Annotated in this window: 57 protein-coding genes, 16 tRNA genes, 1 pseudogene and 1 riboswitch (2 of these 75 cut by a window edge); of the genes and pseudogenes, 10 read left to right on the top strand and 64 right to left on the bottom strand. The window is 46.8% G+C overall.

Features of this window, described 5'->3' with window-relative positions; all coding sequences use genetic code 11:
• The 7 genes and pseudogenes from ACW5MY_RS04955 to ACW5MY_RS04925 all read right to left on the bottom strand — a co-directional run.
• Positions 1-424, bottom strand: the 5' portion of a protein-coding gene (locus ACW5MY_RS04955; RefSeq protein WP_118977602.1) for an MIP/aquaporin family protein. 401 nt of this gene lie to the left of the window's left edge; the window shows 424 of its 825 coding nt (coding positions 1-424); it begins with the start codon at positions 422-424; the stop codon falls past the left edge of the window.
• A gap of 173 nt (positions 425-597) precedes the next feature.
• Positions 598-1173 carry a glycerol-3-phosphate responsive antiterminator gene (locus ACW5MY_RS04950; RefSeq protein ID WP_014469957.1) on the bottom strand — a complete coding sequence of 192 codons (576 nt, stop codon included), beginning with the start codon at positions 1171-1173 and terminating at the stop codon, positions 598-600.
• Positions 1174-1189: 16 nt separating this feature from the next.
• Positions 1190-2542 carry an aspartate aminotransferase family protein gene (locus ACW5MY_RS04945; RefSeq protein ID WP_289394242.1) on the bottom strand — a complete coding sequence of 451 codons (1353 nt, stop codon included), beginning with the start codon at positions 2540-2542 and terminating at the stop codon, positions 1190-1192.
• A 240-nt stretch (positions 2543-2782) separates the two neighbouring features.
• Positions 2783-4321: a bifunctional GNAT family N-acetyltransferase/carbon-nitrogen hydrolase family protein gene (locus tag ACW5MY_RS04940; protein WP_013351641.1), complete on the bottom strand. Its 1539-nt coding sequence runs from the start codon at positions 4319-4321 to the stop codon at positions 2783-2785.
• Positions 4314-5001, bottom strand: a pseudogene (locus ACW5MY_RS04935) (HAD family hydrolase). Before ACW5MY_RS04935 ends, ACW5MY_RS04940 begins: the two are co-directional and overlap by 8 nt.
• A 128-nt stretch (positions 5002-5129) precedes the next feature.
• Entirely contained in the window at positions 5130-5552 is a 423-nt protein-coding gene (locus ACW5MY_RS04930; RefSeq protein WP_013351639.1) for a CBS domain-containing protein, read from the bottom strand.
• A 131-nt stretch (positions 5553-5683) separates the two neighbouring features.
• Positions 5684-6079, bottom strand: a complete 396-nt coding sequence (locus ACW5MY_RS04925; protein WP_193351502.1) for a DUF5365 family protein — start codon at positions 6077-6079, stop codon at positions 5684-5686.
• Positions 6080-6188: 109 nt separating this feature from the next.
• Between ACW5MY_RS04925 and ACW5MY_RS04920 the strand changes: the two genes are divergently transcribed.
• Positions 6189-7097 (top strand): RluA family pseudouridine synthase, encoded by a 909-nt coding sequence (locus ACW5MY_RS04920; RefSeq protein WP_289394241.1) that lies wholly within the window; start codon positions 6189-6191, stop codon positions 7095-7097.
• On the opposite strand, the gene ACW5MY_RS04915 is transcribed toward ACW5MY_RS04920, so the two are convergent.
• Both ACW5MY_RS04915 and ACW5MY_RS04910 read right to left on the bottom strand, forming a co-directional pair.
• Entirely contained in the window at positions 7094-7690 is a 597-nt protein-coding gene (locus ACW5MY_RS04915; protein ID WP_289394240.1) for a class D sortase, read from the bottom strand. The two genes, ACW5MY_RS04920 and ACW5MY_RS04915, sit on opposite strands and share 4 nt — an antisense overlap.
• Entirely contained in the window at positions 7687-9750 is a 2064-nt protein-coding gene (locus ACW5MY_RS04910) for a bifunctional metallophosphatase/5'-nucleotidase (RefSeq protein ID WP_289394239.1), read from the bottom strand. The genes ACW5MY_RS04915 and ACW5MY_RS04910 overlap by 4 nt, the downstream gene beginning before the upstream one ends.
• A 186-nt stretch (positions 9751-9936) precedes the next feature.
• Here ACW5MY_RS04910 and ACW5MY_RS04905 point away from each other — a divergent pair, with 186 nt between their 5' ends.
• On the top strand, positions 9937-10605 hold the full coding sequence (locus ACW5MY_RS04905; protein ID WP_013351634.1) for a spore coat protein: 669 nt from the start codon (positions 9937-9939) through the stop codon (positions 10603-10605).
• Here ACW5MY_RS04905 and ACW5MY_RS04900 read toward each other — a convergent pair whose 3' ends face one another.
• Together ACW5MY_RS04900 and ACW5MY_RS04895 are read right to left on the bottom strand one after the other, a co-directional pair.
• Positions 10606-11508 carry a hypothetical protein gene (locus ACW5MY_RS04900; protein WP_013351633.1) on the bottom strand — a complete coding sequence of 301 codons (903 nt, stop codon included), beginning with the start codon at positions 11506-11508 and terminating at the stop codon, positions 10606-10608.
• 122 nt (positions 11509-11630) lie between these two features.
• Positions 11631-12122, bottom strand: coding sequence for a YhcN/YlaJ family sporulation lipoprotein (locus ACW5MY_RS04895; protein ID WP_013351632.1), 492 nt, complete (start codon positions 12120-12122; stop codon positions 11631-11633).
• A 143-nt stretch (positions 12123-12265) separates the two neighbouring features.
• On the opposite strand from ACW5MY_RS04895, the gene ACW5MY_RS04890 reads away from it, so the two are divergent.
• Positions 12266-12772, top strand: coding sequence for a hypothetical protein (locus ACW5MY_RS04890; protein WP_013351631.1), 507 nt, complete (start codon positions 12266-12268; stop codon positions 12770-12772).
• 168 nt (positions 12773-12940) lie between these two features.
• Here the strand turns inward: ACW5MY_RS04890 and ACW5MY_RS04885 are convergent, their stop codons facing one another.
• Together ACW5MY_RS04885 and ACW5MY_RS04880 are read right to left on the bottom strand one after the other, a co-directional pair.
• The gene (locus ACW5MY_RS04885) at positions 12941-13276 is read right to left on the bottom strand and encodes a M20/M25/M40 family metallo-hydrolase (RefSeq protein ID WP_289394238.1); all 336 of its coding nucleotides are present in this window, start codon (positions 13274-13276) and stop codon (positions 12941-12943) included.
• Between the two features lie 291 nt (positions 13277-13567).
• Complete coding sequence (locus tag ACW5MY_RS04880) at positions 13568-14959, bottom strand: L-cystine transporter (RefSeq protein WP_289394237.1); 1392 nt, start codon at positions 14957-14959, stop codon at positions 13568-13570.
• Between the two features lie 151 nt (positions 14960-15110).
• On the opposite strand from ACW5MY_RS04880, the gene ACW5MY_RS04875 reads away from it, so the two are divergent.
• Positions 15111-16193, top strand: coding sequence for a GGDEF domain-containing protein (locus ACW5MY_RS04875; RefSeq protein ID WP_289394236.1), 1083 nt, complete (start codon positions 15111-15113; stop codon positions 16191-16193).
• Positions 16194-16208: 15 nt separating this feature from the next.
• Here ACW5MY_RS04875 and ACW5MY_RS04870 read toward each other — a convergent pair whose 3' ends face one another.
• On the bottom strand, positions 16209-17033 hold the full coding sequence (locus tag ACW5MY_RS04870; protein ID WP_013351627.1) for a MetQ/NlpA family ABC transporter substrate-binding protein: 825 nt from the start codon (positions 17031-17033) through the stop codon (positions 16209-16211).
• A 380-nt stretch (positions 17034-17413) separates the two neighbouring features.
• Between ACW5MY_RS04870 and cspB the strand changes: the two genes are divergently transcribed.
• Positions 17414-17614, top strand: coding sequence for a cold shock-like protein CspB (gene cspB, locus ACW5MY_RS04865; protein WP_003155376.1), 201 nt, complete (start codon positions 17414-17416; stop codon positions 17612-17614).
• Positions 17615-17697: 83 nt separating this feature from the next.
• Here cspB and ACW5MY_RS04860 read toward each other — a convergent pair whose 3' ends face one another.
• The 18 genes from ACW5MY_RS04860 to queG form a co-directional block, all read right to left on the bottom strand.
• Positions 17698-18645 carry an ABC transporter permease gene (locus tag ACW5MY_RS04860; protein WP_013351626.1) on the bottom strand — a complete coding sequence of 316 codons (948 nt, stop codon included), beginning with the start codon at positions 18643-18645 and terminating at the stop codon, positions 17698-17700.
• Entirely contained in the window at positions 18638-19555 is a 918-nt protein-coding gene (locus ACW5MY_RS04855; protein ID WP_013351625.1) for an ABC transporter ATP-binding protein, read from the bottom strand. Before ACW5MY_RS04855 ends, ACW5MY_RS04860 begins: the two co-directional genes overlap by 8 nt.
• Positions 19556-20272, bottom strand: a complete 717-nt coding sequence (locus ACW5MY_RS04850) for an ABC transporter ATP-binding protein (RefSeq protein ID WP_041481636.1) — start codon at positions 20270-20272, stop codon at positions 19556-19558.
• Positions 20262-20639 carry a GntR family transcriptional regulator gene (locus tag ACW5MY_RS04845; RefSeq protein WP_013351623.1) on the bottom strand — a complete coding sequence of 126 codons (378 nt, stop codon included), beginning with the start codon at positions 20637-20639 and terminating at the stop codon, positions 20262-20264. The genes ACW5MY_RS04850 and ACW5MY_RS04845 overlap by 11 nt, the downstream gene beginning before the upstream one ends.
• A gap of 2 nt (positions 20640-20641) precedes the next feature.
• A complete protein-coding gene (locus ACW5MY_RS04840; RefSeq protein ID WP_013351622.1) occupies positions 20642-21409 on the bottom strand; it encodes a hypothetical protein in 768 nt (255 codons plus the stop codon).
• A gap of 118 nt (positions 21410-21527) precedes the next feature.
• Positions 21528-21899: a hypothetical protein gene (locus tag ACW5MY_RS04835; RefSeq protein ID WP_013351621.1), complete on the bottom strand. Its 372-nt coding sequence runs from the start codon at positions 21897-21899 to the stop codon at positions 21528-21530.
• 12 nt (positions 21900-21911) lie between these two features.
• Positions 21912-22445 (bottom strand): NAD(P)H-dependent oxidoreductase, encoded by a 534-nt coding sequence (locus ACW5MY_RS04830; RefSeq protein WP_013351620.1) that lies wholly within the window; start codon positions 22443-22445, stop codon positions 21912-21914.
• Between the two features lie 24 nt (positions 22446-22469).
• Positions 22470-24065, bottom strand: coding sequence for an MFS transporter (locus ACW5MY_RS04825; protein ID WP_013351619.1), 1596 nt, complete (start codon positions 24063-24065; stop codon positions 22470-22472).
• Between the two features lie 40 nt (positions 24066-24105).
• Entirely contained in the window at positions 24106-24771 is a 666-nt protein-coding gene (locus ACW5MY_RS04820) for an HlyD family secretion protein (protein WP_014471640.1), read from the bottom strand.
• 36 nt (positions 24772-24807) lie between these two features.
• On the bottom strand, positions 24808-25272 hold the full coding sequence (locus ACW5MY_RS04815; RefSeq protein WP_013351617.1) for a MarR family transcriptional regulator: 465 nt from the start codon (positions 25270-25272) through the stop codon (positions 24808-24810).
• 187 nt (positions 25273-25459) lie between these two features.
• Positions 25460-26638 carry a sporulation protein YhbH gene (gene yhbH / locus ACW5MY_RS04810; protein ID WP_014469945.1) on the bottom strand — a complete coding sequence of 393 codons (1179 nt, stop codon included), beginning with the start codon at positions 26636-26638 and terminating at the stop codon, positions 25460-25462.
• Positions 26639-26826: 188 nt separating this feature from the next.
• On the bottom strand, positions 26827-28722 hold the full coding sequence (gene prkA / locus ACW5MY_RS04805) for a serine/threonine protein kinase PrkA (RefSeq protein WP_013351615.1): 1896 nt from the start codon (positions 28720-28722) through the stop codon (positions 26827-26829).
• A 358-nt stretch (positions 28723-29080) separates the two neighbouring features.
• On the bottom strand, positions 29081-29791 hold the full coding sequence (locus tag ACW5MY_RS04800) for a hypothetical protein (RefSeq protein ID WP_013351614.1): 711 nt from the start codon (positions 29789-29791) through the stop codon (positions 29081-29083).
• Positions 29792-29802: 11 nt separating this feature from the next.
• Positions 29803-30516 carry a polymer-forming cytoskeletal protein gene (locus tag ACW5MY_RS04795; protein WP_013351613.1) on the bottom strand — a complete coding sequence of 238 codons (714 nt, stop codon included), beginning with the start codon at positions 30514-30516 and terminating at the stop codon, positions 29803-29805.
• The gene (locus ACW5MY_RS04790) at positions 30507-31139 is read right to left on the bottom strand and encodes a YhbD family protein (protein ID WP_013351612.1); all 633 of its coding nucleotides are present in this window, start codon (positions 31137-31139) and stop codon (positions 30507-30509) included. The genes ACW5MY_RS04795 and ACW5MY_RS04790 overlap by 10 nt, the downstream gene beginning before the upstream one ends.
• Positions 31140-31264: 125 nt before the next feature.
• Positions 31265-31747 carry a tRNA (uridine(34)/cytosine(34)/5-carboxymethylaminomethyluridine(34)-2'-O)-methyltransferase TrmL gene (trmL, locus tag ACW5MY_RS04785; RefSeq protein ID WP_088030492.1) on the bottom strand — a complete coding sequence of 161 codons (483 nt, stop codon included), beginning with the start codon at positions 31745-31747 and terminating at the stop codon, positions 31265-31267.
• A 36-nt stretch (positions 31748-31783) separates the two neighbouring features.
• Positions 31784-32695 carry an amidase domain-containing protein gene (locus ACW5MY_RS04780; protein ID WP_038463192.1) on the bottom strand — a complete coding sequence of 304 codons (912 nt, stop codon included), beginning with the start codon at positions 32693-32695 and terminating at the stop codon, positions 31784-31786.
• 76 nt (positions 32696-32771) lie between these two features.
• Positions 32772-33932 carry a tRNA epoxyqueuosine(34) reductase QueG gene (queG, locus tag ACW5MY_RS04775; protein WP_289394233.1) on the bottom strand — a complete coding sequence of 387 codons (1161 nt, stop codon included), beginning with the start codon at positions 33930-33932 and terminating at the stop codon, positions 32772-32774.
• A gap of 84 nt (positions 33933-34016) precedes the next feature.
• On the opposite strand from queG, the gene ACW5MY_RS04770 reads away from it, so the two are divergent.
• On the top strand, positions 34017-34640 hold the full coding sequence (locus ACW5MY_RS04770) for a hypothetical protein (RefSeq protein ID WP_013351608.1): 624 nt from the start codon (positions 34017-34019) through the stop codon (positions 34638-34640).
• A gap of 90 nt (positions 34641-34730) precedes the next feature.
• On the opposite strand, the gene ACW5MY_RS04765 is transcribed toward ACW5MY_RS04770, so the two are convergent.
• Positions 34731-34804: transfer RNA gene (locus ACW5MY_RS04765), tRNA-Gly, on the bottom strand.
• Positions 34805-34992: 188 nt separating this feature from the next.
• Here ACW5MY_RS04765 and ACW5MY_RS04760 point away from each other — a divergent pair.
• Together ACW5MY_RS04760 and ACW5MY_RS04755 are read left to right on the top strand one after the other, a co-directional pair.
• Positions 34993-35196 (top strand): helix-turn-helix transcriptional regulator, encoded by a 204-nt coding sequence (locus tag ACW5MY_RS04760; RefSeq protein ID WP_014469942.1) that lies wholly within the window; start codon positions 34993-34995, stop codon positions 35194-35196.
• A complete protein-coding gene (locus ACW5MY_RS04755; RefSeq protein ID WP_013351606.1) occupies positions 35193-35660 on the top strand; it encodes a hypothetical protein in 468 nt (155 codons plus the stop codon). The genes ACW5MY_RS04760 and ACW5MY_RS04755 overlap by 4 nt, the downstream gene beginning before the upstream one ends.
• A gap of 20 nt (positions 35661-35680) precedes the next feature.
• Here the strand turns inward: ACW5MY_RS04755 and rpsN are convergent, their stop codons facing one another.
• The 7 genes from rpsN to ACW5MY_RS04720 all read right to left on the bottom strand — a co-directional run bounded on the left by rpsN (position 35681) and on the right by ACW5MY_RS04720 (position 41617).
• Positions 35681-35950: a 30S ribosomal protein S14 gene (gene rpsN, locus ACW5MY_RS04750; RefSeq protein WP_013351605.1), complete on the bottom strand. Its 270-nt coding sequence runs from the start codon at positions 35948-35950 to the stop codon at positions 35681-35683.
• A 103-nt stretch (positions 35951-36053) separates the two neighbouring features.
• Positions 36054-36635 carry a hypothetical protein gene (locus ACW5MY_RS04745; protein WP_013351604.1) on the bottom strand — a complete coding sequence of 194 codons (582 nt, stop codon included), beginning with the start codon at positions 36633-36635 and terminating at the stop codon, positions 36054-36056.
• 59 nt (positions 36636-36694) lie between these two features.
• Entirely contained in the window at positions 36695-37831 is a 1137-nt protein-coding gene (ssuD, locus tag ACW5MY_RS04740) for an FMNH2-dependent alkanesulfonate monooxygenase (RefSeq protein WP_289394232.1), read from the bottom strand.
• 23 nt (positions 37832-37854) lie between these two features.
• On the bottom strand, positions 37855-38691 hold the full coding sequence (locus ACW5MY_RS04735) for an ABC transporter permease (protein ID WP_088030491.1): 837 nt from the start codon (positions 38689-38691) through the stop codon (positions 37855-37857).
• Positions 38688-39677, bottom strand: coding sequence for an aliphatic sulfonate ABC transporter substrate-binding protein (locus ACW5MY_RS04730; RefSeq protein WP_014469938.1), 990 nt, complete (start codon positions 39675-39677; stop codon positions 38688-38690). The genes ACW5MY_RS04735 and ACW5MY_RS04730 overlap by 4 nt, the downstream gene beginning before the upstream one ends.
• A gap of 15 nt (positions 39678-39692) precedes the next feature.
• Positions 39693-40460 carry an ABC transporter ATP-binding protein gene (locus ACW5MY_RS04725; protein ID WP_013351600.1) on the bottom strand — a complete coding sequence of 256 codons (768 nt, stop codon included), beginning with the start codon at positions 40458-40460 and terminating at the stop codon, positions 39693-39695.
• A gap of 221 nt (positions 40461-40681) precedes the next feature.
• Positions 40682-41617 (bottom strand): amidohydrolase family protein, encoded by a 936-nt coding sequence (locus tag ACW5MY_RS04720; RefSeq protein ID WP_013351599.1) that lies wholly within the window; start codon positions 41615-41617, stop codon positions 40682-40684.
• Positions 41618-41875: 258 nt separating this feature from the next.
• Here ACW5MY_RS04720 and katA point away from each other — a divergent pair, with 258 nt between their 5' ends.
• Positions 41876-43321: a catalase KatA gene (katA, locus tag ACW5MY_RS04715; RefSeq protein WP_289394231.1), complete on the top strand. Its 1446-nt coding sequence runs from the start codon at positions 41876-41878 to the stop codon at positions 43319-43321.
• Positions 43322-43392: 71 nt separating this feature from the next.
• Here the strand turns inward: katA and ACW5MY_RS04710 are convergent, their stop codons facing one another.
• The 6 genes from ACW5MY_RS04710 to ACW5MY_RS04685 all read right to left on the bottom strand — a co-directional run bounded on the left by ACW5MY_RS04710 (position 43393) and on the right by ACW5MY_RS04685 (position 49188).
• Positions 43393-44358: an ABC transporter ATP-binding protein gene (locus tag ACW5MY_RS04710; protein WP_013351597.1), complete on the bottom strand. Its 966-nt coding sequence runs from the start codon at positions 44356-44358 to the stop codon at positions 43393-43395.
• Complete coding sequence (locus ACW5MY_RS04705) at positions 44351-45337, bottom strand: ABC transporter ATP-binding protein (RefSeq protein ID WP_013351596.1); 987 nt, start codon at positions 45335-45337, stop codon at positions 44351-44353. Before ACW5MY_RS04705 ends, ACW5MY_RS04710 begins: the two co-directional genes overlap by 8 nt.
• Positions 45334-46239 carry an oligopeptide ABC transporter permease gene (opp4C, locus tag ACW5MY_RS04700; protein ID WP_013351595.1) on the bottom strand — a complete coding sequence of 302 codons (906 nt, stop codon included), beginning with the start codon at positions 46237-46239 and terminating at the stop codon, positions 45334-45336. Before opp4C ends, ACW5MY_RS04705 begins: the two co-directional genes overlap by 4 nt.
• Positions 46240-46252: 13 nt before the next feature.
• Positions 46253-47209 carry an ABC transporter permease gene (locus tag ACW5MY_RS04695; RefSeq protein WP_013351594.1) on the bottom strand — a complete coding sequence of 319 codons (957 nt, stop codon included), beginning with the start codon at positions 47207-47209 and terminating at the stop codon, positions 46253-46255.
• A gap of 69 nt (positions 47210-47278) precedes the next feature.
• Positions 47279-49006 carry an ABC transporter substrate-binding protein gene (locus ACW5MY_RS04690; RefSeq protein ID WP_289394230.1) on the bottom strand — a complete coding sequence of 576 codons (1728 nt, stop codon included), beginning with the start codon at positions 49004-49006 and terminating at the stop codon, positions 47279-47281.
• Complete coding sequence (locus ACW5MY_RS04685; protein ID WP_065980997.1) at positions 49003-49188, bottom strand: FbpB family small basic protein; 186 nt, start codon at positions 49186-49188, stop codon at positions 49003-49005. The genes ACW5MY_RS04690 and ACW5MY_RS04685 overlap by 4 nt, the downstream gene beginning before the upstream one ends.
• 254 nt (positions 49189-49442) lie before the next feature.
• On the opposite strand from ACW5MY_RS04685, the gene ACW5MY_RS04680 reads away from it, so the two are divergent.
• Positions 49443-50798, top strand: a complete 1356-nt coding sequence (locus ACW5MY_RS04680) for an FAD-binding oxidoreductase (RefSeq protein WP_462061686.1) — start codon at positions 49443-49445, stop codon at positions 50796-50798.
• A gap of 40 nt (positions 50799-50838) precedes the next feature.
• Here the strand turns inward: ACW5MY_RS04680 and thiC are convergent, their stop codons facing one another.
• From thiC to ACW5MY_RS04590, 18 genes are all read right to left on the bottom strand, one after another.
• Positions 50839-52611, bottom strand: a complete 1773-nt coding sequence (thiC, locus tag ACW5MY_RS04675) for a phosphomethylpyrimidine synthase ThiC (RefSeq protein ID WP_289394229.1) — start codon at positions 52609-52611, stop codon at positions 50839-50841.
• Between the two features lie 119 nt (positions 52612-52730).
• Positions 52731-52841: riboswitch (TPP riboswitch) on the bottom strand.
• Positions 52842-52890: 49 nt separating this feature from the next.
• A complete protein-coding gene (locus ACW5MY_RS04670) occupies positions 52891-53589 on the bottom strand; it encodes a Type 1 glutamine amidotransferase-like domain-containing protein (RefSeq protein WP_014471629.1) in 699 nt (232 codons plus the stop codon).
• An 80-nt stretch (positions 53590-53669) separates the two neighbouring features.
• On the bottom strand, positions 53670-55247 hold the full coding sequence (locus ACW5MY_RS04665) for a Na+/H+ antiporter NhaC family protein (protein ID WP_014469936.1): 1578 nt from the start codon (positions 55245-55247) through the stop codon (positions 53670-53672).
• Between the two features lie 125 nt (positions 55248-55372).
• A tRNA-Leu gene (locus tag ACW5MY_RS04660) sits at positions 55373-55454 on the bottom strand.
• 242 nt (positions 55455-55696) lie between these two features.
• Positions 55697-55785 (bottom strand) — tRNA-Leu (locus ACW5MY_RS04655).
• Positions 55786-55792: 7 nt separating this feature from the next.
• Positions 55793-55863, bottom strand: a tRNA-Cys gene (locus ACW5MY_RS04650).
• A gap of 6 nt (positions 55864-55869) precedes the next feature.
• Positions 55870-55944: transfer RNA gene (locus ACW5MY_RS04645), tRNA-Gly, on the bottom strand.
• Between the two features lie 50 nt (positions 55945-55994).
• Positions 55995-56066 (bottom strand) — tRNA-Gln (locus tag ACW5MY_RS04640).
• Positions 56067-56075: 9 nt separating this feature from the next.
• Positions 56076-56151 (bottom strand) — tRNA-His (locus ACW5MY_RS04635).
• A 29-nt stretch (positions 56152-56180) separates the two neighbouring features.
• Positions 56181-56254 (bottom strand) — tRNA-Trp (locus tag ACW5MY_RS04630).
• Between the two features lie 10 nt (positions 56255-56264).
• A tRNA-Tyr gene (locus tag ACW5MY_RS04625) sits at positions 56265-56349 on the bottom strand.
• Positions 56350-56360: 11 nt separating this feature from the next.
• Positions 56361-56433 (bottom strand) — tRNA-Thr (locus tag ACW5MY_RS04620).
• A gap of 3 nt (positions 56434-56436) precedes the next feature.
• Positions 56437-56512 (bottom strand) — tRNA-Phe (locus tag ACW5MY_RS04615).
• A 12-nt stretch (positions 56513-56524) separates the two neighbouring features.
• Positions 56525-56601: transfer RNA gene (locus ACW5MY_RS04610), tRNA-Asp, on the bottom strand.
• A gap of 11 nt (positions 56602-56612) precedes the next feature.
• Positions 56613-56689, bottom strand: a tRNA-Met gene (locus tag ACW5MY_RS04605).
• A gap of 7 nt (positions 56690-56696) precedes the next feature.
• A tRNA-Val gene (locus tag ACW5MY_RS04600) sits at positions 56697-56772 on the bottom strand.
• 10 nt (positions 56773-56782) lie between these two features.
• Positions 56783-56854: transfer RNA gene (locus ACW5MY_RS04595), tRNA-Glu, on the bottom strand.
• A gap of 35 nt (positions 56855-56889) precedes the next feature.
• A tRNA-Ser gene (locus tag ACW5MY_RS04590) sits at positions 56890-56969 on the bottom strand; it runs 11 nt beyond the window's last position.

Genomic DNA, 56969 nt, shown 5'->3' with positions numbered 1-56969 from the left:
CAAATGTACCAATGACTTCACTTATCATATTCCCAAATGTATGAGGAATACTCGGTCCGGTTGAGAAAACGCCCAGTTTAGCGGCCGGATCATCCGTCGCCTTCCAATGCGGCAGATAATGAAGGTACACAATAACCGCACCGATAATGGCTCCGATCATCTGTCCCGCAATATAAACAGGGACGTCTTTCCAAGGAAAACTGCCTTCAAGCGCAAGGCCTATCGTTAAAGCCGGATTCAAGTGAGCGCCGCTGATGCCGCCGACTGCATATGCCGCCATGGCTACTCCCAGCCCCCAGCCAAATACAACAACAATCCATCCGGATTGGTATGAAAGCGATTTCTTTAAGTTGACTCCCGCACAAACGCCGCCGAAAATAATAAGCAGCATTGTACCGATTACTTCTCCCCAAAATGCTGTCATCATCATTCCTCCTAAATGACAAAATAGCAGGTTTGACAGAGTTATAGAGAATAAAAAACCCACAACAAACCGCTTTACGCTTTATTGCCTTTCGTAAAGAGCTGTTGTGGGTCTCCGGGTCTCCATCACATAGTATTAACCTAGGTCTATTGTAACAACGGGTGTAAGCGGTGTCAATCTTTTTTTGTCATAGAATGTTCATATTTAGCCCATAAATCGGTGTCTGAAGTCGTCACGGCCGTAGCCCCTGCCTGCAAGGCGTTTTCAACGTCCTGCTCCGTGCGGATAAAGCCGCCGGCAAAAATCGGTATCCCCGTCATCTCTTTAATTTCCCGGATTAAAGTCGGAACGATGCCCGGTAGAACCTCGATAAAGTCGGGCTTATGCTTACCGACGAATTCCATACTTTTTTCCACGGCGCTTGTATCCAAGAGAAACAGACGCTGGATCGCATATATTTTCTTTTGTTTCGCTTTGGCGATGACCGCGGATCTCGTTGAAATGATGCCGGCGGGCCGGATGTCCTGACAAATGAACTCCGCACCGTATTCATCATGTTTAATGCCGTGAATTAAATCGACGTGAATCATCAGGTGTTTTCCGTGTTTTTTCGCTTCATTCACGACACCTTTTAATTGACCGAGGTGAATATCTAAAATGACGCCGTATAAGAACGGACTTTCTAAAAATGCATCGAATTGCTTCATGTTCCGGATAGCCGGTAAAATCTGCTGGTTGTGAAAACTCATGTTTTACTCCTTTACATTAAAAATCAATGCTCAGCACGCTTTCCTTGACGGTCGAAATGATGAAAGAAAGCTCTTCGTCAGTCAGGCAAAAAGGCGGTGACAGCTGAATGACATTATTATATCCCGCAACAGTATCGCCATTTTTCCCGACAAGCAGGCCTTTTTTCTTACACGAGGTGATGACGTGCTGCACAGCGGCGGCATCAGCGGGTTCCCTGGTGATTTTGTCCTTTACAAGCTCGATGCCTGTGAGAAGGCCCTTTCCGCGTATATCTCCGACCGCGGGATGTTCTCTGAGCGGCTGAAGCTCCCGGAGCAGCCTTTCCCCAAGCTCCCGGGAACGGGCGATCAGATTTTCGTCCTCCATCAATTGCAGGTTTTTCAAAGCGAGAGCGCAGGCTGCCGGATTGCCTCCGAATGTATTCACGTGCCGGAAGCGGCCGTACGGCTCACCGCCCGAGTATTTCTCAAAAATCTCCCGTTTCACTGCCGTCGCCGACAGCGGCAGGTAAGCGCTCGTGATGCCTTTTGCCATTGTGACGATGTCCGGCGAGACGCCGTAATGCTGAAATCCGAACGGCTCTCCCGTGCGGCCGAAACCGCAAATGACTTCATCACTGATCAGCAGCGCGCCGTGGCGGCGGCAAATTTCCTCTACCTTCGCCATATACCCGTCCGGAGGCATCAGTATCCCACCGCCTGTAATAATCGGTTCCATAATAACACCGGCAATCGTTTCGCTTAACTCCCACGTCATGATCCGGTCGATTTCATGTGCGCTTTCCAAAGTGTCAGCATCGGCGGGATTCCGATAGAGATCAGGCGGCGCTGCATGCAAAAATCCTTGTGAGAGCGGCTCATATTTATATTTTCTCTGCGCCTGGCCGGTAGCGGCGAGCGCCTCCATCGTATTGCCGTGATAGCCTCTGTATCGGGAGATGAATTTGAAGCGGCTGTGATCGCCGTTTTCAATGTGGTATTGGCGGGCAATTTTGAACGCGGTTTCATTTGCTTCCGATCCGCTGTTGGAAAAGAAGATTACATAATCGCCGCCGAGCCATTCATTCAGTTTTTCCGCAAGTTCAATCGCGGGTTTATGGCTTTGGGTCAGCGGATAATAAGGAAGCTCCTTCAATTGGCTGTAGGCCGCATCGGCAAGTTCCTTTCTCCCGTATCCGATATTGACGCACCACAGTCCTGACATGCCGTCCAAATACCGCCTGCCGTCAATATCCGTAACCCAGGCGCCTTCCCCTTTTTGGACGATTATGCTGTCATCCGGCTCCGCCCCTTTCATCGCGTGCCAAATCAACTCTTTATCCTTTTGTTTGAGTGACTGATTTTTTTGTACATGTTCCACACCGCTCATCTCCCTTTCAATATCATTGCACTGTATCGAAAGCTGCACGGCTTCTGACGCCGATTTTCTTGGTGAAGTTTTCCTCTTAATAAGAATATAAAGGCGCAGCACGGGCGAGTCAACAAAGCGGCGGCAAATAAAAAACGCTTTCTCCCAGAAAGCGAAAGGGCTACAAGAGCATATCCCGAAACGGGGTACGGTGCAAGTGTTTTTATAAAAAAACCCGCCCCTAAGCGGAGCGGGCTTTCTTTATTTAAGATGCGTAATCCGGTAAATGTCTTTGCGCCGGTCTTTCAGCTGGCGCACGGTTCCGTTTTCACGCTGCCTTCTTAAAATTTCAAGGTCGACGTCCCCGATAACGACCATTTCGATATTCGGATTCGTTTCACCGACGATTCCGTCTCTGGCGAATTCAAAATCAGACGGAGCAAAAATGGCTGACTGCGCGTACTGAATATCCATATTTTCTGTTTGCGGCAGGTTTCCGACCGTGCCTGAGATGACGGTGTAAATCTGATTTTCAACCGCCCTCGCCTGAGAGCAGTACCTTACGCGCAAGTAGCCTTGGCGGTCTTCAGTACAGAACGGCGTAAAGATAATTTTCGCCCCTTGATCCGCGGCAATTCTCGCAAGCTCCGGAAACTCGATATCGTAGCAGATCTGAATGGCGATCTTTCCGCAGTCCGTATCAAATACGCGCACCCTGTCTCCGGCGCTGATGCCCCACCATTTCCGTTCATTCGGCGTAATGTGAAGCTTATATTGTTTTTCAATCGTGCCGTCACGTCTGAATAAGTAGGCGATGTTATAAATTTTCCCCTCTTCTTCAACAAAGTGGGAACCGCCGATAATGTTGACATTGTATTTCACCGCGAGGTCTGTAAAGAGGCTGATATAGTCCTCGGTATATTCGGTAATCCTCTGAATAGCCAGACTCGGAGAACGCTCCTCAAGGAAAGACATCAGCTGCGTCGTGAAAATCTCTGGGAACACCGCGAAATCAGATCGCGCATCGGAAGCCACGTCCACATAATATTCAACTTGATTGGCAAATTCCTCGAAGGAATAAATCTTTTTCATTTCATATTGAATGACGCAAATGCGCACCGGAAATGCCGATTTGTAATAGCGCTTCGACTGCGGCAGGTAATCGACATTGTTCCATTCCATTAATGTCGCATATTTAATGGACGCGGTGTCATCCGGAAGATAATTCGGATTGATCCGCATAAGCGTAAATCCGTTCATCAGCTGGAAGGAAAGCACCGGATCATAAATCTGATGGCGCGTCACCTGTTCAACATAGGCTCTCGCCGTCATTTCTTCCGCATACTTATGGTAATTCGGAATCCGTCCGCCGATAATGATGCTTTTCAGATTCAATCGTCTCGCCAGATCTTTTCTCGCTTCATACAGCCGATGTCCGATCTTCATCCGTCTGTATGCCGGATGGACCATCACTTCAATCCCGTACAAGTTCAGCCCGTCCGGGTTGTGGTTCGTGATATAACCATCGTCTGTAATGTCCTGCCATGTGTGGCGGTCATCATATTCATCGAAATTGATGATCAGGCTGGAGCATGAACCGATAATTTCCCCTTCATACTCCGCGCAAAACTGACCTTCCGGAAAATGCGCGAGGTGGCTGATTAAATGCTCAGGCTCCCAAGGCTCCATCCCCGGGAAACAATCTTTTTGCAGCTCAATAATTTTGTTGATATCTTTTTCTTCCATATTCCGTATGACCATTTTCTTTTCAAAACGGGTCAGATCAAGTTTCTCAGACAATGCTGTTTCCCCCTGCCGGTTCGTTTTGATTGTTCAATCGCTGTAAAAGTAATTCAAGTTCCATTTCCGCCATTGATTCCAGTCTGTGATCGTACTCTTCAAACAACAGAGCGCCCGTTACCTTATTCGGCACGATGACACATTTCATGCCGGCGCGTTTGGCGGCGATTGAGCCGTTGACGGAATCCTCAAAGGCAAGGCATTCAGACGGTTCAACGCCTAAATGTTCCGCCGCTTTCAGATAAAGCTCCGGATTCGGTTTCACTTCCTCTACGTCGTCAGCGGTCTGAATCACTTCAAATTCATCAAACAGACCTAATTCCTTCAGATGGCCCGATACCCATTTGAAATCTGAGCTTGAAGCGAGCCCCACCTTCAATCCTAATTCTTTTGCCGCGGCTAAATAAGCCTCAACCCCGGGACGCGCCGTTTCCGTCTTCATCCGCTGTTCGAAGCGCGCGCCTGATCGCCGTCAGTTCGTCATGATCAAGCTTTCTTCCCAGCTGCTCCTCTAAATAGGCGAACGGCTTAAACCCCGCAGCCGTTCCGATCACCTTTCCCCAGACGGATAAAGGCAATGTCGATCCGTGTTCTTCAAACATTTCCTGCAGCACTTCATATTCGTGGGTTTCTGTATCTAAAATTAACCCGTCAAAATCAAAGATTAATGCTTTTATCACTGTTTACAGCTCCTTTAGCTAATCGTACTGACTTATGTATACACTATACCGTGAATGTCTTTCACGTTCAAAAAGTAACATTCGGACGGAAAGAAGAGCCTGCATTCAGTGCAAGCTCTCTTTATCCGTTACTGTGTGTTTTGGCTGGAAATATTAGAAAGAGCTGCTCCCGCAGACTCATTTGAACGCTGATCGACCGCTAAGTCTCCAAGCGCAACGATCCCGACCAGATGATTTTGATCGACAATGGGAAGGCGGCGGATTTGGTGTTGGGCCATCAGCTGTGACGCCTCTTCAAGACTCATCTCCGGATTTCCGGATACCACTTTAGAAGACATCACGTGTGAAACAGGTGTTTGGCCGTCACGGCCTTGAGCCGTTGTTCTCAATGCGATATCACGGTCTGTCAGCATTCCTTTTAACTCTCCTCCGTCAACGACGGGAATCGCTCCGACATTATGCTGATGCATCAGCGCAGCCGCTTCCTGAATCGTTTGGTTAGGAGAAACGGTAGCCACGTGGGTAGTCATTGATTGTTTGATTGAACTCATTGTAAAGCACCCCTTTCGACATTTATTATGCTCGGGGGTTTGTCTCATTATAAAGGGAGTTAGAGGAAAGAAATTGTGGTATTATGTCAAAGAAGCAAAAAAAGAGCCTGTAAAAAGGCTCTTTTCATCCGTCAGATCAGCCTTCTGTAACCGCAGGCTTCTGATCCGGCCCCTGTCTGAAAATCGTCATAAGTAAACGGAAAATTCATCCCGCAATCATTCAGCAAAGCGCAATTTTTATTAAACAGCGCCCGTTCTTTGGCATCATATACCCGGTGCGGCTTTGACAGCATGCTATGTACCGTTTGCAGACAAGCCATAATTTGAAACGCTTCCTTTAAAGTTCCTTGGTAAAGTTGGTTTTGTAAAGATAATACGCCCCTTTTTTTAAAGCGCTGAATTTCCAGTTCGGGGAAATAAAGAGGAAAGACATTTTGGAACAATTCAGAGGAAAGCTCTTGTATTACGCTTTCTTGTCCGTCAGTCGCTGCGTTCACAATTCTCACATCAATCACCTTTCTTGCCATGTGAATATCCTTAATCTTTATCAAGAATAGCATAGAAAAAAACGCGAAAGCTAAGGTAAGTGTTTCCTATTGAAACAGCCGCTTTCCGCTTGAAAAGGAGCTTTATAATATGAAACAAAATGACCGCGGGCTGGAGCTTCTGATTACGGAAAAACACGCCGGACAATGGCTGTTTTCTGTCCTGAAATCAGAATTCCAGGCGTCAAAACCCGTGATAACTGAATGGATGAACCAAGAAAACATTCAAGTAAATCGAACATCTCCCAAAAACAACATCATACTGAAAACCGGAGACCGCCTATTCATTGATCTTCAGGAAAAAACGGACTCTACGGTGGTTCCGGAATATGGAGAAGCGGAAATTTTATTTGAGGACAGTCATATGCTGATTGCAAATAAGCCGGCGGGGATGCCGACTCATCCGAATGAAGAGGGTCAGACCGGAACCCTCAGCAACCTGATCGCTTATCATTTTCAAATCAACGGCGAACAGGCGAAAGTGCGCCACGTTCACCGTCTTGACCAGGACACGTCAGGTGCGGTCGTTTTCGCTAAACATCGGCTGGCTCATGCAATCCTTGACCGTCAGCTCGAAACCAAAACATTAAAACGCACCTATATCGCCGTGGCGGAGGGGAAAGTGAAGCCCAAAAAAGGCACGGTTGATTCTCCGATCGGCCGTGACCGGTCACATTCCGTCAGAAGGCGCGTCTCCCCCGGCGGACAAGCCGCCGTCACCCATTACAAAGTGAAAGGCTATCATCCCGGCGCACAGCTTTCACTGGTCGAGCTTGAATTGGAAACCGGAAGAACACATCAAATCAGGGTGCATATGGCAAGCATCGGCCATCCGTTAGCGGGAGATGAGCTGTACGGCGGAAGCCGGGCGCTGTTTCACAGACAGGCGCTTCACGCAAAAAAGGTCAGTGTCGTCCATCCGATCTCCGGAGAAGAAATTGTTGCCGAAGCGCCGATGCCGGCTGATCTGGCAAACTTTGCCGAAACGTATTTCTCTTAAACCGGGTCGGCATATATAATATATCGTTTCGGCGCATTTCCGATATAAGAAAACGGGTAGCAAGTGGTCAGGATCAGTTCCTCCCGCTCGTGCTGAAGGGTGATGACGGACGTATCATCCCGGCTGACGATTTTTGTATGCCTGATTTTATAAGAAAACGTGCCGTAAGACAAAATCACGTTCAGTCTGTCTCCTTTTTTCAGCTCGCCGGTCCGGCGGAACACCGTGTCCCTGTGGCCGGATAATACGATTTGGCCGTGTTCATCCGGATAATAGCTGTCTTTGTAATGACCGACGCCTTTTGCTAAATCATCTGCGTCAGTCCCTTCCACGATCGGGAGTTCAGCGTCGATTGCAGGGATTTCTAAAATACCGCTTGCCTCACCTGTTTTGGGGTGAAATTCTTTTTTGCGTTGTGCCAGCACGGCGCTTTTTGTTTCTTTCTTTGCCAGAACGGGTTCTGCCGCTTTTTTTGCTTCTTCAAGCGATTGGTTTGTTTTCATATGTGAATCGACGATCTTCCAGCTTCCATAACATGTGATGACGACACCGATGATGATGACAAGAAGCGGAATGTGTTTCAGCTTGTTCATGGTGTGCGGGTTCTCCTTTTCATTCTGTACAGCCAAAATACGCCGGCGCCCGTAATCACCAGGCCGGCCAGTGCCGTCTGATGGCTGCCCGCTGAAGTATCAGGCAATGGGCGGCCTTTTTGTGTGCCGCTTTCAGTCTGTTTTGTGCTTTGTTCCAGATTTGGAGCCGGCGCAGCGCGGGTTTCAGGAATTGGTTGCACGGTGTCTGAAGCTGTTTCTTCTATGACAGGACGTTCAGGTTTTTTGGTGTGATCAGGCTGTTCTGCCCCAGCAGGTTTATCTTCTTTAGCTGGTTTTTCCGCCGGATCGGGTTTTTCTCCGTTATCAGGTTTGCTGCCTCCGGGTGTTTCCTCTCTCCCCGGCGGGTTTCCGGTGTCATCAGGTGATTCGGTTCCTGATGCCGTGCGGATGCGGCCCTCCGCTTGATAAGTAATCGGAGCTGAAAAGCTTTTGACATAGTCTACTGTCGCTTCCAAATCCTCCGGCCCCGTCACCGGATGTTTCCCAAGTTTCCCGATTGGGCCGTATTTTGCCCCGGCTGCGTTTGCCATAAAATCATTGACTGTTAATGTATATACCTTTTCGGGCTGTATGTCTGTCCCGTCCGCCATTTTCATATCAACCGCTTTTCCGGTTTCCGGGTTCCATGTATAAGAAAATCCGCTGATGCTGTAATCCGGGCCGTAAGCCGGGGAAATTTGCGCATTGATGATGTCTCGCAGATCTTTCCCTTTGATTTCAAGCTTCGTCAGTACATTGCCGAACGGCTGTATATTATAAAGATCTCCCCATGTGATCGGCCCTTTTTTTATGCCGTCCCGGATGCCGCCGCCATTCATTAGCGCAAAATCGGATTTCATCTTCGCTTTCATACCGTCGGCAATCAGATTTCCGAGTGCCGTGTCCCCGTCATTTGAATAGCCGCCCGTTATTTCATGGGCCGCTTCCCCGACCACTTCGCTGACAATCGGTTTCACTTTCTCTTCATATTTGCTTAATATGCTTGCCGCTGCCGGGTCAGGCTTAATTTTACTTTGATCGATGTATTGGATTTCCGCTGATTTTTTTACGATATCCTTCGACTTTTTATCAAGTTCGAGATCGGCGATTCCGATTGCTTTTCCATATTCAAATGCCTGCACGATCAGCTTCCCGTTGACTTCCCCGTTTACGACTTTGTGATTGTGCGCGGCGAAAATCACGTCAATCTCCGAGTCTGTCCCGTCGGCCAGCTTTGCGGATTCTCCCGTGATCGCTGTGCCATTTTGTTCAGCAGACATATGGGCAAGCACTGCGATTGCTTTAATTCCTTTCTTCTTCAGGTCGGCGGCGGCTTCATTTACGGCCTTTACCTCATCGGTAAACGTGATATTTTTGATTCCGTCCGGAATGACCATGCCTGCTGCCGATCTTGTTACAACCCCGATAAAAGCGACCGGAATTCCGGAAACGTATTTGATTTCATACGGCGGCAGAAAGGACTCTCCTGATTTCAGTTTACAGTTGGCGCAAACGAGCGGGAAATTTTGGCCGTCATAACCGCTTGTCCCCTTACCGTCCGGATGATCTCCTCCATTGATGATCCGCATCAGCTCATTTGTTCCTTCATCGAATTCATGGTTGCCGACAGTTCCGACATCAAAACCGATGTCTTCCATCAGTTCAACTGTCGGTTCATCTTGAAAAAGGGCTGACACAGGGGAACTGCCCCCGATCATATCGCCCGCATGCACCACGAGGGCGTTTTCTTTCTCGGCTTTCGCCTTTTTAATATACGCCGCAGCGTAGTCCATCCGGCCGAAGGTGCCGTCCGGTTTACCGTCTCCGTTAAGGTCCAGCTCATATTGCTGATCAATTTTTCCGTGCAGATCATTCATGCTGATGATTCTGAGCGGGACACGGCCGGGGTCTTCTGTCCGCTGTTCTTTATCTGCCTTATCCGTTCCAGATTCATTCAGAGGACCGGCTTGTCCGACTGCTTCCGCATCTTTTACGCTGAAAATCATAAAACAAACCGCCAGCAGACAGAACCACTGACGCATACACCTTTTTTTCTTCATACATTTCCCCCCTTGTCTTCTAAGAAATACGTTAGCTTATTTTCTTAAAAATCACATCACTTTTTTGTAAAGATTGTCTTCGCTGGCGCAAAATAGTAAATAATCACCATGTAACGAATTAGGTCTTGATGTATAACGGATCGGCTTTCTTCACATCTGATTTGACATGAAGGAGGAATACAACCAGTGGAACAGCAGCAGAATCAGCAGCAGCAGTCGCCAGTAAATCAGGGGATGCCGGGTTCACCGCAAGTGAATCACGGAGGACATGAGCTTTTCGATATGCATGAAGTACTGGCCGGAACAGTCGGCGTTTTGGATCAATTTATGATGCTCAGACAATTTATACAGGATCAGCAGCTGGCCGATATCCTTGATCGCCAGTACCAATTCATTCTCGGACTCTATAATCTGACGGCAGAATGCTTTAAGACCGGTCAAAAGCCTTCTCAGGAAACTTCAACATATATGATGAAGGAACAGAACCAAGCCGTGTACGGTATAAAACCGACACAGCCGAAAAAACCGAATCAATCATTAAGTGATGTCAAAGATCTTGGGATAAGCGGCCATATGCTCGGCCTGATTAAAGCACAAGCTTCTCTCTTGACGATGAGCTCGCTTGAAATGACCAATCCTGTGACAAGAAGAGTGCTCTCCGCTCAAATTCAGCAATACGTTGAAATGGCTTATGAAATCTTCTTATACCAAAACAAACACGGTTATTATCAGGTTCCTCAGCTCAATGCACAAGATATGCAGACCATGCTGAATTCCTTTGCGCCGGCGCAGGGGCAGCCGCAGATGCCTCCGACTAAAGGCCAAACGGGACAGCAGCAGCAAAACCTGCATTGATTAAGAAACGGCGTTGGATACCTGTCTCTCCAATGCCGTTTTCTTTTTTTCATATGCTTTTGTGAAATCATGTTCAAAGCGTTTCAGGCTTTCTTTTGTAGCCGCTTCAAAGCCTTTTTCAAAATCCTGTGTTTCGGCTGTTTTGTTAATAATGGTTAAAATAATGCCTTCTCCGAATGTATCGGTTAAATCCTTTATCATATAAAAGCTTTGCAAATACACATCCGTCTCATATTCCATACGCGATTTCTGCCATTTTCGGTCGGTCGTTAATTGATCAAACGGCACGACGGAAAATGTAATCGGATCAATGACTACATCATAATGCGCGACCCACTCGCTCAGCCCCTCATGAAACCAAAGCGGAAATACAGACGTAGCCGTCCCCATTTGACGTGTTTTTTGATGAAACGCATAGTGCGTATATTCATGTATAATCAATTGCTTATACATAAAAACAGCCAGCTCATCTTTTTTCAAAAGCTGTTTTTTCTCTTCAGGCAACAGTCCTATCATCTGCTCCTGCTCTGAATAAAAACCGACTACATTTTTTAACCCTGAATATTGCTCAATTTCAGCTTCATCCGAAAAGAAAATGAGTTCAAGGGGCGCTGTTCCTTTATAACCGACAATGATTTGGCTGATACGCTTTGCGTAGTCTAGCGTAAGCTTGGTCAGATCCAAGAGCGGCTTTTCATCCGCCGTATAGTAAATCGCTGTATGTTTGTAAATTTCTTTATTCATGTGTTCAGTCACTTGTTCCTTCGTCGGAACAGAGCGGCTGTTTTGGCCTGACAGGACGTACATCATACTTACTGAAACGGCTGAACTGACAGCCAATATGACAAGGACTCCGCACAGGATCAGAGTGAATACCGCCCGTTTCCCCATGCTGTCACGCAAACAAGCTCCCTCCCCGATCCTTCAATTTTCATCTCATTCTTTACCTTATGCGCCTGAGCGTTGGGACGTGACGGCAGATAAAATAAAAAAGCCGCAGCAGAATGCGGCTTTTTCATATTCATTTATTTATTGGGATTTGGGAATACACGCTGCACCATTTGACCGAATTCATCAAACAGACCGGATACAGGGTGGCCGTTTTTGATTCGTTTTACGTAGCCTTGCATACGTTCAACGAAATCCGGGTTTGCTGATACATATACTGTCCGGACATGTTTATCGGCTGATTTCACTTTATCGGTAATCTTTTGTTTTAAATGGTTGGCACTGGCGCCTTTTTGCCCATTTGTCAAAACAACGGCAACAAAAGCGCTGTTTCCGGCAACGATCACAGTTGCATTTTTAACTTCTTTCAGATCAGTCACCTTGTCTGCGGCTTTATCAGCTACTCTCAGGTTACGGTTGTTATTATGATCAGTAGGCGTGTTGCGGTAATTTACATTCTGGGTACGGTTGTCATTTCGTTTTCCTTCTCCCTGGTTCCCCATGCTGCACCCTGCGGTAATCAGCATCGGCAGAAGAAGGGCAGAAATAACTGCTTGTTTTTTTATCATGTTGAATTCCTCCTTTCTCACTTTACGTATAGGTTTTTCTATTCGGCGGGATTTATGCACGCCGTTTGCTTTATGCGGCTTGGATAAATTTCAGAAGGAAAGGAAAAGATAAGCGTAATCAATTGAATGAGGAGGGATTTAACTTGTTCAGACAAAAAAAAGGCATCAGCCCGACAGCGCTGCTGATCGGATCATCACTTTTGATCGCAGCTTTATCACCGGAAATCCGCCGCAAAATCACCGGAATGGTTTCAGGACAAATGCAGCATAAGGATGGCGCTCATTCCATGCAGCCTGCTGAGCTGATTAAACAGGCTTTCGGCGGGGAATCCGGCCGCCAGCAGCATACAGACAAAGCCCGGCACTCACAAACCGGCTCCATGCAGCCTGCCGAGCTGATCAAACAGGCTTTCGGCGGGGAATCCGGCCGCCAGCAGCATGAGCAGACTTCCCGCAATCACTCCGGCGCATCATCTTCGTCTCATGAACACAGCCGGAGGCATACAGACGGACAGACAGACCGCAGAAAAGAAACTTCGGCAAAGCCTCACTATACGGAGCCGATTCACTTTGAAGAAAGCGCGGTAAATGTTTTAAATGACAGCACCGTGATGAATATGCTGGAAGAAATCGAACCCGGAAATCAGTAAAAAAACCCACGAATCCTTGTCTAGTAAGGATTCGTGGGTTCTTTAATCCCGCCGGTTTTGGACTCGGTGAGCTAAAAAATCCTTCATTCGTTAACAATTGTCACAACAGGCATCTTGTTTAACCGTAAGGCTCCATCCATCATCCCAAGCTATAAATTGATTTTGATATTAGTCAGACGATAGATTACAAACGACATCTAACAATACATGGGCACCCGCTGCAAGGTCATGATCTTTCGTGTACTCTTCAGGGTTATAGCTGATCCCCTCTACACTTGGGACAAAAATCATAGCCGTTGGACAGATGCGGGCCATCATTTGTGCTTCGTGCCCGGCTCCGGAGGTCATCCGTTTCGATTCCAGCCCTCGTTTATTTGCAGCCCGCTCAATCAATTCAACGATATTTTTATCAAATACCACGGGATTAAAACGGACTAATTGTTCAGATGTAATAGATGCGCTTTCAGACTCTACCAAATCTTTCAGGTAATTGGCTAGTGCCAATTCTTCTTGAGGTCTCTTTTCGTCCGGATCACATAAATCAACTGTAAATGTCGCTAATGACGGAATTACATTGATAGCATTTGGCTCAAAACCTAGTGATTAATACTGAGGGAGACACTGATAGTCTGGGGAACAGACAATTAATGCAGCGGCAAACGTCTTTCTTCTCACTAAAAAAAGCCTTAACTTCCGGGTGAAGTTAAGGCTTTTTAAGGTCGAGAATTTTATTTTTATGAGACCAGCCATGCAGTGTGGCTGACAAAAAACTTATGTGCCAATGGCAGGCTTTAGTTAAGCTTCTTCAGCTTCAATGACGATGGAAGAATCATTATAAACCGAGGTATCGGTTTCCTTCGTCATTTTACTTGTTAACAGTCCCGCAGTCATGCTGCCGCTGACATTTAAGGCGGTGCGCCCCATGTCAATTAACGGCTCAATTGAAATGAGCAGACCGGCAAGCGCAACAGGCATGTTTAAAGCGGATAAGACGAGAAGAGCCGCAAATGTCGCGCCGCCTCCTACGCCTGCTACACCGAAGGAACTGATTGCCACTATCGCGATGACGGAAATGATAAATCCCGGTTCAAACGGATTTTGCCCCACCGTCGGCGCAATCATCATCGCAAGCATCGCCGGGTAAATGCCGGCACAGCCGTTTTGTCCGATCGATAAGCCGAATGAACCTGCGAAGTTCGCAATTCCTTCCGGTACGCCCATGCTTTTTTGTGTTTTAATATTGAGCGGCAAAGCCCCTGCGCTAGAACGGGACGTAAAGGCAAACACCATGACCGGAAATGCTTTTTTCACATATGTGACCGGATTTAAACCGCTGAACGTAATCAGCAGCAAGTGAATGATAAACATGACGATAAGCGCGGCGTATGAAGCGATAACAAACATGCCCAATTTCACAATGCTGTCGATGTCGCTTGTCGCGATCGTTTTTGTCATAATCGCCAATACCCCGTAAGGCGTCAGCCTTAAAATTAATGTAACGACTCGCATAATAATCGCGTAAACCGCATCGACAATTCCGCTGAATGTCGCAGCGTGCTCCGGCTGCTTCCGTTTCACTCCGAGGAAAGCGATGCCGAGAAAAGCGGCGAAAATAACGACTCCGATGGTGGAAGTCGGTCTTCCCCCCGTGAAATCAAGAAACGGATTCGCCGGCAGAAGTTCAACGATTTGCTGAGGCAGCGTTTTGGCCGTCATATCCTCAGATTTTTGCTGCAGCTCCTGTCCTCTTGATAACTCAGTGCTCCCTTGGTCGATATGAACGGCCTTCAGATCAAAGGAAAGCGCCGAAACAATTCCGACTGCCGCGGCAATTGCTGTCGTGGCGATTAAAATTCCGATGATCAGGCCGCTGATTTTTCCGATGTTATGGGTCAGCTTCAGTTTCGTAAATGCGCCGAGAATGGAAATAAAGACGAGCGGCATGACGATCATCTGAAGCAATTTGACATAACCGCCGCCGGCGATATTAAACCAATCGGCCGTTTGTGTAACGATATGTGAAGCCGGCCCGTAAATCAATTGCAGTGCAAAACCGAATACAATGCCTAATCCGAGCGCGGTAAAGACACGTTTAGAAAAGGAAACGTGTTTTTTTTGCATCACAAACAGACCTGCTATAAGCAAAAGCATTATGAAAACATGTAAGACAACAAATAAATTCTTCAAAACAGGTAAACACTCCCTTGTTCATTATCCTTTAACACTATATTATATCAATTCCGATCGGTCAAGTAAGAATTGACAATATATGTATTTTTATAGACTTTTCTCTTTTCTTTCCACCCTTTCTTTAGTAACTTATATAAGGGTGATTGTTATGCCGAAGGAACTGTTTCTTAATTTGACGATTTTAATCACATTTAATTATCTCTTCACCCTTCTTTTTAAAGAGTCGCTTTCGCATAAAGAAGACCGTCCGATGTTTCAATTACTGAAGGGGACGGCCTGCGGGCTTTTAGGGGTTTTTCTGATTGCTTTCGGCTTTTCTTACTCCGATTCCATCATTGATCTCAGAAATATCCCCATTATTATTGCCGCTCTTTACGGAGGCTGGGTGTCTACGGCAGCTGCCTTTATGATTATCGTCGCAGGCCGGATACTGATCAATTTCAATGCCAGCGCCATTTTTTCCATCGTCGCAGTCGGGATGATTGCGATTCTTTCTGTGGCCGTCCTCAGAGGAAAAAAGCCGGATCGCAAAAAGGCGTTCGTTATGCTGCTTTTCTCAAACGTTATTTTCACCTTGACGATGCTGTTACTTATGCCTGAACAGCAGCCTGCCGGGGCCCTCGTTTATTATTGGCTCATTTCCACCGTGGGCGGAATGCTGTCACTGTATATCATCAAACACGAAGCCGACGCCCGCCTTTTATTCAAGCAATACAAGTTTCAAGCGAATTATGATTTTCTGACGGGAATTTTTAATAAGAGAAAATTTGAGGAAGTCTCGCGCGTTCTTTACGACCGGGCGTCTCAATCCGCCTCATCTCAGCTCGCGCTTATTTATTTTGATATTGATCACTTTAAACAGATCAATGATCAATACGGCCATTATGAAGGCGATCAAGTGCTGAAGGAACTGGGGGCGCGGCTGAGGTTCTTAATCAGCGGCTCTGATCCGTCAGCCCGGATCGGCGGCGAAGAATTTGCCGTGCTTATACCGAATTGCACATATAAAAAAGGGCTTCACCTCGCAGAAGAAATCAGACAGGCTATTGACGGGAACCCGATTCTTTTAACGAGCGGAGATACAATTCCCGTGACCGTTTCCCTCGGCATCGCGCATTATCCGACAAATACGGCGGATCCGCAGACATTGCCTCTGATCGCAGACCGGCTGCTGTACAAAGCAAAAACATCGGGACGCAACCAAGTATGCAGCACTGAAAAAAAAGAATGACCGCCGCAAGGGGAATCATTCTTTCTTTTCAGTGAGAACGCTGCTGCCCGGCAGGAAAACAGGAACCAGGCTGCCCTGATATTCTTTTTCAATAAACGCCGCGGTATCATCTGATTGATACAAAGACAGGAGTGTTCGCATCCGCTCATCATCTTTATCTTCAGCTCTGACGGCGATCAGATGGAGATACGCTTCCTTCATCTGCGCCGATCGGATCAATGCGTCCTTCTCCGCATGAAATCCTGCTTTTTTCGCGTCACTTTGACTGAGAACTGCTGCGTCAGCATGTTCCGCCGCTTGAAATGCGTTCTTTTTTGTTTCCGTTTTTAAGATCAGATGTTTCGGGTTGTCCTTGATCATATCTGCTGAACCCGTCCCGTTGAATCCTTTTTTCAATGTAATCAGTCCGGCCTCCTGCATGAGAAAGAGCGCTCTGTCGAAGGCCGCCGCTTCGTCAGGCACGGCAATGACCGCGCCGTCCGGTATATCCTCCAGCTGTTTATACTGCACCCCGATCGACGCCGCATATGTCGTTCCTAAAGGAGCCAGCTTATTTTTCACATTAGGCGGCAGGGATTTAAAATAAGAAACGGTTTGAAACGCATTGGCATCGAGATCTCCGCCGGCAAGTGCCAAATCAGCCTCCGCATAATCCGAAAACGCTGCCAATGAAAGATTCAACCCTTTCTCTCTTGCTTTTTTTGCGACAAAATCCCAGATCATTTGATCAGATTCATTGATTCCGATAGTAATTGTCCGATTCCCCGCGGGGGAATGGCATGAAGTAAGTGACATGATCACGATGAAGAGAAACAGACTGTTTATAAGCCGCAGGTTCAAGATAACCTACTCCCTATCTATTGTTATGTGCAAAAGCTGCACCATGCATTCGGGCTATGATTATGTTAACAATACCGATTTAAAAAAGGGTTGTCAATTGCTTCCTTCACAGGGTAAAAAGCGGCTTTTACCAGCTGAAAATGTGCTGTTCAGTCTCAGATCGGCTTTCCCCACCAGAGTGTTCCGCCTTAAATAATGTTATTTCAAAAAAAGTTACATTTAGCAGTTGTTTTTTCTCCGGATTACTGGTAGAGTAAAGGTAATTATTTTTGTTCGAACTATCTTTAAGAAGAAAGTTTTGTAAGAGTTTTCGTCTTGGAAGTTTGTTTTAGAGCAAGAATAGTGAATTTAAGCGTTATGTCGCTTTAGGAGGAAATTTCATGTTAGAAGGTAAAGTAAAATGGTTCAACTCTGAAAAAGGATTCGGATTCATCGAAGTAGAAGGTCAAGACGATGTATTCGTTCACTTCTCTGCTATTCAAGGCGAAGGCTTCAAAACTTTAGAAGAAGGCCAATCTGTTTCTTTCGAAATCGTTGAAGGAAACCGCGGACCACAAGCTGCTAACGTAACAAAAGCATAAATGTCTTAAAAAACCTGCCGGTGTACGCCGGCAGGTTTTTTAAATTTAAAAGCTGTTTTGCAAAGGCAAAACAGCTTTTTATATCAGGTAGCAATATCCCGTTTTAAGAAGACGCCGAATGCGAGCGCCATAAAAATGATGAAGTAAATCACAAGCATCACAACCGAAAATGTCATCGTCATGCCCTCTACTAAAGGAGTCCCGTTCATATATTGCGATAAATCCGTATTGGCAAATAAAATATATTTTGCCCATTCAAATTTCGCAGCGAGAAATACAGTCGCCGTGCTTCCCATAACCAATAGAAAAATAGAGAATCCGACCGCTAACGAACTGTTCCGGAATACTGCAGACAGCATAAACGCCATCGTCGCAAGCATAAAGGCCGAGACAGATTCATATACGTATGTTTTCGCCAGAAATGCGATGATATTTTGCTCAAAAACTTGTCCGTCTTTGTATACGAGATGAACATTAGCGGCTGTGTCGCCGCTTGTGCCGAAAAAGAGTAATCCCAACAGAGCGGAGCCGGCAAATAAAATTACAAGCATAAGCAGCCCGAACAGCAGCACCGTCATATATTTAGAAAGCAAAATCTGAAAACGGCTGAGCGGGCGGATGGCCAGAAGCTTGATCGTCCCCCAGTTGAACTCATTCGCCACGATGCCTGCGGCAATGATGATCGTAAACAAGCCGGTCAAAACAGTCATCATCGCAGAATCAGCTACGTATGACCATACTGTGTACCCTGTATCTTTCGGGATATTATGATCAATGCGATATTCATTTATCGCGATATTCTGTTTCAGATTATCAATGAGAGTCTGATTTCCGGTTTCCTTCATCTGCTGTTTCATTTCTTTGTTTTCAGCCTGGAGCTCTTGTTTCCAATTCGGATTGGCTTCATTGGAAGTAAAGTGGTTTGACAGAAGCGCAAAGCCTATCATCGCAACGCCTAAAATCACAATCATTGCCCACGTGCCGACACGGCTGAAAATTTTAATCCATTCATTATAGATCAGGTTAAACATATTGAACCTCCTCTTTCGTTCCCCCGGTAATTTCCAAGAAACGGTCTTCTAAAGATTTTGTGACGATTTTCACTTCATATAAGCGGACATTTTCACGGACGAGAAGTGAAATCACATCAGGCACTTCCTGTTTTGACAGCTTGATCTCAAAGCCGTTTGTCTTCTTCACACAGTCAAATTGAGTCAGGACGGCAAGTGCCTCTTCTCTTTGTTCAATATGGAAGAAGTATGTATCTTTATCCTCTTTTCCTTCATCCCTTACCTTTTGTATATCGACAAGCTCCCCCTTTTGCAGAATGCCGATTCGATCGCACATTAACTCCATTTCTGACAGCAGATGGCTTGAGACGATGACCGCCATCCCTTTTTCACGTGTCAGCTTTTTCAGGTGGTCCCTGATTTCCCTGATGCCTGCGGGATCAAGGCCGTTTGTCGGTTCATCCAGAATCAGAACCTTAGGATTATGCAGCAGGCTTTGGGCAAGGCCGAGGCGCTGTCTCATCCCAAGAGAATAGGTTTTTACTTTGTCATGTATTCTGTCCTGTAATCCGACGAGCTCGATGACCTCATCTATTTTTTCTTTCGTAACGCCTTTTACCATCCTTGCGTACTGCTGTAAGTTTTTATAACCGCTCAGGAATTTGTACAGTTCCGGGTTTTCCACGATGGCTCCGATGTGCCTGACCGCTTTTGAATAGTTTTTCGTAATGGATTCTCCGCAGATTACGATGTCTCCATGAGACAGTTTCATTAATCCGACCATCATTCTGATCGTAGTGGTTTTTCCCGCTCCGTTCGGCCCTAAAAACCCAAATACTTCGCCCGCTTGGACGGAAAAGCTCAGATCATGAATAATCGTTCGTCCTTTTATCGTTTTCTTTACCTGTTGCAGTTCCAATACCGTTTCCAATTAGAATCCCCCTTCTTTTTCGTGCTTCTGCATGACGCTTTTATACCATTGAAGCACGGACATTCCTTCCTGTTCGCGAATTTCTTCGACCTCGCGCTGTTCAGCGATTTTCCCTTTTCTGAACACCATCACTTCGTCTAACAGCGTCTCAATCTCATCGATCTCATGTGTGGCGATGACTACGATCTGACTGTCAAAATCAATATAAGATACGAGACTGTTGACAATCGATTCCCTGACCGCCGGATCCAGGCCGGAAAACGGCTCATCCAGCAGAATAACGGATGCTCTTCTCGACAGGGCCAGGACGATTTTCAGCCTGCCCCGGCTGCCTTTGGACAGTTCTTTTATCTTCTGCTCCGCTGAGAGATTCATTTCCGATAATAGGCCGTGTGCTTTTTCCAGCTGAAAATCCGGGAACTGTGAATGATAAAATGCGAGCATATCACCGACAGTCGTCCGGGCGAAAAACATATCATGTTCGGTTAAATAAGCCGTACGAAAAAGCATGTTCCGGCTTACGGCACGGCCTCCGATCCGGACTGTGCCCGCGGTCGGGAACGCAAGCCCGGCAAGCATTTTCAGCGTTGTGGATTTACCGCTTCCGTTCGGCCCTAATATTCCGTAGATCTTACCCGGAGACAATGAAAATGAGACATCGCTGACCGCGAGCCTGCGGCCGTATTTTTTTGTGACGTGTTCAAAATCAAGATTCATCGTTTGCTTCCTCCGCATATTGTTTGATCCCGTCGAGCATTTCTTGAGCAGATAGCCCCAGCTCCGCCATTTCCTGAATAAAGCGTTTGAATACGTCTTTTGTCAGCCGGTCTTTCAGCTCTGCTTTCAGATCAGGTCTTTCTGATATAAAGGTTCCCTGTCCTCTTTTCGTTTCCACGATCCCCAGCCTTTCCATTTCACTGTATGTTCTTTGTATCGTATTCGGATTCACTTTCATCTGTAAGGCCATCTCTCTGACGGACGGCAATTTGTCTCCCGGCGAAAGCTCACTTCGGATCAGCCGGTAATATACACGGTCGGCAATCTGCAGATAAATCGGCTTAGATGACTGAAATTCATGCTCCATCATTACACCTCAACCTTGCGATTCAGCAGCATAGAGGCCAGCGCGAGACAAACCGCCGAAAACACGATCACGGCAAGGAAGCTGAAAAGCGAGAAGTGGACGGCCGTCAGTTCCATCTTCCAGCCGGCCAATTTTGTATAGTGAAAATCAAAATCCGCATACACTTTTACCGGCCATAAATGATGCTGAGATGAAGTGAAAGGCGTCATGATTTTATCGTCAATATAAGACCATACTGCGGCAAGCACGATGCAGATCACCCAACGGAGGACGGGAAAATGTTTTAACGAGTGAAAAACAGTCCAAAATACGGCTACGATCACTGATAAGTACGCTGAACTGATCAGCAGATAAGCATTCAGTCCGGTCATTGTGCCGGCAAGGGGAACGGGCTGTTCAAGGGCTCCTTTTGCAGAAAGCATCCGGTACATCCAAATGCCGTAGCCGGTCAGCGCCAGCTGTCCGATAAACTGATACAGCAGTGAGGCCGTTAGCTTGGAAGCCAGCAGATAAAACCCGCCATTCGGATTGTAAAGCCACAGCTGATTTTTCCCTTCCTTATGGAGGTGATAGTACATAAAAAGCGGCGCCACAAGAAATTGAAAAAACCCCATTGCCGCAAAAAAGCCGAAAATGACGAGCGGTTCTTTCTGCCGGGCAGCGATTATGTGGGCTGTAAGCGCCCAGCAAATCATGACGCAAAGCCAAACTGCGAGCCAGACCCATGAAACCTTCGCATCTTTTTTCAGCAAACCTAAAAACGATGTCATTCTTTTTCTCTCCATTCGAATCCAGTGTATGAGTAACATAGTACACTAGATCATAGTGAATGACAATATCTTCAATAAAAAAAGGCAAATCCGCTCTTACGCAGATTTGCCTTTTCCGTTACTTCTTTTTGTTTTTTAAGGAGAGCAGCGCATCACGATAGCTGCTATCCTGCATTTTGCCGCCGCTTTCGGGATCATTTGTTTCCTGATCCGTGTCAGAAGTCTTAAACTTCTGAAGCGCCTGACGGTACACATCATCGCCCATTGTATTCTTTTTCTCACGGGGAGCTTCAGATTTTACAACGACGGGAACATGCTCGGCCGAGCGTTCCTCGGCCGGATCATGCTTTTCCGGCTGTTCGGCTGCAGTGCCGATCGCTTCTCTGGTTTCTTCTCTGACATTCTGTCCTGCAGCAGTGCTGCGGACATTGAATGTGATAAGAAGTGCAATTACAATGACAGCAGCAATAACCGCTATAATAATGGCCATATAACCCTCTCCTTACTGTCGTCCGGCTGTTAAATTACCTGTAACCTGGCTGACACGTCGGCCAAGCGCTCGGCCTAATTGAAGGCCTTCTTCCGTCATCAGCACATCGCTGTCAACCGGGCATGTGACGCCTGCGCCGTAGTAAGAGCCGTACAGAGCGTTTTCAGGGACGTTTCCGGGAAGGCCGACAACAATCATGCCTTGGTGAAACATCGGAGTAATCAGATTGTGCATTGTCATTTCTAATCCGCCGTGCGTTGTCGCCGTCGTGCAGAATACAGCGCCGACTTTATCAATCAGCTCGCCTTCAGCCCACAGGTAGCCGAGTTTGTCGATCCACGCTTTTAAGCCTGAACTGATAGTGCCAAAGTGTCCTGGGCATCCCCAGATAATGGCATCCATATCTTTCAGCTTGCGGATGTCGGCTTGATCGACATGGTCAATCAGAACCTCAGCCTCAGCGTTTTCTCTTGCTCCTTCCGCAATGGCTTCGGCAAGGTGTTTTGTGTGTTCGCCTTCACTATCGTACACTACGTAAATTTTCATTCAGGAAACCTCCCATTCAGATGATTAAGATTCCTTCACTTCTTTAGGGGCCGGAAGCAATGACAGCTCCTCTTTTTTCTTCGCCCGCTGTTTGTCTTTCCGTACGTCACGCAAGAACAGGCTCAGGACAACGCCGATAACAGCGAAAATCGTCGCCCACATAAACGCGTCATTAATCCCCATAACATTGGAATTAAGTGAAGCTGTTTTGTAGAGATATGAATAAACGGTTTGTTTCGCCGCATCAAGCGACATGTTCATGTTGACCATTAAATTCGAAACCGCGCTTTGGAACGACTGCATGAAGTTTGGATCAGCCGTGCTCGTTTTATCCGCAATCTGCGAATAATGCATAGTCGTGCGGTTCGTATAAATAGTTGTGATCAAACTTGTTCCGATTGAACCGCTGATCTGGCGGAGCGTGTTGCTCATCGCCGTGCCGTGGCTGTTCAATCGTGCCGGAAGCTGGTTCATTCCGGCTGTCATAACAGGCATCATTAACAGTGACATACCGAATGCGCGGATGGCATAGACAAGCATGATATGCGTATAAGGTGTGTCAATTGTCAATTTTGTATACTGGAATGTCGTTGCGACCGTGATGACCAGCCCGATGATCGCAAGCGGTCTCGGACCGATTTTGTCAAACAGAATACCGGAAATCGGCGACATGATCAGCATGACAATCGCGCCCGGCAATAGCAAGAGACCCGATTGCAGCGCCGTAAAGCCGACTAAGTTCTGCAGGTAAATCGGAAGCAGGAACATTCCTGTGTAAAGCGCAATGGTAATAATGATGTTAATCACACTGGAAAGTGAGAAAATATCATATTTAAATACCCGGAAGTCGAGCATCGGTTTTTCAGAGCGCAATTGCTGAATGACAAACGCGGCAATCGCGATGATACCGACAATGACAGTAGACAGAACGATCGGATCTCCCCAGCCGTCACTGCCCGCTTCACTGACTCCGTAAAGCAATGAAGCAAATCCGACAATGGATAGGATCGCACCCAAGCTGTCGAGTTTGATTTTTTGCGGTTCCACCAAGTTCTTAAAGAGGAAGAACGCTACGATAATAACGATCGCCCCGATCGGAACAAGGCCGTAGAACATAATGCGCCATGTGTAATGCTCAATGATCCAGCCGGAAAGAGTCGGTCCGACCGCAGGAGCAAACATCATCGCAAGACCGAAAATCCCCATTCCTTTCCCCCTGCTTTCAGGCGGGAAGATAAGCAGAATGGTTGTCATGACAAGCGGCTGCAGGATACCGCCGCCGACCGCCTGAATTAACCGGCCGATCAGCATGGTTGAGAAGTTAGGCGCGATACCGCAGACTAACGTTCCCGCTGTAAAACAGAACATGGCTACGAGAAAGAGGCTTCTCTGCCCGAACCGGGTAATTAAGAAGGCCGATAACGGAATCAAAACGCCGTTGACCAGCATGTACCCGGTCGTCAGCCACTGAATCGTCGTCGCACTCACACCGAACTCGGTCATTAAGTGCGGCATCGCCACGTTAAGAAGCGTTTGGTTCAAGATCGCCAGGAATAACCCGGCCATAAGCACAATAAGCAATGTTTTAGGACTTTTTACTTGATTATCTGATTTAGCCACCTAAGACAACCTCCCTTCATGGTTTGATGACTGATCTGTATTATTCAGAGATTTTTACAGATGCGTTCATACCAGGAAGCACCTTGTCAGATGGGTTGCTAAGTGAAATTTTAACAGGAACTTTTTGCGTTACTTTTGTGTAGTTGCCGCTTGAGTTTGAAGAAGGCAGCATATCAAAAGTTGAAGTTGTCGCATAACCGATTTCTTCTACAGTTCCGTCAAATGTTGTATTCGGGTCTCCGTCAACAACGACATCTACTTTGTTTCCTACTTCAATGTCTTTAATGTCTGTTTCTTTAATGTTCGCAGTGATGTAAAGGTGTTTCATGTCAATTTCCTGGGCAATTGTCGTACCGGCTTGCACCATTTGGCCGTTTTTCACTTGGTTTTTCACGATTGTTCCATCCATGATGGCTTTTACGTCAGCATTTTGCTGTCCTTTGATTTTTGCAACAACGTCGTTTTTACTTACTTCTTTCCCCTCGTCAAGGTTCCAGTCAGTTACTTTACCCGCAGCAGGAGCTGTGATAGCAGCCATGTCGCCGGCAACTTTCGCTTCATCGGTTTTTACATAGTGTGTGCTTTGATAATAGTAGTAAGCACCTCCGCCTATAATTGCAAGAACAACAATCAAACCGATAATGTTGGTCAGAATTAAACGTCCTCTGTTCATTTTGTTTTCTCCTTTCGTTTCTTCCTCTATCATTTTGTGGAATGATGATAAAAATATGTGGGGATTTTTTTATTTACCGTTTTTCACTGCACAGCCGTTTGCAAGCTTCGTTAAACTTTCGGCAAGCTTGCGCAGGTACTGCAGGTCAGCGGTATTGAGCTGCTGGTATAAGATCGCCGCTTTTTCGGCATATTGAACAGCAGCTTTCTGTAGAAGTTCTTCCCCCTCTTCGGTTAACTGAATCATAACAACACGCCGGTCGTCGTGATAGTCGCTCCGATCCATTAAGCGGCGCTTATACAGAATATCGGTCATTCTCGTGACAGACGCCGGTTTCAGATCAAGCGACAAAGCCAGCCTTGAAAGCTGCGTGCTTTTGCTCTTATGTATTTTGAACATCAGCAGATACTGCAGGACTGTAATATCATAAGGTTCCAGAACTGTCTCCAGAATCATTTTCTGCTTTTTGTAAATCGATCTGGAAGTATCAAACAGCTGTTCAAAACTGAGCAAAGCGAGCTCTGATTCAATCACCGTATTTTCACCTCATTCCCTTAATAATAGTTCACAAGATAAAATATTAATAAATGTAAGAAGGTTTGTAAAGAGAAAAGTTTCATTTTTTAAGGATTTTTTTTATGCCGCTTTTTCTCTTTATTTTTAATTAAAAAAAGCCGAGAGGAAGAATCGCAGCCGCACGATTCTTCACTCGGCTTTTTGTTTAATACGATGCTTTGCTTACACCCGCTTCTTCTTTTTGAAAAAAGCTTTTCAGCGCTTGAAATACGTCTGATTTCTGCTTCAGGATGTAATATTTAAATTTATCATCTTTGACATTTTTATAGGCGGACATGAGTGTGGAATGCCTGTTATATTGATTGACCTCACCGTAGCAGAACAGATTCGATTTTTTCATGATGTCATTGACAAGCTTTACGCACCTCGCATTATCCGATGTTAAATTATCTCCGTCTGAGAAATGGAACGGGTAGATGTTGTAGCGCGCGGGATCATATTTTTCATCAATTAATTCAAGAGACTTCCGGTATACGGAGGAGCAGATGGTTCCGCCGCTCTCGCCTTTTGAAAAGAAATCTTCTTCAGACACAACCTTCGCTTCCGTATGATGGGCGATAAATTCGATATCAACCGTTTCATACTTTGTCCGTAAAAATCGTGTCATCCAAAAAAAGAAGCTCCTCGCCATATATTTTTCCCATACGCCCATCGAACCGCTTGTATCCATCATGGCTAATACGACAGCTTTCGATTCCGGCTTCGTCACATCATTCCATGTTTTGTATTTCAAATCTTCCGGATAAATCGGGTAAAACGACGGCTTGCCTGACATGGCGTTTCGTTTATAGGCCGACAGCATCGTCCTTTTCTTATCAATATTCCCTGTCAGTCCGGTTTTCCGGATATCATTGAACTCGATATCGGTATGGACGATATTGTCCCTTTCTTTTTGCTGCAGATTCGGCAGTTCTAATTCCTGAAACAGCGCTTCTTCCAGATCCATCAATGAAACTTCCGCTTCATAATAATCCTCGCCTGCCTGATCGCCGGCTCCCTGGCCTTTTCCGGCCCCCTGCTTTTTATCTGCGCCGTCTCTTGCGACGACATCGCCGACTTCGCTGTCACCGTCACCTTGGCCGACATGTTTGTTTTTATCATAGTTATAACGGATTTTATATTCATCAAGCGAACGAATCGGGATTTTCACGACATCCTTTCCGTTGGACATAATAATGCTTTCCTCAGTGACAAGGTCCGGAAGGTTGTTTTTTATCGCTTCCTGTACTTTCTTTTGGTGGCGCTGCTGGTCGTCAAAGCCTTTGCGATGGAGGGACCAGTCTTCCTCTGAAATCAAAAAATTTCCGCTGTCATTACGGGACATGAATTCCCCTCCTTAACCGTTATGGTCGTTTTACATGTGTATTCCGGCTTGTTCCTGTTTATGAAACAAGTCCGGCGAAAAGATTTATTCTTATCTTATGCCGGACGGACTTTCCAATTGACAAACAATTGCGAAAAACAGACAAAAGAACCCGTCCTTATACGGACGGGCCTTTCATGAATCAAGCATCAGCGGTTTAACAAGCTTCCGACATACTTCAGCAGTTCATTTGCGCTTGTCGAATTATAGCCGTGTTCATCTATTAACCGCGCCACTACCTCATTGACCTTTTTAAGCTGCTGCTCATCCGGCGTTTTGGTTGAAGTCGTAATTTTCACCACATCTTTTAAGTCGGCGAACAGCTTTTTCTGAATCGCTTCCCGGAGTCTTTCATGTGAATTGTAGTCGAAGCGTTTTCCTTTTCTTGCATAGGCCGATATGCGGATTAAAATTTCTTCTCGGAACGCTTTTTTCGCGTTTTCTGAAATGCCGATCTGCTCTTCAATGGATCTCATCAGCTTTTCGTCAGGATTCATTTCTTCTCCCGTCAGCGGATCGCGGAGCTTATTTTTGTTGCAGTACGCTTCCACATTATCTAGATAATTATCCATGAGTGTTTTAGCGGATTCTTCATATGAATAGACAAACGCCTTCTGCACTTCTTTTTTGGCAATGTCATCGTACTCTTTCCGGGCGGCGGAAATAAAATTCATATACCGCTCTTTGTCCTCGGCAGAGATGGAAGGATGCTGGTCAAGTCCTTCTTTTAAGGAACGCAGCACGTCAAGCGAATTGATGGATTCCATATTTTTTCTGATAATTGTTGAGGAAATGCGGTTGATGACATAGCGCGGATCGATTCCGCTCATTCCTTCATCATGGAATTCCTTCTTCATATCCTCCAGATCAACAGAATTGTAACCTTCAACGCTTTCCCCGTCATAGAGCCTCATTTTTTTGACAAGATCAATATCAGACCGGTTCGGTTCCTTCAGCCGGGTTAAAATAGAAAACATCGCAGCCACTTTTAATGTATGGGGGGCGATGTGAACGTCAGAAACATCACTTTCAGAAATCATTTTTTCATAAATCCGTTCTTCCTCGGACACCTTTAAATTATAAGGGACAGGCATCACGATGATTCTGGAATGAAGGGCTTCATTTTTTTTATTGGCAATAAACGAGCGGTACTCCGTTTCGTTCGTATGCGCAACAATCAATTCGTCAGCTGAGATGAGCGCAAACCGCCCGGCTTTGAAATTCCCTTCCTGCGTGAGTGACAGAAGGTGCCACAGAAATTTTTCATCGCATTTCAGCATTTCCTGAAACTCCATCATTCCGCGGTTTGCTTTATTTAATTCCCCGTCAAACCGATAGGCGCGTGGATCTGATTCCGAGCCGTATTCGGCAATCGTTGAAAAATCAATGCTCCCCGTCAAGTCGGCAATATCCTGTGATTTCGGGTCGGACGGACTGAAGGTTCCGATTCCGGTACGCTTATCCTCAGAGAAGAAAATGCGTTCAACCTTTACATCTTCAATTCTGCCGCCGTAATCTTCTTCAAGCCGCATGACATTAAGCGGAGACAGGCTGCCCTCAATTCTGATCCCGTATTCTCTGTAGAAGTCTTCGCGCAGATGATGGGGAATGAGATGGAGAGGATCTTCATGCATCGGGCAGCCTTTAATGGCGTAAACTGCGCCGTTGTCTGTCAATGAGTAGGCTTCAAGCCCTTTTTTCAGCATGGTGACAAGGGTTGATTTCCCGCCGCTGACGGGTCCCATTAATAGCAAAATCCGTTTTCTTACATCGAGCCGCTTGGCAGCCGGGTGAAAGTATTCCTCCACGAGCCGTTCCAGAGATTCTTCAAGGCCGAACAGCTCCCGCGAGAAAAAGCTGTATGTCTTTTTACCGTCATTCTCCTCGATTCCGCTGTCTTTTATCATATTAAAAACGCGAGAATGAGCAGACTGTGCGACCAATGGATTTTCTTTTATGATCTCCAAATAATCAGCGAACGTCCCTTCCCATTTGAGACGCTGCTCTTCCTCTCTGTACTTTTCAATTTTCTTTAATATATCCATAAGAACCTCCTCTATCATGGTTAATGCACTAGAAATAAGGTACTTTGTTACAATCTATGCGGTGATGTGAAATACATGCTTTTCGTTTCTTAAAAATAAAGGCGTTTTAAGGCGGTCATTGACAAGGGTCCGGTGCACCGTTCATAATGAAAGAAATACAGTTTCATCCAGACTCGGACAGCAAATGGAAAAGCAAAGAGGAGGAGAAATGATGAAAACGATCATTTTACTGGGGGTCATTCTCACTTTTTTAGTATCCATTTTTACGGCGGGTTACGACAGCAAGCCTGAAAACGAATAACGGCAAAAAGGGTGCTCCTTATGAAGAGCACCCTTTCCTGTACAACATAACAATGTTTCATATTTGAATGTGTTCTTGGACAGTTGATTTCTCATGTGTTTTACAGCTTGTTCGATACTCGATTTTTCCGATTTTGCACCCCGGGCCGATTTCCACATGCTTCCCTCTGACGATGTCCGCTTTCGTATATTCGAGGTAAACCGTGTCTCCTTCAATCAATTCAGCAGAAAGCATTCCCGCTTTCCGTTTAAGAAGACCGGGTTTCCGTCTGACGGTAATCGATGTGCCGCCGATTTCTTTGACTTTGCTTTGGTCATAACGCAAATGGATGTTTACGTCTCCCGCGTTTAACAATCCCGCCACATTGATACAGCCGGTTACATGAAGCTGCTCCGTCTCGCAATCCCCGCTGACGGTGAGACTGCCTTTTATATGGCACTGCTCTCCCGCAGCACTGCCGGAAATGTCAGCAAGTCCTTTCAGCCTCATTCGGGTGAAACGCATAGAGCCGCCAATTTTCAGCGTGCCGATCACATTTGCGGAACGAGCCGATAAATCTCCTTCAACCTCATGCTCTCCGAAAATTTTCAGCCGATTGGTTTCGGCATCTCCGAGAAAACGCCCTGTACCGAATATCCGGCAGCGTTCGCTTCGAAGTCCTTCGCCGACAGTCCCTTCGCCTTTAATGCTTACATTCTGGTAGGAGCCTCCGGCCGCGTGTCCGGCTCCGTACATTTTTAAATGACTCAATTTTTTTGTTGTTTCCACTGCAGCTCCTCCTATATTTTCACGACTTTGTTTACTGAAGCGGAAGGATCACATGTAAAATCGCCGCTGTATTCCACCGTCTCAATGATGCATCCCGCGCCGATCCGCACAGTTTTCCCGCGTACTGTCTGCGCGTTTGTGTCCGCCAAGTCAATGATGTCACCTTCAATCAGCTCTGCGGTCAGCACCGGAGCCGGCATCAGTTTAAAACGCGTAAGCACGCTTTTTCTGCTCATCACCTTCAAATGGCGGCAGCCGATTTCCTTCACATGGCTCTCACCCGCCGCCAGCTTCATACTGACTTCATCGGCATTCAGCAGGCCGCCGATCTTGCATTTGCCTTCCGAACGGAACGTCTCTGTCTCACAATCGCCTTCGATTCCGACTTTCCCGGATATGAAGATATCATCAGCTTTCACACCGCCGCCGAAAGATGAAAATCCCGCGACGTTCAACCGCTCCGTTTTGACATCACCTTTAATGACACCCGTTCCGTTGATACGGATAGATTCGGCTTCAGCGCTGCCGGAAATTTTCCCCGAACCGCTGATCGTCAGCGTTTGCGTCTTGACATTCCCGTCTGTTTTTCCGCTGCCGTTAAACAGAAGGCTCGTGCACTCGACATCACCCGAGACCGTGCCGCTTCCGTTGATCTCCACCGTATGAAAACGGCCTCCTTTTGAACTTCCTGAACCGTTGATGACTAATTTATCTGTTACGTCCATTGATGGTCCTCCTGCATCCATTTCGTTTTTAATTCTTCTGATGCCGCAGCAAGCGCCACCCGTTCAACCACTTTGACAGATGGTTCAAACAGAATATGTTCAGCGTCTGAGATGAAGCACGTCGTTACGCCGAGTTTTCGGAGCATGACGAGCTCCGTATTTGCTTTCAGCTCGGAATCCTCATACACTTTCAGCACCTCCGCCGCCATTTTCCCTTCGTCAAGATTGATATTGCCTGACTGCAAAAGCCCTTCAAGCACATATAAAGACAGCAGCGCGCGAGCTGTAAATGTCACGCCGCCTTCTCCGTAAACTTGCAGCGCGGCCTTTGAAATCAGCCCTTTTTGAAGCAGCTCCGCAAACGTTATGTTGACATCAGCCATTTGCGGAGACAGCATTTCCCTCATTTCATCCAAAGACAGATTTTCTTTCATTTTCTGTATTTTTGAGATACGTTTTAATATTTCCGCTCTCGGAAAAAATGTTTCCTGGCCTGTAAACGTTGATTTTCGGATAAACCATTCCTCAGGAATTAAATTTTTCCGCTTCCAGCGGTACAGCTGTCCGTATGAGATTGATGTTTCTTCAAGTAATTCTTTTTTAGAAATCAGTTGTTCCTCCATAAATCCAGCTCCTTTGATGAAAACATTGTAACATAACACTGTTACGTTTGTTAAGCCTATAAATATAAAAATGTCATGAACCACGGCTACATAAAAAAACCGCCCCGTATCCGGGCGGTTTTTTCTCAGGTCAAATCTCTGTAATTTTGCTGGCGCAGCGCTTCATAGACAAGAATCGCGGCAGTGTTGGACAGGTTTAATGATCTCACATGCTCGGTCATCGGAAGACGCAGGCAGCGGTCCATATTGTTTTCGATCAATTCTTTCGGAAGTCCGCTCGTTTCTCTGCCGAATACGAAGAAAACATCTTCCTCCGTATTTGAGTAGTCAAACGATGTATGCGGCTTTTGCCCGAATTTTGTAATGAAGAAAAACTTTCCGTTCTCATATGCCTCAAATAATTCGTCCAATGAATCATGATATACGACGTTGACGAACTCCCAGTAATCGAGTCCGGCGCGCTTCAGCATTTTATCATCGGTTGAGAATCCGAGCGGGCGGATCAAATGAAGCGTTGTGTCTGTTGCCGCACAAGTACGTGCGATATTTCCCGTATTGGCCGGGATTTCGGGTTGATATAAAACGACATGTAATGCCACGATGTTCACCTCTGTTTTTTATTCCGCCCACCATTATATCATTAATTACTCTTTTGTCGTATCATCCGTAATATGAAAAAACGCATATCTGATGGAAGGAGTATACGCCGTTGAATCCTCATATGACCAATATCTCATTCTGCTGTCATACGTTTGGGCATTGACAAGCGGCATATTGCTTTTATCTTTTGCGACGACAATCGTCGTATGATTAAAACGGCCGTCTCCTTCAAAATCATAGCAAATCACATCCCCGGGCATCAGTTCTTCGGCGCTTGACACCTGCACCGCGCGAAGACCGGCCTTTGATTGAGCCAGATACATCTTCATGGAATGCGCGACCGTCCAGCTGTAGCTCCATGAACTTTGCTTCATCCACCAGCCTGAGCCTCTGTTCGGATGCCCGCGCATCGGCGCTTTTCCGGCATGCAAACATTGCGAAATAAAATTTGTGCAATTGTCGCTGAAATTTTTATAAGCGGGGTTTCGTTTATTCCAAAACTTTTCCGCGTACTGAACGGCAGCCAGACGGTCGTATTGAAATGCCCTCCCGAAATCTTCCCGTTCACTCCGCTCATATTCGATTACGCTGTTTCCGTCAGAAAATCCAGCCGGTTTTTTCTTTACTTCCCGATCTTTAATCAGCAGCTGATCATAGAGAAATGCAGTCCGTTCCTCAATCTGCTCTTCTAAATAAAGATGTCCGTCCTGCTCCTTGCACAAATATTCGAAATGAATCGTGTACAATACGCATAACGTGCCGTCGTCCTCAAGACTGCTGTTGACAATGACGGCTTTCGCCTTCGCTTTAACGATGTCAACTTTCCGTTTTTCAAGCAGCTCTTTTTTTCTCGTCAGGGCTTCAAGATCGCCGGCCGGTCCATTCTGCCTCATCTCGGTTCCGTTGACTAAATAATGAAGCCGGGCCTCCGCTAAATCTTCAATAATATGCTTCAAGCGCTCCACCCACCATACTTTTTTATAAAGAAAAAACACTTGAACTCCGGCCAAGTGCTTTTTCTCTATACATATGTCAGGACTGGCCGGTTTTAGTCTTATCAGAAACCGATAGCAGTTCCAGTCCCTTTTTAATTTCCTGTATGGCTTCCTCATCCTGCTCTTTATAAAGCGCTTTTTCTAATTCCGCTGCATATTCCTGATCACCGATTTTCCCGATGGCCCAAGCGGCCGTTCCCCTGATGACAGGGCGCGGGTCTTGGTGCATCAAGGTCGTTAATTCAGGAAGAGACGATGCATCTTTGAAATGGGCCAATGCCAAAATGGCATTCCGCTGAATCGGCTTCTTGCCGCGCCATGAGCCTGATACATGTCCGAATTTTTCTTTGAATTCACGGTTGCTTATGGTCAAAAGCGGCTTTAACAGCGGCTTTGCGATTTCCGGGTCGGGCTCCATCTGCGGATGAAGATGAAAATCTTTCCCTTTATTAATCGGACAGACCGTCTGGCACGTGTCACAGCCATACAGACGGTTTCCGATTTTCGTGCGGAACTCATCCGGCAAAAATCCCTTTGTCTGGGTAAGGAATGAAATACAGCGCTGGGCGTTAAGCTGTCCGGGATTGACGAGTGCGCCGGTCGGGCATGCGTCTAAACATTTCGTGCATGAGCCGCACATATCTTCAATCGGCACATCCGGTTCAAAAGGCAGATTTGTGATCATCTCAGCCAGATATACGTAAGAGCCGTATTCAGGTGTGGTGATCATGCAGTTTTTGGCGCTGAAGCCGATTCCCGCCCGTTCAGCCACGGCCCTGTCGGACAATTCTCCTGTATCCACCATTGACTTGGTGCGGATATCTTCATGTTTGCTTTGAAGAAAATTCTCCAGCAGATCAAGCTTTTCCCGCAGAACGTCATGATAATCCTTTCCCCAGGAAGCTCTGCAAAAAATGCCGCGCCGGCCGTCCCTCGTGCTCCTTGGCGCATCTTTCATTTTGGAAGGATAGGCAAGGGCGATGGCGACGATCGATTTGGCTTTCGGCAGAAGCAAAGACGGTGTGACCCGTTTTTCAATATCCGGTTCTTCAAAGCCGGATAAATAGCCGAGTGATTCCTGAAGAATCAGCCGGTCCCTCAGACTGTCGAATGTATCAGCCGTCGTAAACCCGATTTTGTCGACTCCGATGCTTTTGGCGTATTCGATTAATTCCTCTTTCAGTTTATGGATATTCATTTTTTGCACAGCCTCCTTTCTTTGTGATCAGGCTCCAGCCCGGGTATAATAGAGTTTTATCATCCCGGAATGGAGTGAACACAATTGAACATCAGTTTAGATCCTCTTATTGCTGAACGGGTGCCGGGGATCAAAGCGGCAGCCGTATTATATGAACAGATCGAAGTCGGGCCCGCCCCGCAAATGCTGAAAGGCCGCCTCCGTTTATTTCAAGAATCGCTTTACTTTGATTATGCAGACGGCGGCATAGATGAACAGCCTTTTGTGAAAGAATGGGCGCGTATAATGGAACAGCTCAGCCCCGCCTTTTCTGGACAAAAAACGCCGATGGAACTTATGCTCGGCGATATTTCCCGGGAACGATTCGTCGAAAGTGTGAATTCAGCCCATGATACCATACTTTTTTTCTCCTTGAAATATTCATTGCCCATCATGGCGTATGATGCCCCAGACATCGATGAACCGATTTCCATTACGATCGGAGAAAAAGAAGACGTACTGGCCTTCTCCGGCCCGGACGGCGTTTTCGGCAGCCTTACCGGACATATCAATACCCGCCCCGTTACGTCCGATACGAAAAAAATGCTGCAGCTGATCTTTTTCCCGCCTTCGTTTCACGCCGAAGCGGCCGAAGAGCTGTTATCATCCTTAACCAATATGTTTGAACAAATTCACGGAGGCACCCATACCGTCTCTTGGCTTTCATAAAAAGACACGCCTTTCGTGTCTTTTTTCACATAAAAAAACGCAATACTTCGTTTATCAGAGAAACGAAACACTGCGTTAATAACGTATGTATGGAGCGGGTGATGAGAATCGAACTCACGACATCAGCTTGGAAGGCTGAGGTTTTACCACTAAACTACACCCGCATCAAAATTATTTTTTCAGTACCGATTTGATGTTTCTAATGTTACATGTTTATTTATTTTTCGTCAAGGGAATGTTAAAAAATTTGTCGAAAAAAATTCTTTTTTTGTCCACATGTTAAGTTGAGTTTACATTTTGTTAAGAATCTCATACAATATGAAAAAGAAGAAAACTTGAGGTACGTCTGATGATGAAAAATAAAGTAAAAGAGCTGAGAGCCAGATACGGCTATTCTCAGGAAACGCTCGGAAAAGAAGCCGGAGCCACCAGACAGACGATTGCAGCGATTGAAAAAGGAGATTATGTGCCTTCACTCTTATTGGCGCTTAACATCTGCCGGGCTTTCTCCCTGACGATGGAGGAAGTATTCTGGCTGGAGGAGGAGAAAAAATGAGTTTAAAAAGCAAAGCGTGTTTTCACCTTGCTCTCTACGGATTGTCCTGCTGGACGCTGATTTCTTTTATGGAAGCAATACCGCAGATCGCTCAGTTTTTCCAAACGGAAGGGAGCGGTTCATTTGAGCTGAATATCACTCCGTTTCTGCTGTTTTCCGTTTGTGCCGCACTGTATATCTATGCTGAAAAGAAAAAACGGAACGGCAAACAGCACAGGCTTGTGCCCGACGAATTTGAAGAGCAGGATGAGAGAGAACGGATGATGACGGCAAAAGCATGCCGTTCCTCGTATATCGCCGTTTACTTCTCATTACCCGCCGCAGCCGTTCTGCTTTTGTTTTATCCGCTTATTCAGCCGCATCTTCCCTTTTTTCCGATTCTTTTGATTTTCATACTGATGATGATTCAGCATTTGGCTTATGTTTTCACTTTTCATAGGCATGGCAAAAACTCCGGTTCGTAACAGACCCGGAGTTTTTTATATTACCAGCTCGCTTTTTTCACCCCGGGAATCCGGCCTTTATGGGCCAGCTCCCTGAATGCAATTCTGGACAATTTAAATTTCCTCATATATCCGCGGGGCCGACCCGTCACCGCACAGCGGTTATGAAGCCTGGCCGGAGCAGAATCACGCGGCAGTTTGCTCAACGCTTCCCAGTCTCCTTTTGCCTTTAATTCTCTTCTGATGTCCGCATATTGTTCAACAAGCTTCTGCCGCTTGAGTTCTTTGACCGCTTTTGATCTTTTAGCCATTTCAGCACTCCTTTTACAAATCGTAATCATATCGCTTTAATAGTATCATCTGTATGTTTATAAAGCAAGCTTCCGGCATAAAGAAGACGGGCCTCCGCGAAGCCTACTTGTTCAGCTTCACATAATAGAGTAATGCGTCAGAATGGCTGATCAGCATCTTCTTATCTCGTGACATTTTGACGTGCTCTCCTGAATTCTTCACACTCGCGCCAATCAATACTGGTTCCCCATAAGTCACTGACTCGGCAGAGGAAATAAACACGGACGCTCTGTCATCTCCCTGATTCCGGGTAAAAACAGCGTCTGCCGAGACTTTCCCGCTATCATCGGCGATACCGAAACGAACCTTGTCTTTTTCCTGTTTCCCTTTGTCTTCTCGGTCCGTGTAACAGATGAATTGCAATTCTTTTGGTTTATTCGCATCGCCGCTGTAATCTGATTGAATCGGCCCTGCTTTATCCGTCAGTTTTCCGTTTTGGTAATGTTCAATATACATCTGTGCGGCCGCCAAGTCTTTTGTGACACCTGTCACTACTGCCGCTCCGCTTTCTGACGAGGCAATTTCCATTCTGTATTTCTCTGTCTTTGATAAATCAGCTTCTTTTATCTGCATGCCATTGGAATGTCCGCATGCCGTTAATCCTGCCAGCAGACAGCACGCTGCCGCCCAATTGAATACCTTCACCAAAAAACACCTCTTTTTGATGATTGTAACATTATCAGAAAAAAGAGGCATTTGTTTATTCAGACCGTCGCTTTGTTCCCTCTCGCAAAATGGTCGTTGCCCATTGCTTCGCCCAGTCGGTGCTCAAGTTTTTTAGTCCGCTCATTCTGAAACGGCAGAAGCGGAAAAACAAGCTCAGCCAGATAATAAGCTTCTTCCAGATGCGGGTAGCCAGAAAAGATGAACGACTCAATGCCGAGTGCCTGATACTCTAAAATACGATCAGCGACGGTCTGCGGGTCACCGACAAGCGCCGTGCCCGCTCCGCCTCTGACCAGCCCGATGCCGGCCCAGAGATTCGGGCTGATCTCAAGCTTCGTCCGGTCACCGTTATGAAGATCGGCCATCCGTTTTTGTCCTGAAGAATCAGCGCGTCGCAGCGTAGCCTGCGCTTTCGCAATCGTCTCTTCGTCTAAATGGCTGATTAATCGTTCAGCTGCTTCCCATGCCTCTTCTTCTGTCTCCCGGACAATCACGTGAAGCCTGATGCCAAAACGCATCGTCCTTCCTTCTTTGGCGGCCTGTTTTTTAACGGTTTCAATCTTTTCTTTTACCTGCTCCGGCGGCTCCCCCCATGTTAAATACACATCTGTATGTTTCACCGCAGCCTCAATTCCCGCTTGTGATGAACCGCCGAAATATAATGGGGGATGCGGTGTCTGTTTTGGCGAAAACAGCAGATTGCTGTTTTCCACTTTAATATGGTCCCCTTCATATGTCACCGTTTCGCCCCGCATGAGTCCGCGCCAGACGGTCAAAAATTCTTCAGTCGCCTTATAACGTTCATCGTGACTGATAAACATGCCGTCTCCCGCCAGTTCATAAGGGTCTCCGCCCGCTACGACATTTACGAGCAAACGGCCGTCTGAGAGCCGGTCCATTGTCGACGCCATTCTCGCGGCGACAGATGGCTGCATCAATCCCGGGCGGACCGCCACTAAAAATTTTAAATCCCTCGTTTCTCCCGCTAAAGCCGCAGCCGTCAGCCACGGGTCTTCACATGACCTCCCCGTCGGCAAAAGAACCCCCGTATATCCGAGTCTGTCTGCCGCCTGCGCCACTTGCTTAAAATAAAGATGATCCGCCGTTCTACCTCCCGTTTGCGTCCCTAAATACCGGCCGTCTCCATGCGTCGGAATAAACCAAAGAATTTCCATATGAATCTCTCCTTTTTTATCGGTTATCCTTCATAACTGTTCCGCCATTTTAAGAGTTTCCGTTCGAGCATTCTGACCAGCGCATCTGTCAGCTTGCCGACAGCCGCAAAAATGATAATGCCGACAAACACCTTATTTGTCTGTGAAAATTGTCTCGCATCCATAATCATATAGCCGACGCCCTCACTCGATCCCATAAGTTCCGCCACCACAAGACCGAGCCACGCAATACCGAGAGAGAGCCTGATGCCGAGCAGTATATTCGGCAGGGAAGCCGGAAGAATCAATTTCGTCATCTGCTGATACCAGTTAAATTCCAGCACCCTTGCGACATCAAACAGCTTCGCGTCCACACCGCGGATGCCGAGAAACGTATTAATATACACGGGGAAAAAAGCCCCCAATGCGATCAGCAGAATTTTTGAAGTCTCATCAAATCCGAACCACAAAATAAACAGCGGAGTCACAGCCAAGTGCGGAACAGTTCTGAGCATTTGCAGAGACGGATCAAGATAGGCTTCCGTCCGTTTTGAGAAACCGACCAGCAGCCCGAAAACAAGTCCGAGGCCAGCACCAAGCAGAAATCCGGCAGCCGCCCGGTATAAGCTGATCTCTAAATGACCCCAAAGCTCTCCTGACAGAAGAAGTTCCTGAAAAGTCTGCAAAATGATGACAGGTGACGGGAGCACCGTGGCTGAGACGATGCCCAGACTTGCGATAAACTGCCATACTGCGATGACCGCAGCCGGGAGTACAACCCCTTTCATCCATTGATATGAATACCGCCGGGGCTTTGCCGGAGCTTTCTTTTCTGATTGGCTTATTGCGCCGGCAGCCGTTGATGCTTCTGCTTTCATTATTTACCGCCCCCCGTTTTAAGCGCCTTTTGGATAAATGAATTGTCGACAACGTCCTTTACATCAATTTTCTTTTGAATCGCCTTTGTCTGATATTGAAAATCCGCGGTTTCCTGCTGGGCTTTGACTATATCATCATTGATCGGTTCATTGAGAGGCTCAGTATTGTTGAGCACGTTTCTTACGACTGATGGATCAAGATTTTTGATTTTCGCATATAAGGAGACAGCTTCATCTTTATGTTCCTTTTGCCATGTAACTGCCTTATTGAACACTTTCAGAAAACGGACAACCCCATCCGGGTGCTCTTTGGAAAATCCCGTTCTGACTAACGTGAAACCGGGAGAATATAAATCTGTGCTTTCTCCGTTCGCCAACATTTCCGCGCCGTGCTGCAGCGTCTCAATCGACAAATACGGTTCCCAAATGGACCACGCATCAACTGATTTGTTTTCGAAAGCGGAAACCGCCTCATCAGGCTGAAGCTGGATGATGGTGACGTCATCGGCGGAAAGTCCGGCTTTATCCAACGCTTTATAGAGAAAATCAAAGCCGCTGCTGCCTTTGGCTACGGCGATTTTTTTCCCCTTTAATTCTTGCAGGCTCTGAATCCCGCTGTCTTTGTTTACAAGAATGCCGTTTGCTTTTAACCCGTCCTGAGACAGCCCGATCTCTTTAAAATCAATTCCTGCCGCTTGACCGGAAATGACCGGTGAGTTGCCGACCTGAGAAAAATCAAGCTTATCGGCGGCAAGACCTTCGAATTGCGGGGGACCGCTTTGGAATTCGACCCATTTTACCTTTATTCCGTCTTTTTTGAAGGCCTCTTCAAACCAGCCCTTTTCCTTTGCAATGAGAAGCGGGCTTAAACTCTGCTGGATGCCGATCCGGATTTCTTTCACCGTTTTCCCGCTCCCTCCCGCTCCGTGGGCACTGCATCCGGTTAACATCATGACTGCTGCGGCTAAAAGAATAATGGTTTTTTTCACTTCGCTTCGTCCCTTCTATATTCCAGATCCATCCGCAAACCGGAGGTCTTCCGTTTTCTCAAACTCAGAAAGCACCTTCTGCCTGACGTCCTGAAAATCAGCTGACGTACGATTGCGCGGATGCGGAAGCTGAATCGGCATCAGACTGTGCAGCCGGCCGGGCTTTGCCTTGAGAATCGCCAGCTTATCGCCTAAATAAACGGATTCATCAATATCATGCGTGACCAGAATCATCGTCGTTTTTTTCTCGCGCCATATATCAAGCAGCACATCCTGCAAATGTTTTCTCGTAAAGGCGTCAAGCGCTCCGAACGGTTCATCTAAAAGCAGCACCTCCGGCTCACGCAACAGGGCTCTGGCGATGGCGACCCGCTGCGACATGCCGCCGGATAGTTCGCGCGGATAAGCGTTCTCCGCTCCCTGCAGCCTGACAACCTCAATCAGATCATCCACTTTTTGACGAACGGCCGGGTCGTTGATATTGAGGTCGGCAGCAATGTTTTGTTTTACCGTCAGCCAGGGAAACAGCCGATGCTCCTGAAAGATAAATCCCTGCCGGATGCCCGGTCCCGACACATCGCGGCCGTTTATTGTGACAGAGCCTTCATAATCGGTATCAAGCCCGGCAATCAATTTTAAAAGCGTGCTTTTGCCGCATCCGCTCGGCCCGATCACAGTCAAAAATTCTCCCGATGCAATTGACAGTTCAATATCATTCAGCACCGGTGTTTTCCGGCCTTCATGCTCAAATGCTTTTTCTTGTATGCTGATGGTTACAGCCATCTGTCTTCCCCTCTTTTTCTGCCGCATCGCTCGAAAAACAAAAAGGCTCCCATCTCCAATTGCTTGTAGAGATGGGAGCCTTCGGCGGTCCGATCGGCTGCCCGTTTGTTTTTAAATTTGAATATCATGTTAATTCAAATTATTCCGACTTGTCAACTGTTTTTTGTATGAATTAAAATACGCTCTCCGGCATTTACCTGCCAAAGAGCGCATCAGCTGTATCACGTATTTACTTCCTTTTGCGGCCGGGCGATTTTCAATAATGTTCGCGCATTGTTTCCGAAAATTTTTTCTATATCTTCTTCCCGCATATTGATTTCCCGGCAGGTCCTGACTTGCTCCTGAAGATATCTGTATACATATCCCCGCGGAAAACCGTTTGAATCCGTCCCGAAGATAATGCGTTCAGCACCGATTAATTCGGATGTCTTCCGAAACAGAATTTCCAAATCAAGCGGATACGGCATCCACCTCATCCACTGGTTTGAACCGGACGTGTCAATATACACATTCGGGCAGCTCCAGCACAGCTGAAGCAGTTCCTGATAATATCCGGCGCCGAAATGCGGAATGATGAACGGGATATCAGCATACTCTCTCGCGACGCGATAGATGGAGAGCGGATTGATGTTGCGGTGGCTGACAATGCCCCCGGCCCTTCCTAAAAGCCCGAAGTGAATGAGTACAGGCAGCCTTTTATCAGCCAAATACGTCCAAAGCTTTTTCAGCGAAGGATCATGAAAATCGATGTCTGTCAGCGGACCGAACAGTTTATACCCTCTCAAACCGAGCTCTTCAACCGCTCTTTTCAGCTCTTCATACGCATCCTCCCGCTCCAAAGGGTGATATGCAAATCCGGTAAATTTCGCGGGATTGGCTTGAATAAACGCCGCCATCCGGTCATTGCTCTCCGCTGTTAAAAAATTCAGCACATCGATGCCGTACTTATTTAATTCATTCTCCCACTTTGTCATCAAAGGGGTTTCTCCGTCATCGCCATCAGCATCACGCGGATCAGGAAAATCCCAGGTAAGATTCATTCTGTCTGAACGCTCTTGGTTATAATCGGAAAATGTTTTATCGTTTTTGCCGAAATAAAGGCTGTACGGCAGATGACCGTGAATATCGACAGGTTTAAAATGCTGCCGGAAAAGCATACAATCGCCGCCTCCCTTACCGCCTGACAATGAAAAAAGGCCCTTATCCCATGAAGAATAAGAGCCTCTTGTGTCCAAGTCAGCGGTTGCTATTTTTTCTCATCTTAAACCTATTATTCCTGTCAGTCAAGCAAGCTTTCAAAACTCAAATTCCTTATTTCGATAATACAAATAATTATTTTATAATTATTATAAAATAATATTGACTTTTTATTGATAGGTGATATTATATTTTTATAAATCTAAAGAGGTGATCACATGAGTTCAAATAAATTAACAACCAGCTGGGGCGCTCCTGTGGGAGATAACCAAAACTCAATAACGGCCGGCGATCGCGGCCCCACTTTAATACAAGACGTCCATCTGCTTGAGAAATTGGCGCACTTTAACAGAGAACGCGTTCCAGAGCGTGTCGTTCACGCAAAAGGCGCGGGGGCACACGGTTATTTTGAAGTCACAAATGACGTGACAAAATATACGAAAGCCGCATTTCTGTCAGAAGTCGGTAAACGCACACCGCTCTTTATCCGTTTCTCAACCGTTGCAGGCGAACTGGGCTCTAGTGACACAGTGCGCGACCCGCGCGGATTTGCCGTTAAGTTTTATACAGAAGACGGAAACTACGACATCGTCGGAAACAATACGCCAGTATTCTTCATCCGTGATGCCATCAAGTTCCCTGACTTTATCCATACACAAAAAAGAGATCCGAGAACACATCTGAAAAACCCGACGGCCGTTTGGGATTTCTGGTCTCTGTCACCGGAATCACTGCACCAGGTAACCATTCTGATGTCAGACCGGGGCATTCCGGCAACCCTTCGCCATATGCACGGATTCGGAAGCCATACATTTAAATGGACAAATGATAAAGGCGAAGGCGTCTGGATTAAATATCACTTTAAAACAGAACAAGGCGTGAAAAACCTTGATGTCAATACAGCCGCAAAACTCGCGGGCGAAAATCCTGATTACCATACGGAAGATTTATTCAATGCGATTGAAAACGGCGATTTCCCCGCATGGAAATTATATGTTCAAATCATGCCGTTAGAAGACGCAAACACATACCGCTTTGATCCGTTTGATGTCACAAAAGTATGGTCTCAAAAAGACTATCCGCTAATTGAAGTCGGCCGCATGGTTCTGGACCGCAATCCGGAAAATTACTTTGCTGAAGTAGAACAGGCGACATTCTCTCCCGGAACATTAGTCCCGGGCATCGACGTCTCACCTGACAAAATGCTTCAAGGCCGATTGTTCGCATATCATGACGCACATCGCTACCGTGTCGGCGCAAACCATCAGGCGCTGCCGATCAACCGTTCCCGCAATGAAGTGAAAAACTATCAGCGTGACGGACAAATGCGTTTTGACGATAACGGCGGCCGCTCCGTCTATTACGAGCCTAACAGCTTCGGAGGACCGAAAGAATCACCTGAGGATAAACAGGCGGCATACCCTGTATCAGTTTTGGCAGACAGTGTAAGCTATGATCATCATGATCATTACACACAAGCCGGCGACCTGTACCGCCTGATGAGCGAGGAGGAACGCGCACGCCTTGTCGCCAATATCGTCAGTGCGATGGAACCTGTGGAAAAAGAAGAAATTAAGCTGCGCCAAATCGGCCACTTCTACAAGGCTGATCCTGAATACGGCAGACGCGTTGCCGAAGGACTCGGACTGCCCTTACCAAAATAACATCAAGAAACCTGCCGGTCTGTCCGGCAGGTTTTTCCTGTTTATTATCAACAAAACCCGTTTTTTCTCAATTACACAAAGTGGCATGCCGCAAAATGATGAAGCCCTTTCTCGGAAAGCGGCGGACTTTTTTCGGCACATATCTTCTTGGCGGCCGGACACCTCGTTCGGAATTTACAGCCTGAGGGCGGATCAGCGGGGCTCGGAATATCGCCCTTTAACATCACCCGCTCCCTTTTTGCTCCGGGATCAGGAACAGGCACGGCTGATAACAGTGCTATTGTATAAGGGTGAAGCGGTCTTGAAAAAAGCTCTTCCTTTGATGCGTATTCCACAATCGTCCCTAAATACATAATGGCGACCTTTGTACATAAGTGCTCCACCACGCTTAAATCGTGGGAAATGAACAAATATGACAGCCCGTGCTGTTTTTGAAGGCTGCTGAACAAATTGATCATCTGCGCCTGAATGGACACATCCAGCGCCGCCACGGGTTCATCCATAATGATAAATTGCGGCTCAAGCGCCATCGCTCTAGCAATCACGATCCGCTGCCGCTGCCCTCCGGAAAATTCGTGCGGATAACGGTCGATCAAGTTTGCGGAAAGACCGCAGGCTTCAAGAACCTCCGCCGCTTTATCACGCGCGTTCCGCTTCACCGCCAACTGATGCTCGATCATCGCTTCGCCGATGGCTTCTCCGATCCGGCGCCGCGGGTTTAAAGAACTGAAGGGGTCTTGGAAAATGAACTGTGCTTCCGATCTGAATGTTTTCAGCTCGCGCCGATTCATCTGGAACACATCACGTCCCTGAAAAAACACTTCTCCCCCTGTTTTCTCATGAAGCCTTAAAATCGTTTTTCCGATTGATGACTTACCGCTGCCCGATTCTCCCGCCAGGCCGAACACTTCTCCCTTTCCTATCGTAAAACTGACGCCGTCGACCGCTTTTACGGGTTTTTTATGAGTCTTTCTCATTCCCCCTTGTTCCTCATAATATTTTTTCAGTCCCTTGACCTCCAGCAACACATCACTCATCTGCTTTCTCCTCTCTGTAAAGCCAGCACGCCGCCTGATGTCCTTTCCCAAATTCAGTAAAATGCGGGCTCGATCTCCGGCATATTTCCGTGCTGTGTTCACATCGCTCCGCAAAATAACAAGATGATCCGGACAGATCCGCAAGCTCAGGGACCTGCCCCGGGATGGTGTACAGCGTCTCCCTTCGTTGACCGATGACCGGTTTTGCCGCGAGCAGCCCTTTCGTATACGGATGCTTCGGATCGGAAAACATCTCCGCAACCGGTCCTTCCTCCACAATTTTTCCCGCATACATGACAATCACATAATCAGCCATTTCGGCAACCACGCCAAGGTCATGGGTAATGAATAAAATAGACGTGTGAAATTGCTTTTTCACATCCCGCAATAAATCCAATATCTGCGCCTGAATGGTTACGTCAAGCGCCGTCGTCGGCTCATCTGCAATGATCAGTTTCGGATCGCAGCTGAGCGCGACAGCCGTCATAATGCGCTGCAGCATACCGCCGCTCAGCTCATGGGGATATCGGTGCATGACCTGCTCAGCATGAGGGATTTCGACTAACGTGATCAGTTCGACTGCCTTCCGCCACGCCTCTTTCTTACTCAGCAATAAATGTTCGCGTATAGGTTCAGTCAGCTGCTCACCGATCGTAAACACCGGATTCAAAGAGGTCATCGGCTCCTGAAAAATCATACCGATTTCGCAGCCGCGGATTTTCTGCATTTCTTTTGGTTTCAGCTCCAACAGGTTTCTTCCGGAAAAATGCACCGCTCCCCGTTCGATTCTCCCCGTCTCGGGAATAAGCTGCATAATGGACAATGACGCCATGCTTTTCCCGCAGCCGGATTCCCCTACAATACAAACCGTTTCCTCCTCATGAATCGTAAAGCTGACATCATCCACGGCCTTTACTGTGCCTTCCTCTGTATAAAAAGCCGTTTCCAAATGCCTCACTTCTAAAAGCGGTTTTTTCATTTCACTTTCACCTGCCGTTTTACTTTAGGATCAAAAGCATCTCTTAAACCGTCTCCAAGCAGATGAATCGCCACAACGGTCAAAAAAATGGCCGTTCCCGGGGGAATCCACAGCCACGGACGGAGTGTAAAATCCATAAAATTATTCGCCGCTTCCATCATGTTTCCCCAGGAAGGAGTCGGCGGAGCAACGCCAAGCCCGAGAAAACTCAGCGCCGATTCACTCAGCATCGCTCCCGCCACATGCAAAGTCGCGGCTACCAGTAATAACGGCAATGTATTGGGAAGCAAATGATAGAGGATTTTTCGTCTATCACTAAGCCCCAGAACTTCCGCGGCCATCATAAACGGCTGCTCCTTCAGCGACAAAATCTGTCCGCGCACAAGCCGCGCCAGACTGGGCCACCCGATCAGACTTAACATCATCATAATCAAGTACATTCTGTATTCAGAAGGCACTTTCCATTCCGACATCACCGCAGCTAAAATCAAAAGCAGCGGCAGACCTGGGATAGACATGAGCATATCAGCAATGCGCATAATGATCATATCAGCGGCTCCCCGATAAAATCCGGCCGCTGCTCCGAGCAAAGAGCCGATGACAAGTGACAGCACCATTGAAGCAAGCCCCACGGTCAGAGAAATCTGCCCCGCCAGCATCAGCCTCGTCAGCACATCTCTCCCGTACTGGTCGGTCCCCAGCCAATGATGAATCCCGGGATGCTGATTGGCATTAGAAATATCCGTCCGATCTGTTATGTACGGAGAAAAAGACGGCCCGATAAAACACAATAAAAACATAAAACATAAGAACAGAAGACTGATGACCGTCAGCTTATGATGCAGCAGGCGGCGGTACGTCTGCTTCCAAAGCGAAGGCGGCGTCCCTTTCTGTATTTTCATCCGTGAATCCCCCCTATTTCAGCCTGACTCGCGGATCAATCGCGGCATAAGCGATATCCGCCAAGAAGTTCCCAACAATCGTTAAACAAGACAAAAACAAGGTAAACGCCATCAAAACCGGGTAGTCCCGATAATGCACAGATTCCAGCTGAATACGGCCGACACCCGGCCACCCGAAAATCTGTTCAATAATGATGGCCCCGGAAAACAATCCCGGCAGTTCAAAAGCAAGCAGGGTGACAGCCGGAATGAGCGCATTTTTCAACGCATGCTTCCAAATGACAGTGCGCTCTTTCAACCCCTTCGCCCGCGCCGTTCTGATATAATCCTGCCTGATCACATCAAGCATCCCGGAGCGGAAATATCTTGTCAGCGAGCCGATGCCGAGCATAGATAAAATCACAACCGGGAGAATCATATGCCTGGCGGCTTCAAGCACGTAAGAAAAACCAGAACTCGTGCTTCCGGTATCAATCATCCCTCCGACGGGCAGTATTTTTAAATCCACTCCAAACCATTTAATAAACAGAAGGCTGATAAAAAAAGACGGGAATGCCATGGAAGCAAAAACAAGAAACGTTACGATCCCGTCAAACCATGAGTATTTCCTGACAGCGGATATGACACCCGTTATCATCGCGGCAGACCATGTGATAAGCAAAGCCAGAAACGCGACAAAAAACGAATTCCAGACATATTTCTGAAGCAGCGACAGGACGTTTTCCTGATACTTCAAAGAAAACCCCAAATCTCCGCTGAACACATTGCCGAGCCACGTCACATAACGCCGCCAAATCGGCTGATCCAGGCCGTAAAGCGCTTTTAGCTCCTTCGCTCTTTCCGGAGTCAAGTTTACATTCGAATCAATATAATCGCCCGGCAGCATGGCGAATAAGAAAAAAATAATAAAGGACGTACCGAATAAGATCACAAGCATTTGTATGAATCGTTCTGCGGCATACCGTTTCACAAAAAGCCTCCCCCTTCCGCTGAAAGGGCAAAATACCCAGGATGCACCGGGTATTTTGCCTAATTGTTTTTATTGAATTGAGACCTTTGAGAGACTTGAACTGATTCCCGAATAATTGTCAGGCTCAAGCCCTTTTATTTTTCCGCTGACAGCCCTTGCGCTTTGACGGTAATGGATCAGGATGTAAGGCGGATTCTCCCCGAGCTCCCGATACAGCTGGTGATAAATCTCTTTTCTTTTGCTGATATCAAGCGTGCCGGCCCCTTCCTCTATCAGCCGGTCCGCTTTCGGATTGGAATATCCCGTCACATTATTGGGATGGCCGGAAGCCAGCTTTTCCACCGTGTCATTCGGATCAAGAATCTGCGATGTGGAGACGGCGGCAAGATCATACTGTTTATCATTTATTTTCGCTACCTCTGTATTAAAATCCATCACTTCCGGTTTTAATGAGATTCCGATGTCCGCATAATTTTCTTTCGCGATCGGGATGAAATCATCATCCGCTTTAGAGGTGTAATAGCTGATTTCAAGCTTTTTGCCGTTTTTTTCACGCACGCCGTCTTTTCCCGTTTTCCAGCCTGCTTCATCGAGAAGCTTCTTGGCTTTTTCCGGGTTAAACGTGTACGGATTGACACCTTTGTCATCATAAGCCCACGAAACCGGAGACACCGGCACATTTGCGACCTCTCCGTAGCGTTTAAAGCGGACATCGACGATTTTTTGACGGTCTAGCCCGTAAATAAGCGCTTGGGACACTTTCTTGTCTTGTAAAGGCGGACGCTTATGATTGACGTACACAAGCCCGTAATCATTCACGACAGATACGCTGATATTCGCAAAACCGAGGCTTTTTAAATGCTCAACCGTATCATCATCAGGTGAAAAAGAAGCGTAATCAAGGTCACCCGTTTCAAACAGCTGAAGGGAAGTTGACGGATCGATAATTTTATAAATCAGCTTTTCTGTTTTCGGTTTTCCGGAATAATAGTGTTCATTGGCCTGATAGCGTATTTCCTGTCCCGGAAGGTATTCTGTAAATTGATAAGGCCCCGCTCCGAGCGGTTTGGCATAAAGCTCTTTTAAATAATCCAGTTTGCCGAATTGATAATTCTTTCCGTAGTAGGCTTCTGACAGCACCTGCCCTCCCAAAAGAAGCAGCGACTTCGCACTGACTTTCTCGGTCGTGATTTTAATGGTTCTGTCATCAAGGACATGAATGCCCTCTATCGTCTTTGCTTTTCCTTCTTTATAAGCCTTACCGCCTTTAATATAAGCCGTGGTGATATCTTCATAGCCCGCGTATGCGGGATCATGCAGCAATGTTAAAGTGAATGCGACATCCTTTGCGGTCAGCGGCGAACCGTCGCTGAAAACGAGATTTTTTCTTAGACGGAACGTGTAGGTAAGCTGATCTTTGGAAATCTTCCAGCTTTCCGCAAGAGCCGGTGCGGGCTTCCCCGTTTTATCCAGTTTGACTAACGGTTCAAAAATAGGATCTGTCGCATTTCCGTCCCAGCCGTTTTCATAAAAGTACGGCAGAAATACCCCGCCCGGCGCGGATATCCCCGCAACAAAAGTGTCGGTTCTGGCTTTCGATTTTGCGGGAAGCGCCTCAGGATGAGAAGCTTTGAATTCTTTTGTTTTGACATGGGCGATACGTGTTTCTTCCTTTTTATCCATTGCAGAAGATGCTTCTTCTCCGGCACTTCCTAACGCGCACCCTGATAACATGAAGGCTACAGACGACGCGAGTAAGATGCCCGTTGTTTTTATCTTCAATGTGTTCCTCTTCATTTTGATCGGACCCCCGCATGCTTTTCATCTATCTTTATATAAATCTGCTCCATCTGTTCTTGATTCCTCATAATCTCCCGTTTGTTTTTCTCTACAAGCAGTTCGAAATTCAATGTGTGTTTTCTGTACTTTTTTCGCTTTTTACTCTTTTTGCGCACTTGTGTTGCCTTTTGTAACGCCACTTTTCATCCCTCCGCTTTTCATTCAATGGCTTTTACGCAAAAAAGGCCCTTATCTGTTTACAAGATAAGGGCCTTCGGTGATCCGATCAGCCATAGTTTGGAAATATGTAATGATTATGTTAATTCATACAATCCCTACCTGTCAACTATAATTTTAAATAACGTTTCCTCCCGGGGGTTTTCCTCATACACTCTCTTATTTTTCCGCATATGTTAGAAAAAATAGCAGATTACGAGTGAAAGAGAGTGAGAGTATGGAAAAGACAACATTGACCGGGCGCATCGTCAGAAGGGATGATCCGGACTATAACGAAGCAAGAACCAATATCAACTTAAGCCTGCAGCGATATCCAGACATCATTGTGTTTTGCCAAAACAAACATGATGCCGTCAATGCGCTGAAATGGGCGCGTGAGAATAACGTACCTTTCCGGATCAGAGGCGGAAGACACAGCTACGAGAATTTTTCCCTGTTAAATAACGGGCTTGTCATTGATCTCAGTGAAATGAAGAAAATAAGGGTAGATAAGGATAAGCGGCTGGTCTCGATTGAAGCGGGTGCCGAATTGGGAGATGTGTACCGGACACTCTGGCGGTACGGCTTGACTCTTCCCGCGGGAACCATCGCAAATGTGGGAATCACGGGGCTGACGCTTGGGGGAGGAATCGGATATTTAACAAGGTCTGCCGGCCTTACTTGCGATCGTCTCCTCCAGCTCGAGATGATCATAGCAGACGAAAAAGAGGGTGCCGAATTGATCACAGTCAACCGCGCAAAGCACTCTGATTTATTTTGGGCGTCTCAGGGCGGAGGCGGAGGCAACTTCGGCATTGTCACATCCATGATGTTTAAAGCCGTGCCGATTTCGTACGTGACTGTTTTTTCTGTCACTTGGGGCTGGGATGATTTCGATGGAGTATTTAATACGTGGCAGAACTGGGCTCTTTTTACAGATAACCGCCTTACTTCATCAATTCAGTTTTGGCCTAAGGAAGTCAACCGCATAGAAGCGCTCGGCCAATTTATCGGGACAAAAGATGAGCTGAAAGAACTGCTGGCTCCGTTAATGAAAGCGGGAAACCCGACAAGCGGCATGGTCAAGACAGTTCCGTTTATTAGAGCGGCAGCCTTTTTTAACAGCCCGGGAGGCAATGAGCCGCAAAAGATGAAGCGGTCAGGATCCTTTATTGAAAAACCATTGTCAACACGCGCAATTTCCGCTTTAAAATACTACTTGCAGCACGCTCCGAATAAAAACGCCAGTGTCTGGCAGCAATCTCTCGGCGGGGCGGCCGCACGGATCGCTCCGGATCAAACGGCATTCTACTATCGCAATGCAATCATTGCTCAGGAATATATAACAAACTGGACGTCTCCTGAAGAGGAAAGACAAAACGTCCGCTGGATCGAAGGGCTGAGAACGTCTCTTTCAAGAGAAACGATGGGGGATTACGTGAATTGGCCTGATATAGACATCAGAAACTGGCTGCGAACATATTACGGAAGAAATGTTGACCGCCTCCGTCAAGTCAAAACGGAGTATGACCCGGAAAACGTATTCCGCTTTGAGCAGAGCATTCCGCCGCTTCGCCGGTCACCGTTTTTCTAAAAAGATGAAGATGGACACACTCCATCTTCATCTTTTCTTTTTATTGATATAAACGGCTTCCCTTTTCTGCAAACTCTTTTGCTTTTTTCTTCAATCCTTCATTGACGGCCTCGTCTTCAGTCAGACCGTTTTCTTTCGCATAATCGCGAATATCCTGAGAAATTCTCATGCTGCAGAACTTCGGACCGCACATCGAACAGAAATGAGCCGTTTTTGCGCCTTCAGCCGGCAGCGTTTCATCATGATATTCCATTGCTCTTTCAGGATCAAGCGACAAATGAAATTGATCGCGCCACCGGAATTCAAACCGCGCCTTAGACAGAGCGTCATCACGGATCTGAGCACCCGGATGCCCTTTGGCAAGGTCTGCGGCATGTGCCGCAATTTTATACGTAATGACTCCCTCTCTTACATCATCACGATTCGGCAGTCCCAAATGCTCCTTCGGCGTGACATAACAAAGCATCGCCGTCCCGTACCAGCCGATCATCGCCGCGCCGATCGCAGAAGTTATGTGGTCATAACCCGGAGCAATATCAGTCGTTAATGGCCCGAGCGTGTAAAAAGGTGCCTCTTTACAAATTTCCAGCTGCTTGTCCATGTTTTCCTTAATTTTATGCAACGGCACATGGCCCGGTCCTTCAATCATCACTTGCACATCATGCGTCCATGCGATTTCCGTCAATTCTCCGAGAGTCTCCAATTCAGCAAATTGCGCTTCATCATTGGCATCCGCAATCGAACCGGGACGCAGCCCGTCACCAAGAGAAAAAGCAATATCATATGTCTTCATGATTTCACAGATTTCTTCAAAATGCGTGTACAGAAAGCTTTCCTGATGATGAGCAAGGCACCATTGCGCCATAATCGCCCCGCCGCGGGAGACGATCCCCGTCGTGCGTTTGGCCGTTAACGGGACGTAACGAAGCAATACGCCGGCATGGATGGTGAAATAATCCACGCCCTGCTCCGCCTGCTCAATCAGTGTGTCACGATAAATTTCCCACGTTAAATCCTCGGCAGCGCCATTTACTTTTTCAAGCGCCTGATAAATCGGCACCGTCCCCACAGGCACGGGGGAATTGCGGATGATCCATTCACGTGTCGTATGAATGTCTTTTCCCGTCGATAAGTCCATCATCGTATCGGCGCCCCAGCGAATCGCCCACGTCATTTTTTCGACTTCTTCTTCGATAGAAGATGTAACAGCCGAGTTGCCGATATTTGCATTGATTTTCACATGAAAATTCCGGCCGATAATCATCGGCTCGCTTTCCGGATGGTTGACGTTAGAAGGAATAATCGCCCGGCCGCTCGCCACCTCTTCCCTGACAAATTCGGGAGAAACATGCTCGCGTATTGCGATAAACTCCATTTCCGGCGTAATAATGCCCTTTCTCGCATAATGTAATTGTGTTATGTTTTTCCCTGCCTTGGCCCGCCGCGGCTTCCGCTGTAAACCGGGGTATTCGGCAGTATGATCTTCTTTTTTATAGCCGTTATCCTCAGGCTTCACAGTCCTTCCGGCATATTCCTCTGTATCGCCGCGCCCGGTTATCCACTCTGTGCGGAGCGGCCTCAGGCCTTCATGAATATGAATCTGTACATCCGGGTCTGTATACGGTCCGCTCGTATCATAAACACGGACCGGCGGATTCTCCTCTTCACCGAACGCCCCCGTTGTTGCACTGAGGCTGATTTCACGCATCGGCACTCGTATGTCAGGCGAAGAACCCTTAACATAAACCTTTTTACTGCCTGAAAAACTCGACATAATAGAAATGTTCGCTTGCTGTACTGATTGATTTTGCATACAAATCTCTCCTTTATCATTTGAATAACAGAACCAAGCTCAGCACCAGCACAAAAAACCGGGTTCTCTATAGAACCCGGTTTTGCAGTCAGAAAGAAACTATTATTGTTTCATCAACAATAATAAAACCTTTACTTCCCCACGCTGGTACGAACCAGATCAGGTCCAAAGGGTTAAGAAGCCGCCGCTTCTCTCTCAGCCCGCTCAGACGGGCACCCCCAGTAACTATGAATTTCGGTTTCATCGTAACATAAGTTGCATACAAAAAAAAGTATATTATTAAAATTCAGATAACGAAACGGTCTTAAGCTCTGTTTCCCTAACGCCTTCTTCGGTATCAAAAACCCGATACCCCTTTGCCGTTTTCCAGGAAGAGACAGCTTGGAACAGCTGACCGTCTTTATAATGCAGCGCAGCGCCGTCATCAGCGGCATAGCCCTCCCGGAGTTTCTTTTCTGAAATCAGACGGTGATACGCCGGTCTGCGCTCCGCCTCTCCGTTATAGTGAGGACAAAAGCTGCCCGGCAAAAACCCTAAAGCCCGCAGCTCTCTCAAATCTCCCGCTGAATCCGTCACACCTTCTTCAAACCAGCAAATCGCCCCGGCGCTGAGACCTGCCAAGATGATGCCGCTTTCCCAAGCCTCACGAAGAATAAGGTCAAGCCCCCACTCTTTCCATAAGACAAGCATATTACGGGTATTGCCGCCGCCGACATATATAATATCCTTCTTCATGAGAAAAGATCTGAGGTCAGAACGAGGCGGTTTAAACAGCGACAAGTGATCCGGCTCACACTCCAGCTTATGAAAGGCCTGATAAAACCTGGCGATATAATTCTCCGAATCTCCGCTTGCCGTCGGCAAAAAACAAACTCTCGGCTCTGATCTCACCGACTGCTCCAAAATATATTGATCCAGCACAAGATGATCCGGCTCCATGGAAAACCCCCCGCCGCCCAATGCAATAATCTGCTTCATCGTCCTCACCTCTTTTTTCTCAAGTATAACTTAAAAAGGCGTTATCCCATTCCGGATGCCGCCTTCAAATTATTTCTTTGTTATCTGAAAAATGAAAAGACACCGTATAAAACAACGGAGATCCCTGCAGCGATAAGCGCCGGAACAAGCTTCGAACGGGCATACTTCACAACATCGATCCCCAAAACCGTACAGGTTGTCACCGTATTATCACTGAGAGGGGAAGCAAACGCTCCAAATGTTCCGCTGGCAAAAACGGCCCCAATCGCTAATAATAAGCTGGTATGCGACTGAACCGCCAGCGTCACGCCGAGCGGCATTAAAAGCCCCCAAGTCCCCCAGGATGATCCGATAAAATAGGATATAACCGCTCCAAGTATGAAAAGAGATGGCGCAATAAACATATGTGGGATCCATGACGTTAAATGAGAAGTAACATATTTCGAAAAACCCAGATCCTCAGATACTGCTGTTACGGCCCAAATCAGCGATAACATAATTATAACGTTTACCAATTCGTTTCCGCCCTTAATAAAATGCGTCACAAGCTCGCTTGCGTGAAAACGCTGAAACATAAAAAGAGCAAATGCTGCAATAACCGCTGCCAATAAAGCGGTTAACATGACGCCAAGCATATCGCTTTTGATAAAAGCATTCAAAAACCCTTGTGCTTTTGAATGGCCGTCCCACCAGCTGAGAAACAGTGTTAACAGTAAAAACAGCCCGATTGGAATGATTAAATTCCACGGCCGAATCGGTGTTTCCTTAATATAAGCACGGTGCGCCGAATCTAACTCCTCCTGCTGGTCAGCATGTACATCCCCGCTCTTTTCGAACATCCCCGTATGTCCTCCGTGAATATCCGGGATCGTCCCTGTTTCCATGTTAAATGAGCCGGAGCCTTTTGAAAGCAATACACCGCTGTTCTGCGGAATCGGTTCCGTATGTTTACTATGTTCCCGAGAAGGAATTTGTCTGTTCCGTTCTGTTTTTTCCAAGCTTTCATCCTCTTTTTGTTTCTTAAAAAAGCAGTAATAAATACCGACTAAAATAATCACAATGGAGAAAAAATTGAAGGGAATACTTTTCACATAGACCGTGTAAGCCGGCTGATCTATCCCTGACGTTTTGAGGGCCTGTCCGATAATGGAAACCATGTACCCGACAAATGCCGTTGCTACCGGAATCAAGGCAATGACCGGGTTTGCCGTAAACTCAATAGCATACGCAATTTTCTGTTTTGACAGGTCCAGACGCTTGCTTATCGCTTTCATGATCGGCGCAATTGTAACGATGCGAAAGTCCGGTTCGCTGAATGTGCCAAATGTCGACAGCCATGCAAGCAGCATCGCGCCTTTTTTGGTTTTAACCTTTTTACTGATCAAATGGACGAACCCTTTTATCCCGCCGGTTAACTTTATAATCCCCACAAGGCCGGCAAATGAATATAGAAAAACAATGATTCTAATATTATTGATTACGACAATGTTGCTGATCAAATAATGAACCATATGCTCAATCCCGCCAAGCAAGCTCGGATGTAAAAGATAACTTCCGACCAGTAAACCGACAAACAGACCGGACTGTACTTGCTTTGTAATGATTGAAATAGGAATGACCAGAATAAATGGGATAAGGCAAGCCCAAGTACCTTCCATAAAAAACACCTCTTTCAAAGAACTTTTTGTTAGTATCTTTGAAAAATACGGATTTATACAATCCGCAGGTGTATCATGTTTTTATACAACAAAAAAGGCTTCTACATTATGTAGAAGCCTTTGTATACCGGTGGCCGGGGTCGAACCGGCACTCCAGAAGGAACACGATTTTGAGTCGTGCGCGTCTGCCAATTCCGCCACACCGGCATGTAATGTCGTGTTCAACCGACGTATATAAATATAACATGCATTTTATAAAGTGTCAACGGTTTTAGTAAAGTTTTTTTGATGGTAATGCTGTATACACACGAAATAAGGAGATACCTATATTTATAGTCTTTACGTTTTTATTATAAAAAAAGTGATCTGCAATATGCAAATCACTCTCATATGTGTTTTATAATGTGAAGTTTGATGACCAATTTAACATGATTCGTCCAAAGTTAAATTGGTGCCGAGGGCCGGACTTGAACCGGCACGGTAGTCACCTACCGCAGGATTTTAAGTCCTGTGTGTCTGCCAATTCCACCACCCCGGCAAAAGAAAGGCGACACCCGGATTCGAACCGGGGATAAAGGTTTTGCAGACCTCTGCCTTACCACTTGGCTATGCCGCCGTAATTTGGAGCGGAAGACGGGATTCGAACCCGCGACCCCCACCTTGGCAAGGTGATGTTCTACCACTGAACTACTTCCGCAGTATACACAAGAACTCAATACATCTTATGCAGTTATTTAAAAAATGCAACTGGGCTAGCTGGATTCGAACCAACGCATGACGGAGTCAAAGTCCGTTGCCTTACCGCTTGGCTATAGCCCAATGATAATATGGGGCGATTGATGGGAATCGAACCCACGAGTGCCAGAGCCACAATCTGGTGCGTTAACCACTTCGCCACAACCGCCATAATCTGAAGATGAGTAAAAAATATAGTGGCAGGGGCAGTAGGAATCGAACCCACACCGGAGGTTTTGGAGACCTCTGTTCTACCGTTAAACTATGCCCCTATTGATAAGATGGTGGAGGGGGGCAGATTCGAACTGCCGAACCCTGAGGGAGCGGATTTACAGTCCGCCGCGTTTAGCCACTTCGCTACCCCTCCATCATTTAGAGTGCCGGCCAGAGGACTTGAACCCCCAACCTACTGATTACAAGTCAGTTGCTCTACCAATTGAGCTAGACCGGCAAATGGTGGCTCGGGACGGAATCGAACCGCCGACACACGGATTTTCAGTCCGTTGCTCTACCAACTGAGCTACCGAGCCTTTTTTTATAAATGGCGGTCCGGACGGGACTCGAACCCGCGACCTCCTGCGTGACAGGCAGGCATTCTAACCAACTGAACTACCGGACCATTTTTATTTTTGGTTGCGGGGGCAGGATTTGAACCTGCGACCTTCGGGTTATGAGCCCGACGAGCTACCGAACTGCTCCACCCCGCGATGATAATGGTGGAGGATGACGGGCTCGAACCGCCGACCCTCTGCTTGTAAGGCAGATGCTCTCCCAGCTGAGCTAATCCTCCATCATATAAGTGACCCGTACGGGATTCGAACCCGTGTTACCGCCGTGAAAGGGCGGTGTCTTAACCGCTTGACCAACGGGCCCTGGTATTTTTCATTTGTTATGTATTAATAATTAGTGGCGGAGAGCAAGGGATTCGAACCCTTGAGACGGGGTTACCGCCTACACGATTTCCAATCGTGCTCCTTCGGCCACTCG

The organism is Bacillus sp. Bwzl_19 (genome assembly GCF_054900515.1).
Note: the sequence above shows the minus strand (reverse complement) of the source record. Positions and strands in the feature narration are given on the sequence as shown.

Coding starts and splice junctions, on each gene's coding strand:
- ACW5MY_RS04840 (WP_013351622.1), bottom strand. CDS start 21,409: ATGACATCGTTTTTAGGTTTGCTGAAAAAAGATGCGAAGGTTTCATGG.
- thiC (WP_289394229.1), bottom strand. CDS start 52,611: ATGCAAAATCAATCAGTACAGCAAGCGAACATTTCTATTATGTCGAGT.
- ACW5MY_RS04705 (WP_013351596.1), bottom strand. CDS start 45,337: ATGAAAAAACCGCTTTTAGAAGTGAGGCATTTGGAAACGGCTTTTTAT.
- ACW5MY_RS04755 (WP_013351606.1), top strand. CDS start 35,193: ATGAGTTTAAAAAGCAAAGCGTGTTTTCACCTTGCTCTCTACGGATTG.
- opp4C (WP_013351595.1), bottom strand. CDS start 46,239: ATGAAAATACAGAAAGGGACGCCGCCTTCGCTTTGGAAGCAGACGTAC.
- ACW5MY_RS04915 (WP_289394240.1), bottom strand. CDS start 7,690: ATGAACAAGCTGAAACACATTCCGCTTCTTGTCATCATCATCGGTGTC.
- ACW5MY_RS04845 (WP_013351623.1), bottom strand. CDS start 20,639: ATGGAGCATGAATTTCAGTCATCTAAGCCGATTTATCTGCAGATTGCC.
- ACW5MY_RS04830 (WP_013351620.1), bottom strand. CDS start 22,445: ATGAAAATTTACGTAGTGTACGATAGTGAAGGCGAACACACAAAACAC.
- ACW5MY_RS04670 (WP_014471629.1), bottom strand. CDS start 53,589: ATGAAGCAGATTATTGCATTGGGCGGCGGGGGGTTTTCCATGGAGCCG.
- cspB (WP_003155376.1), top strand. CDS start 17,414: ATGTTAGAAGGTAAAGTAAAATGGTTCAACTCTGAAAAAGGATTCGGA.
- ACW5MY_RS04665 (WP_014469936.1), bottom strand. CDS start 55,247: ATGGAAGGTACTTGGGCTTGCCTTATCCCATTTATTCTGGTCATTCCT.
- ACW5MY_RS04720 (WP_013351599.1), bottom strand. CDS start 41,617: ATGCTTTTCCGGCAGCATTTTAAACCTGTCGATATTCACGGTCATCTG.
- ssuD (WP_289394232.1), bottom strand. CDS start 37,831: ATGGAAATTCTTTGGTTTATTCCGACGCATGGAGACGGCCGGTATTTA.
- yhbH (WP_014469945.1), bottom strand. CDS start 26,638: ATGTCCCGTAATGACAGCGGAAATTTTTTGATTTCAGAGGAAGACTGG.
- ACW5MY_RS04760 (WP_014469942.1), top strand. CDS start 34,993: ATGAAAAATAAAGTAAAAGAGCTGAGAGCCAGATACGGCTATTCTCAG.
- rpsN (WP_013351605.1), bottom strand. CDS start 35,950: ATGGCTAAAAGATCAAAAGCGGTCAAAGAACTCAAGCGGCAGAAGCTT.
- ACW5MY_RS04925 (WP_193351502.1), bottom strand. CDS start 6,079: ATGGCAAGAAAGGTGATTGATGTGAGAATTGTGAACGCAGCGACTGAC.
- ACW5MY_RS04930 (WP_013351639.1), bottom strand. CDS start 5,552: ATGAGTTCAATCAAACAATCAATGACTACCCACGTGGCTACCGTTTCT.
- ACW5MY_RS04920 (WP_289394241.1), top strand. CDS start 6,189: ATGAAACAAAATGACCGCGGGCTGGAGCTTCTGATTACGGAAAAACAC.
- ACW5MY_RS04835 (WP_013351621.1), bottom strand. CDS start 21,899: ATGGCCATTATTATAGCGGTTATTGCTGCTGTCATTGTAATTGCACTT.
- prkA (WP_013351615.1), bottom strand. CDS start 28,722: ATGGATATATTAAAGAAAATTGAAAAGTACAGAGAGGAAGAGCAGCGT.
- ACW5MY_RS04950 (WP_014469957.1), bottom strand. CDS start 1,173: ATGAGTTTTCACAACCAGCAGATTTTACCGGCTATCCGGAACATGAAG.
- katA (WP_289394231.1), top strand. CDS start 41,876: ATGAGTTCAAATAAATTAACAACCAGCTGGGGCGCTCCTGTGGGAGAT.
- ACW5MY_RS04860 (WP_013351626.1), bottom strand. CDS start 18,645: ATGTTTAACCTGATCTATAATGAATGGATTAAAATTTTCAGCCGTGTC.
- ACW5MY_RS04710 (WP_013351597.1), bottom strand. CDS start 44,358: ATGAGTGATGTGTTGCTGGAGGTCAAGGGACTGAAAAAATATTATGAG.
- queG (WP_289394233.1), bottom strand. CDS start 33,932: ATGAATATCCATAAACTGAAAGAGGAATTAATCGAATACGCCAAAAGC.
- ACW5MY_RS04725 (WP_013351600.1), bottom strand. CDS start 40,460: ATGGCTGTAACCATCAGCATACAAGAAAAAGCATTTGAGCATGAAGGC.
- ACW5MY_RS04850 (WP_041481636.1), bottom strand. CDS start 20,272: ATGAATCTTGATTTTGAACACGTCACAAAAAAATACGGCCGCAGGCTC.
- ACW5MY_RS04945 (WP_289394242.1), bottom strand. CDS start 2,542: ATGAGCGGTGTGGAACATGTACAAAAAAATCAGTCACTCAAACAAAAG.
- ACW5MY_RS04875 (WP_289394236.1), top strand. CDS start 15,111: ATGCCGAAGGAACTGTTTCTTAATTTGACGATTTTAATCACATTTAAT.
- ACW5MY_RS04910 (WP_289394239.1), bottom strand. CDS start 9,750: ATGAAGAAAAAAAGGTGTATGCGTCAGTGGTTCTGTCTGCTGGCGGTT.
- ACW5MY_RS04680 (WP_462061686.1), top strand. CDS start 49,443: ATGGAAAAGACAACATTGACCGGGCGCATCGTCAGAAGGGATGATCCG.
- ACW5MY_RS04820 (WP_014471640.1), bottom strand. CDS start 24,771: ATGATAGAGGAAGAAACGAAAGGAGAAAACAAAATGAACAGAGGACGT.
- ACW5MY_RS04895 (WP_013351632.1), bottom strand. CDS start 12,122: ATGATAAAAAAACAAGCAGTTATTTCTGCCCTTCTTCTGCCGATGCTG.
- ACW5MY_RS04690 (WP_289394230.1), bottom strand. CDS start 49,006: ATGAAGAGGAACACATTGAAGATAAAAACAACGGGCATCTTACTCGCG.
- ACW5MY_RS04790 (WP_013351612.1), bottom strand. CDS start 31,139: ATGGAGGAACAACTGATTTCTAAAAAAGAATTACTTGAAGAAACATCA.
- ACW5MY_RS04795 (WP_013351613.1), bottom strand. CDS start 30,516: ATGGACGTAACAGATAAATTAGTCATCAACGGTTCAGGAAGTTCAAAA.